This is a genomic window from Eisenbergiella porci (assembly GCF_009696275.1).
Taxonomy (GTDB): Bacteria; Bacillota; Clostridia; order Lachnospirales; family Lachnospiraceae; genus Eisenbergiella; species Eisenbergiella porci.
Window position 1 is genome coordinate 1 of sequence record NZ_VUMI01000006.1, and the last position, 57,671, is coordinate 57,671.

Below are 57,671 nucleotides of genomic sequence, written 5' to 3' on the forward strand. Positions count from 1 at the left end.
TCGCAGCAGTTCCATGTTTCATTTGAGCGAGACCAGTGTGCAAACTGTCCGAATAAGGACCGATGTAAAGCAAAAATCCATAAACGTGTCAGCAATGTTACTGTATCGATAAAATCCCATGAGAGAGCAAAACAACAGCGATTCATGGAAAGCGAAGAGTTTCGAAATCTATTCAAAATCCGTAATGGAGTTGAAACCCTGCCGTCCCTGTTGCGCAGACAATATCATGCAGACAGGATGCCTGTCAGAGGACTAATCCGGGGACGTTTTTTCTTTGGATGTAAAATCGGAGCATTGAACTTTAAAAAGCTCTTTACCTATCGAAAGGGCTTGGGGCATTATGCTCAAAATCCAGTATTGGAATAACGAAAGGACTGACAGTCATTTTGGTATTGACTACTAACATCTGGAAAATGATAAAAATCCAATTGTGTAAAATTTTCAAGGTACTATATGGTAGGTCAGAGAGTTTTTACAAACTCTTTTGACCCCAACATCTTTTTTTAATGCAAGTATAAAAAAGTTGTGATAATATAAGTTGAAAAAACCCGGGCTGCCGGTACTTTGTGATAAGGGCAGCAGAAAATCCGGGGAAGGCGGGGAGTTATGGCAACGGCGCAGCTTTGTTTTTTCCGAAGGTGGAAAGTCGGTTTCCGTCAGGAACCGCATACATAACGGATGCGGGATGCCTGCGGGACTGCGGGCGTGAAAATTTAGTGAGAAAGCCGTAATTCGCGGCGGCGGAATGGAGGATAAAATGAGCGAAGTTTTGAACGTTGAAGCAATTTTCGGCGAAAACGTATTCAACCTGGGCACTATGAGAGAGCGTCTTCCCAAGAATGTATATAAAGAGGTGAAGAAGGTCATGGACCAGGGCGGGGAGCTTTCCCCTGCAACCGCGGACATTGTGGCGAAGGCCATGAAGGACTGGGCTGTAGAACACGGCGCGACCCATTATACCCACTGGTTCCAGCCGCTGACAGGCATTACGGCTGAAAAGCATGACTCTTTTATCGGTCATCCGGATGAAAACGGCAGGATGCTGATGGAGTTTTCCGGAAAGGAACTGATCAAGGGAGAGCCGGATGCGTCTTCCTTCCCCTCAGGAGGCCTGCGGGCCACCTTTGAAGCAAGAGGCTATACGGCGTGGGATATTACCTCTCCCGCTTTCCTGAAGGAGGATGCCACGGGGGTGATTCTCTGTATTCCTACTGCCTTCTGTTCCTATACGGGCGAGGCGCTGGATAAGAAAACACCGTTGCTTCGTTCCATGGAAGCAATCGGGGAGCAGGCGCTGCGTATTGTTAAGCTGTTCGGGAATACGAGAGCTACCAAGGTAACGGCTTCCGTGGGACCGGAGCAGGAGTATTTCCTGGTGGATCGCCAGAAATATCTGAAAAGAGAGGATTTGATTTTCGCAGGCCGTACGCTGTTCGGAGCGCCGGCGCCTAAGGGACAGGAGCTGGAGGATCATTACTTCGGCGTTATCAGGGAGCGCGTGGGCGCTTTCATGAAGGATTTGAACATTGAATTGTGGAAGTTGGGCGTCACTGCCAAAACGCAGCATAATGAGGCGGCTCCGGCGCAGCATGAGCTTGCTCCCATTTATGAAACGGCCAATATTGCGGTAGACCACAATCAGATTATAATGGAAACGATGAAAAAGCTGGCGGAACGTCATGGACTCAGATGCCTGCTGAACGAGAAGCCCTTTGCGGGCGTGAACGGTTCCGGTAAGCACAACAACTGGTCTATCACTACGGATGATGGCATGAATATGCTGGATCCCGGCGAGACACCCAATGAAAACATCCAGTTCCTGCTTGTGCTGGCCTGTATCCTGAAGGCTGTGGATATCCATGCGGATCTGCTTCGTCAGAGCGCTGCTGATGTGGGAAATGATCACAGGCTTGGAGCCAATGAAGCGCCTCCGGCTATTATTTCCGTATTCCTGGGCGAGCAGCTGGAGGATGTGGTAAGACAGCTGATTGAGACCGGAGAAGCCAAGTCCTGCCTTCTGGGCGGCAAACTGATGACCGGTGTATCCACGCTGCCGGATCTCCCCAAGGATGCCACGGACAGGAACAGGACCTCACCCTTTGCTTTTACGGGGAACAAGTTTGAATTCCGTATGGTGGGTTCCGCGGATTCCGTGGCAAGCCCTAATATTACATTGAATGCCATTGTGGCAGAGGCTTTCTGCGAAGCGGCGGATATTCTGGAAAAAGCGGATGATTTCGACATGGCCGTGCATGATCTGATTAAACAGTATCTGACCGAGCATCACAGGATTATTTTCAATGGAAACGGGTATTCTGAGGAATGGGTGAAGGAAGCGGAGCGACGGGGACTTCCCAATATCAAGTCCATGATTGAAGCGGCAGGCGCCCTGACTACGGAAAGAACGGTGAAGCTGTTTGAACGGTTTCATATTTTTACCAAAGCAGAGCTGGAATCCCGTGAAGAGATTGAGTATGAGACCTATGCGAAGAGCATTAATATTGAAGCGCTGACCATGATTGACATGGCTTCCAAGCAGATAATCCCTGCGGTTATAAAGTACAGCCAGAAGCTGGCAAAAACAGTGCTTGATGTAAAGGCGGCAGGCGTGGAGCCTGTTGTGCAGGCGGATCTTCTGTCCAGGGTGAACAGCAAGCTTACTGAGATGAAGGAAGCGCTGGAGGTGCTGCAGAGAGAAGAGGCGGCGGCCTTCGCCATGGAAGATGTGAAAGCGCAGGCATTCCGCTATAAGGATGTGGTGGTGCCTGCCATGGAAGCGCTGAGAGCGCCTGCGGATGAGCTGGAAATGCTGGTGGATAAAGCGGACTGGCCGTTCCCTACCTATGGCGATTTGATGTTTGAAGTATAAAAGAACGGGTTTAAGCCCTGAAAAGGGCCCCGGCGGCTCTCATTTGGAACCGCCGGAGGCTGTTTGCCCGGAAAATCCGGCGGTGTTTTTTGGCGGAAAGAGTATTTTTAAAGCGCTTTTTGCTGAAATTAAAAAATTTGAAAAATTTTTAAAAAATTATGAAAAAAGTACTTGCATTATTTCAGGGAATCATATATAATCTATTCTTGCAAGCGGCAAAAAAAGCTTGTACAAAATACAGATAGGGCTATCGCCAAACGGTAAGGCAACGGACTCTGACTCCGTCATTTCAAGGTTCGAATCCTTGTAGCCCTGTTAGGAACCTCAGTGAAGATATTCACTGAGGTTTTTGTTCGTTAAACAGATATGAGGCATATGAGTTGCCTGTTGAGGGAGATAATGAGGTGCAGGGTATGATTGCGCTAAAACATATTCGGAATCAGTATTATACTCATTCAGGCAGGCGGAATAATATGATTATAGCTGAAAGAAAAATGTTGGTTCTGAATGGTTTGCCCCGTATTTTGATAGTCCTGTAAAGTCCCCAAATTAAGGGAAATTTTTTGCATTAATAATTGCAAGTATTCATAAGGTATGTTAAAGTAGCTGTGTAACAACGAACATGTTTAAAAGGAAGGAGTGATTGCCATGCTGCGGATAACAAAAGGGAAAACAGAATATATGAGACAAAAGGCAAAAGGCGCAGATGCTCTTACTCTTGGCAGGACTGTATAGACGGTTCGTATTTAGAAGAATAGACGGTTCATATATAGTAAGGCAATCCGGCACCTCTTGTTGAGGTGCTTTTTTTGCGCCCAAAATCAGAAAACGGAAGTATGGAGACAGAAAAATATATGGAAAAGATAACAGGAAAATATGCGCAGGCGGAGATTTTTGCAGACGATGCGGAGGACTACGCAAAGGCGCAGATTGAGATGATATGCAATAATGAGGTGAGCGACGGCTGCATAGTGAGAATTATGCCGGATAGGGATGAGGAAGGAAATCTCTATGTGGGGATCCATTCCGGCAGCCGGCACCTGGGAAAGGAAGTGACCGACTATTATGTGAAAGCCGGGGCGGCGCTTTTAAAGGAGCGTGGGATAGAAACACCCTATCCTCTTACCTGGCTGGAGGGTGAGCTTATGGAGGATTACCTGCATGACCTGCTTACGGTACAGCGTTACGCACAGCTGAACAGGGAGATTATGGCGGAGGAAATCATGAAGGGAATGAAGCTGAAGGCTCAGGAAGCCCGTTCCTCCGTCCACAATTATTTTGATGCTTCGGAGGGAATGCGTATTCTGAGAAAAGGGGCTATCTCCGCGCGAAGGGGCGAACAGATAGTCATACCTGTCAATATGAGGGACGGCATAATCCTGGGAACCGGGAAAGGAAATCCGGAGTGGAATTTTTCAGCGCCTCATGGCTCGGGAAGAAAAATCCGGCGGGATGAGGTAAAAGAGAGATATACGGTTGCGGCCTTCCGGAAAGAGATGAAAGGGATTTACAGCAGCTGCATCGCGGCGGACACCCTGGATGAAGCGCCCTTTGCATACCGCTCTATAGAGGATATCCGGGAAAAAATACGGGATACGGCGGAAATTGAGAAGATACTGAAGCCGGTATATAATTTTAAGGCAGGTGATAACAGGTGATATTTCAGATAAGCGCGGGGCAGGGGCCGGAGGAATGTGAACTGGCGGCGGGCAGGATTTTTGAAGCGCTGCAGAAGGAGTTTCCACAGATAGTAAAAATATCCGGGAAGACGGGGACTATCGTACTGAAAAATTCCACTGTGGCGGAAATGGCGGGCAAAATGTAAATAAGGTGGAAACCGGCATAAGAATAGTTCATATTCCTACTGGGATTACGGCAGTTTCCACGGAAGAAAGGAGCCAGTACCGGAATAAGCAGCGGGCAATGGAGAAAATAGACGCCAGGCTGGCGGATTTGAAGCGGCAAAGGGCGGCAGAGCAGAAAAACCAGGCCTGGAGGGAGCACAGCCGGATAGTCAGGGGAAATCCGGTGAGGGTGTATACGGGAATGGAATTTTCATTAATGGAAAAATAATTTCCGGCCTATGGGGTGAAGCAGTTAACCCGGTGGATTAAATCCACCGGGCTTTTTCGAAAAATTTTTATCTGTCACACAGATTACATGATTCCTGTGTGTTTCATTATTATCCTGTTTTTTATAAATTCTATTTCAGGTAAGGCAGGATTTCTTTAATGAATTTTTCCAGCACCAGCATCTGTTTTTCCGACAGGGTGTCCATCAGAGGCAGCAGACGTTCCAGCTTCCGGGCCGGGGATTCGTTTCCGGAATTTTCAACCGGTGTGATGTCCACAATGTCCTCCACGTTCACATGCAGGACAGAACAGATTTTCACAATCTTTTCCAGGGAGAAATTCCGTTCTCCCCGCTCCAGCTGGGCGTAGTACTGGGGATCCATTTCCAGGGCCGCAGCCAGCTTTTCCTGGGTCATATTGTTGAGCTTTCTGTATTTTTTTATGTTTTCATGAACCTGTATCATTACTTTTTCATTCATAAAATGCACCTCCTTATATAAAAAGCATAGAGTGTATTCCTGTAATTAGTAAGATACGATATGCTATATATACCCTTGCAAAAATATATGGTTATGATATGATGTGCAATGAAAAATGATTTAAGGTATTTTACGGCAAAACAGTAGTGAGATGGAGAGGAAAAGGGAGAAAATGATGTGGAAAAATTTGATGGTTCGGGCAATTATCCCGAAAAGCATCTGGCAGACTGGCCGGAAAATTATCCGGTAAATTATCTGGTAAATTACCATACACACACCGCATATTGCAGGCATGCGGGCGGCACGGCGGAGGATTATGCGCAGGAAGCCTTCAGAAAGGGGCTGGAAACGCTGGGTTTTTCCGACCATTTGCCGTTTCCGGGAGATCCCTTCGGCTACCGTATGCCCTATGAGGAGATAGGGGCTTATATTACAGATGTTTACAGAGAAAAAGAGCGGTATAAGGGACGAATGGAAATTCTCTGCGGCTTTGAAGAGAAATGGGTAAAAGGCAGGTATTCCGGTTGAAAAGATTGATCCTGTATACAAAAAACGGCGGTTTTTCCGCCGCTTTTTGCTGTGTAAATGATATTTGCCGGTCCGGAGGAGGATTTTATTGGATTATTATATTGCTAATAAATTATTTTTTGTTATGATGTATAATAACCAACTGACAAATACTCCGGCGTTCCGGCCTTTGGCTGGTATAAACAGATTGGTTCTTAACGATCCTGGCCGCCGTCTGGGCAAAGGACGGCTATTCCGGGCCTGTGGAATATGATATCCGTCGACTTGTTTAATCAAAGAGTTTCCTGTTATCACCCGGTTTACATGCCATTGTCATCCGGTTTACATAAGGAGGAGCAAATGAAGCTGATAGGAAGAGGCGCAACTGCGGAGGTCTTTGACTGCGGTGATGGTACGGTGTGCAAGCTGTTTATACCGGGCTGCCCTGTGGATGCGGTAAAAAGGGAATATGACAATGCCTGCCTGATGGAAGAAATGCGGCTCCCTGTGCCGAAGGCACATAAATTAGCCACGCTGGACAGCAGGGTAGGAATTATCTATGAAAAGATCTGCGGCGAATCCGTGTTGGATAAATTAGCAGCAGGGGAAAGCGTTGACGGCCTGAATATCTTTGTATAATCAGGGAATGCCGGAAATATGAGACTCCCCCTGCCCGTAAAGAGGTTTGACTTTATTTCCCCAAAACAACAGACATTGAATCTCGCGGCATCCTGAGTTATAATAAAATTTCAGACCGGAAAACCGGATAGCCGCATACAGCGGTTTCCGGAGGAGGAAGATATAAGTGTATACATTTCAAAGCAAAGTCAGATACAGCGAGCTGGACCCGGAGCGGAAGCTGAGCATAGCGTCTATTGTAGATTATTTTCAGGACTGTTCCACGTTCCATTCGGAGCAGCTTGGTGTGGGGATTGATTATCTTGAGGAACGCAGTCTTGTGTGGGTGATGTCCTACTGGCAGATTGTGATAGACAGATACCCGAAATTATGTGACAATATAACCATTGGCACATATCCCTATGAATTCAGAGGCTTCATGGGCTTTCGTAACTTTTTTATGGAGGATGATAAAGGGGAGCGCATTATCAGGGCAAACTCTATCTGGAGCCTGATGGATCTGAAGGCCGGGCGCCCTGCGCGTCCCACGGAGGAAATGGTGAAGGCCTATGTGCCGGAGCCAAAGCTTCCCATGGATTATGAGCCGCGCAAGATAAGCCTGGAGGGAGAGGGCAGGAAAATGCCCTCCTTTACGGTAGGAAAACAGCATCTGGACAGTAATCATCATGTAAATAACGGGCAGTATATTTATATGGCCCAGGACTATCTGCCGGAAGGGTTTTCCATCGGGCAGATGCGTGCGGAATATAGAAAGTCCGCGCTGCTCCATGACTGTATTGTGCCTGAGGTGTTTGAACAGGAGGATACGCTGAAGGTATCCCTGTGTGACGGGGCAGGACAGCCCTATGCGGTTGTGGAGTTCAGAAAACAGAAGCAGTGAGGAAAATTATGCAGATTGAATTAGGAAAAATGCAGGAGCTGACGGTTGTAAAAAAGGTGGATTTCGGTGTTTACCTGGCTCCGGAGGACAACAGGGAGGACAAGGTTCTGCTTCCCGGGAAACAGGTGCCGGAGGGCTGCGGGTTGGGGGACCGGATTACCGTATTTGTATACAGGGATTCCAGGGACCGCCTGATTTCCACAACCACAAAGCCCGGCCTGTGCCTTGGCGAGGTGGCAGTGCTGACTGTGGCTCAGACGGGAAAGCTGGGCGCTTTTCTGGACTGGGGCCTGGAAAAGGACCTTTTTCTGCCGTTCAAGGAACAGACGAGACGCGTCCAGGAAGGGGAAAGCTTTCCTGCGGCGCTGTATGTGGATAAGAGCGGCCGTCTGTGCGCAACCATGAAAATTTATCATTATCTGAAAACGGACAGCCCATATCATAAGGATGACCGTGTGAGCGGCCATCTCTATGAAATCAGCCGCCAGTTCGGTGCGTTTGTCGCGGTGGATAATCAGTATTCCGCCCTGATTCCCCCCAGGGAAATGTACGGGGAATTAAAGGTGGGAGATACGGTGGAGGCCAGGGTTATCGCTGTTCATGAGGACGGAAAGCTGGATCTGAGCGTGCGCGATAAAGCCTATCTCATCATAGAAACGGATGCGGATAAGGTCATGAGGCTGATTGAAAGCTTTGACGGCGTGCTTCCCTTCAACGACAAGGTTTCGCCGGAGGTCATTAAAAGAGAGACCAATATGAGCAAGAATGAATTCAAAAGAGCGGTGGGCCATCTGCTGAAAAACGGCCGCATTGAGATTACGGAAAAATCCATCAGAAAGATAAAATAGGAGCAGGGCATGAATTACAAGAAAGTAAACTGGTATTTCCTGGGTGTGATAATGCTGCATCTGGCGGTGGTCGGGGTTCTGATAGCGCTGCAGAATGTGTATCAGATGGGGATGGCCGTCAATCTCCTGGTAAGCGAGCTGATACTGGCGGTACCCGCGGTAATTGCCCTGCTTGCTTCCAAAGAAAAACCGAACCGGGTGCTGGGATTTCATAAGCTGAAAATATCTTCAGTGCTGATGATTATCCTCTATACCTTTCTGATGCAGCCGCTGACGACGCTTTTAAATGCGATCAGCATGCTTTTTGTGGACAATGCCGTCACTTCCATCAGCAATGAGGTGATGAACCTTCCCTTCTGGCTGACCTTTTTCATGATGGCGCTGTTCGGGCCGTTCTGTGAAGAGTTCTGTTTCCGAGGCGTAGTATACAGAGGTTATCTGAAAAGCGGGAACGTAACGGGAGCGGTTCTTCTGTCTTCCCTGCTTTTCGGGCTGATGCATATGAATTTTAACCAGGCGCCCTACGCGTTTGCCCTGGGCGTTGCCATGGCCGTGCTTGTTGAAGCTACGGGAAGCCTGTGGTCCTCCGTTCTGATGCATGTGATATTCAATGCCCAGTCGGTGCTGCTGATGTATTTTTACCAGCATTTTATGCCTGAGGTATGGCTGCAGCAGACGCAGGCGGCGGTTACCGCCGAGGATATGCTTCCGTTAATCGGCATATACCTGGTTATTGCCGTAGTATGTACGGCGCTGGCAGCCTGCGTGCTCGTATGGCTGTGCAGGAACCAGGGACGGGATGAATATGCGGCGTGGCTTTTGCAGGAGCGGAAAAGCGGGAAGAAAAAGGGCAGGCTGGTAAGCGTGCCGCTGGTAATAGGTATTGTGGTCTGCCTGGCCTACATGCTGCTGAACGTTTTTCTCAGCCGGGGGTAAGCTGTAACGAATCCTGTACCTGTTCAGTCCCTTCACGGGTACTGAGTTTTTCTATAAAACGCCCGCATAAGACAGGCGCGTTGCGCGCCTGGATATTATCTGTTATAATAGGGCGTAGGTTATGTGCGGACCGAAAGGCCGCCTGCCGGACAGCTGTTGTAGGACGGCCGTGCCGGCGGAACGATAATGGCTGGGGGGTCTGTGCGCAGAAGGTGCCGGTCTTATTCCTGTAGGCTTTTTTGGGGAAGCCTACGAAGGAAGCGGATATACTGCAGGTGTTGCAGAATATCATGTCGGGGACAGGCATTTTTTGTCAGGGTGAAGGTATGCAGAAATATACGATATTAGGAATTAAATTATATGATTACGGGGCGCGCGAAGCGCTGCGCAATACAGACAGCTTCCTGCACAACGGGGCGCTTAATACGATTGCGTATATTTCCAGTTCCAACCTGGCGCAGGCATCCAAGGATGAACAGCTGAGGGAGTGCCTGGAGGCTGTTGACATGACGATTTGTACGGAACCGGATGTGCTTGAGGCAGCAGGGATAGCCGGAAGGAACAGAATCCGCGAGATTGACGAAAAGGTTTATCTGCGGGAGCTTCTGAAGAAATTTGGCAGAAACCGCAACAGTGTGTATCTTCTGGCGGATACCCATGACAATCTGGAGGTGCTTGGGGAAATCATTTCCGAATATCAGGATAATCTCCTGATCCGGGGCTGCGGCGCCTATGAAGATTTTGGGAACCAGCCGGAAAGACTTGTTAATGCACTTAACGACCTGGCGCCGGATGTGGTGATATCCAGAATGCCGTGGCCGGAGGATCTTTATCTGATGCATGACTATGGACATTTTGTTAATGCGGAGCTGTGGGTTTCCCTCCCCTTTGGAGCGGTGACCTGGGTGCAGAATCCCTCCCTGTTCGCGCGGCTGAAGCGCAAGCTGGTATACCGGGCTTTTGCACATAATGTGAATGAATACAATAAGAAAATGGACGGGTGAATGAGCCTGTCTTTTTTTGTTTAGGTTGCCCAGAAGGTAAAAAATAGGATAAATGAAAAAAAAGCTCAAAAGTGCATAAATTTTTTGAGTTTCCTATGGATCTTTTTGTGGTTTTCAATTAAAATGGAAAAAGGGTGTTACAATAGGCAATTTTCCGGCGGCCATAACGTTTGTGGAAATTGCATAGAGAAGGAGTGGGGTAAGAATATGATATCAAATCAGGTATTACAGACGACAATTGACGGGCTGCGCAGCATCGCACGGGTTGACCTGTGTGTCGTTGACGTGGACGGCAAAATGATCGCAACGACATCCGAGGAAATGAGCAATTGTCTGGGTGCTGCACAGGATTTTTCCAGATCCCCCGCAGACAGCCAGGAAGTGCAGGGTTACCAATTTTTCAAAATTTTTGATGAAGCGCAGCTGGAATATATCCTTGTGATCGGAGGCTCCGGCGAGGACGTTTACATGATCGGGAAGATGGTTGCTTTCCAGATCCAGAGCCTTCTGGTAGCTTACAAGGAACGGTTTGACAAGGATAATTTCATTAAGAACCTGCTCCTGGACAATCTGCTTCTGGTGGACATTTACAGCAGGGCGAAGAAGCTTCATATTCCCACGGACGTGTCCAGAGTCGCGCTGATCATCGAATCGGAGAACAGCAGGGACAGCAATGTCCTGGAACTGATGCGCGGCAGCTTTGACAGCAATAACAAGGATTTCATCACGGCAGTGGATGAAAATAATGTAATCGTTGTAAAGGAACTGGTGGAGGCTGACGCCGGCAAGGAAATCGAACGCGCGGCCAGGACCATTGACGATTTTCTGGAAAAAGAAGGAATTGCGGGCGTGCGTATCGCCTACGGAACCATAGTAAAGGAAATCAAAGAGGTGAGCCGCTCCTACAAGGAAGCCAAAATGGCACTGGATGTGGGAAAAATTTTCTTTGACGAACGAAACATTATCGCATACAATGAATTGGGTATCGGAAGGCTGATTTACCAGCTTCCCATTCCTCTTTGCAAGATGTTTATCAAGGAAATTTTCGGCGGGAAAAGCCCGGATGATTTCGATGAAGAGACGCTTACCACAATCAATAAATTTTTTGAAAACAGCCTGAATGTATCAGAGACAAGCCGTCAGCTGTTTATCCACAGGAATACGCTTGTATACCGCCTGGATAAGCTGCAGAAGAGCACCGGTCTTGATTTGCGTGTGTTTGAGGATGCCATTACCTTTAAGATCGCGTTGATGGTTGTAAAATATATGAAGTACATGGAAACGTTTGAATATTAGGCTGCCGTTTTTTAGGCCGCCGGGATAGCGAGGTGTAGGTTTTGGGACTTTTTGGTACGAGGAAGACAAAAAGGAGAATTAAGGATGACGGCTCCGTCATAGTTCTTGACAGGGTAAGCAAGAGCTATTCGACGGGCGCTCCTGCTTTGAACGGAGTGAACCTGCGGGTAAAAAAGGGAGAGTTTGTTTTTATCGTGGGTGACAGCGGTTCCGGAAAGTCCACCCTCATCAAGCTTCTGCTGCGGGAACTGACGCCCACCTCCGGCACCATTCTGGTGAACGGACAGAGCGTGGCGGATTTGAAGCCGCGCCAGATACCAAGGTACAGAAGGAACCTGGGGATCGTATTCCAGGATTTCCGTCTGCTGAAGGACAGGAATGTCTATGAGAACGTGGCGTTCGCACAGCGGATCATCCAGGTACCCACAAAGGAAATCAAACGGAATGTCCCGGCGATTCTGGCGACCGTGGGGCTTGCGGGGAAATATAAGGCAAAGCCGAAGCAGCTTTCCGGCGGGGAGCAGCAGAGAGTGGCCTTGGCCAGGGCGCTGATCAACAGGCCGCCCATCCTGCTTGCCGACGAACCTACCGGAAACCTGGATCCCAAGAACTCCTGGGAAATCATGAAGCTTCTGGAGAAAATCAACGAAGGGGGAACCACAATACTGGTAGTAACCCACAACCGTGAAATCGTAAATGAAATGCGTAAGCGGGTTGTTACGATGAAGAAAGGCGTCATCGTGAGCGACGAAGAAAAAGGTGGTTATATCGATGAGAATTAGTACATTTTTTTATACGCTGAAACAGGGTATTATCAATATTTTCCGTAATAAATGGTTTTCTCTCGCTTCAGTGGCGACTATCAGCGCCTGCCTGTTTCTTTTCGGATTGTTTTATGCGGTGATTGCCAACTTCCAGAGTATTGTGAAAACGGCGGAGGAAGGCGTGTCGGTTACGATTTTCTTCCAGCCGGGTACCACGGAAGAGCAGATGAAGGAAATCGGGGATAAGATAGAGGCGCGGGAAGAGGTGTCCAAGGTGGAATTTACCTCTGCGGATGAAGCCTGGGATTATTACAGGGCAAACTGGATTCCTGAGGAATTTTCTGACGGCTTCCCGGATAACCCCCTTGAGAATTCGGCCAGCTACGCGATCTATATGAAGGATATCGCGGAGCAGGCGGCGCTGGTGGATTATCTGAACACCATACCGGAGATCAAGACGGTCAACCAGTCGGAGCTTGCGGCAACCACCCTGACGGGTGTGAATGCACTTGTGGCATATGTGTCGGCGGGCATTATCCTGATCCTGCTGCTGGTTTCTGTTTTCCTGATCAGCAATACTGTTACCATTGGTATTTCTGTCAGAAAGGAAGAAATCAGTATTATGAAATATATCGGAGCGACGGATTTCTTTGTAAGGGCGCCCTTCGTAATTGAGGGTATCCTGATAGGTATCCTCGGATCCGCATTCCCTCTGGGAACGATTTATGTGTTATACAATAAGGTTGTGGATTATATAGGGACCAAATTTTCCGTACTGTCTAATCTGCTGCATTTCCTGCCTGTAAATACAATTTTTACAACATTGGCCCCGGTCATAGTAATCGTTGGCGTGGGCATCGGTTTCATGGGTAGTTTCATTACGGTCCGCAAGCATCTGCGTGTCTGATAAGACGAAGCGGTTTGTCTGTGCGGTGCGGTGGAGAATATGATAAAGAACAGAAGAGATATCAGTCTTTTGCTCTGCCTTGTGCTTCTTTTTTCCTGGTTTTTTCCGGAAATAGGAAGCGAAGCGGCAACCTCCAGCGAACTGGAGCAGAGCATTAAGGAAAAGGAATCTGCGATAACGGAGGCACAGGAGCAGAAAAAACAGCTTCAGTCCACAATGTCGGATATACAGGCCATGGTAGACAGCCTGGAGAACTCCAAAAATGACCTGGAGGCATATGTAAAGCAGCTGGATGGCAATCTTGCACAGATTCAGTCTAAAATAAATGAGCTGAAGTCCATGATTACTGAAAAGGAAGAGGAAATCAGGGAGACCCAGAAGCAGCTGGAGGAAGCCATTGAGCGGGAGGAGCAGCAGTATGCGGCCATGAAGGTGCGCATCCAGTATTCCTATGAACGGGGAAGCAGTAACTATATTGAGATGCTGCTGGCTTCAAAGAGCTTTGGGGAATTTCTCAACAATGCCAATTACATGGAGCAGATGAATGAATATGACCAGCGGCAGCTGGAAGAGTACCAGAAGAACCGTGAACTGGTGGAAACGTGTAAAAAGGCGCTGGAGGAAGAGCAGGAGGTGCTGGAGCAGGCCAAGGCTGAGGTGGAAAAGGAAGAAGCCGGCCTGGAAACGCTGATCAGCCAGAAGGAACAGCAGATTACTGCTTTTCAGGGCGATATCAGCAATAAAGAGGCTGCCATCAAGGAATATGAAGCGGATATTGCGGCGCAGAATTCCACAATCGCCGCTTTGGAAGCGGCGGCAGCGGCGGAAAGAAAGCAGCTGGAGGAATTAAATAAGCCGAAGGTGACCTATGACGGAGGCATGTTCCAGTTCCCGCTTACTTCTTATAAAAGGATTTCAGATGAATACGGCTACAGAATCCATCCGACGCTTGGTGTGAAGAAGTTCCATAACGGTGTGGATTTTGCAGCGGCCAGCGGCACGCCGATACTGGCGGCCTATGACGGAACCGTGGTGGGCGCCGCATATAACAGCTCCATGGGAAATTACGTCATGCTCAACCATGGGGACGGGCTTTATACAATTTACATGCATGCTTCCTCACTGAATGTCTCCCAGGGGCAGACGGTGACCAAAGGACAGCAGATCGCAGCGGTAGGCTCCACGGGACGTTCCACCGGACCTCATCTGCATTTCAGTGTGAGATTGAACGGGGAATATGTAAACCCCTGGAATTATTTAAAATAGTTTACTATATACTAGAACAGGACGTAAACTTTGGAACCGGGCGGGGGCAGCGGATAAAGCTTGCAGCCCGGTTTTTATTTTCCGGAGCCACTGACGGATAAACATTTAGTAAAACGGCCTGACAGCCGCAGGAATCGAGGTTAACGATGAGTAATAAGAAAAGCTTCTTGGGAGGGATAGTTACAGGAGTACTGGCGGCAGCGCTGATTTTAAGCGGTGTTTTCATGGGGCGTTCCGCCTGGAATCTGTTTCAGGCGTCAAGAGCGCAGGAGGCAGCGTCACAGAGCGCGGCGGAAAACACAGGCAGCGATACTGTTGCCAATCAGCGGACTATGGATAAGCTGAAGCTGCTGGAGGATACCATAGGGAAGTATTATCTGGAAGGCGTGGACGAACAGACACTGGAAAAAGGCGTGTACGATGGGCTGGTTAAAGCTCTGGGAGATCCTTACTCCGTTTATTATTCAGCTGAGGAACTGAAAGAGCTGCAGGACAAAACTGAGGGTATCTATTATGGCATCGGCGCTTATATCGGCATTGATGCGGACACCAGCCTGCCCCGCCTGACGGGGATTATCGAAGGTACGCCCGCCCAGGAAAGCGGGCTGCGGGCAGGAGATCTTCTTTATAAGGTGGATGGGGAAGAGGTCCAGGGACTGGAGCTGACGCAGGTAGTCAGCAAAGTAAAGGGCGAGGAAGGCACTACGGTGCATCTGACCATTATCAGAGAGGGTGAGTCGGACTATCTGGAAATTGACGTTGTGCGCAGAAAGGTGGAAAGCCCTACTGTTAACCAGAAGATGCTGGACAACAACATCGGATATATCCAGATTACCGAGTTTGACACGGTAACCCTGGATCAGTTTACGGAAGCCCTGGCAGTATGCCGCGGTTCGGGAATGAAGGGGCTGATTCTTGATCTGAGAGGAAACCCGGGTGGAAATCTGAACACGGTCTGCGATATCGCCCGCGAGATCCTTCCCAAAGGCCTGATTGTATATACGGAAGACAAGAACGGGAAAAGGACGGAATATACCTGCGATGGAACAAACCAGATGAAGGAGCCGCTGGTAGTCCTTGTTGACAGCGGCAGCGCCAGTGCTTCGGAGATCCTGGCCGGGGCGATTAAGGATTATGGAATCGGAACGCTGGTGGGCACAACGACCTTTGGAAAGGGTATTGTGCAGCGGATTATTTCCCTTTCCGATGGATCGGCTGTAAAGCTTACCGTGAGTAACTATTATACCCCGAATGGGAACAATATCCATAAAATCGGTATTGCACCGGATATTGAGGAGAAGTTTGACGGGGAAGCTTATTATAATGACGGTGTGGATAACCAGCTGAATAAGGCGATTGAAGTAATGAACGGGAAGCTGGGGGATGGGCAGTAAACTGTTGGCCGCACGTGTTTGCCGTGCAGGGCTGTGATACAATGGGTACGGTATCATAGCTCTGTTTTTATATAAATATTGAAGAAAAGAATTGAAGTTGAGGACGAAGCGGTTATTCGAAGGCTTCGAAAGAACAGGATTGATAAAATCAAGCGATTCAGCGAGGTGGATTATGGATATAAAAGAAATAATTGACAGTAATTTCAGAGGGAATATATACGTTGTCCAAGACGGTAAGGTGATAATAGAAAATGTATCAGGCTTTGCTGATTTGGCCAATGAAATTCCAAATACGATGGAAACAAAATTTGCAAGCGCATCAGCAGGAAAAGTCTTTGTTGCGGTAGCCATTTTGCAGTTAATTGAACAAGGGAAACTGAATTTTGATGATACATTAGGAAAACTGCTGGATATTGATTTGCACGATATAGATGCAGATGTGACAGTAGAACAATTATTAAATCATACTTCGGGAGTCCCGGATTATTTTGATGAAAGCATTATGGACGAATACGAGGATTTATGGGTTGATTTTCCTAATTACAAAATCAGACATAACAATGACCTGCTCCCGTTGTTTATAGAGAAGCCTATGATGTATCCGAAGGGTGAAAAATTCCAATATAATAATTCAGGGTATGTGCTGCTTGCGTCAATAATTGAAAAAGTAACGGGAATGTATTTTGACAAATATCTGCAGACAAATATCTTTGATGTATGCGGTATGAGCGGAACGGGTTACTATGCACTGGACAGATTACCGGCAAAATGTGCAAATAATTATATTTATTGTGCTGACACAGATGATTACCGTACCAATATTTTTTCTGTTGATGTAAATGGAACAGGCGCAGGGGGAGCGTTTATCACGGTAAAAGATATCCTTAGCTTTTGGACGAATTTATTGAGCGGAAAACTTATTTCAAAGGAGCTTCTCTCAAAAATGTTTACTAAGCAAAGCGGGGACGGTATTGATGCCGAAGAAGGCTATTATGGCTATGGGATATGGATTATTGACAATCCATGTGGCAAAGACTTTGTTTACTTTCAGGGCTGTGACCCCGGTGTGAGTTTTATTTCTGAATATAATCCTAATAATGGCATGATTACTGTTTTGGTAAGTAATTATGGGGATAATGTTTGGAAAGAAATGAGAAAGATCAGAAAGAAATTTTATAAGTAGTATTGTAAAGGTTCAGGATGGTGCGCTGAACTGTTGCCAGAGAAGAAAAAAGCCTCGATATGTATTGCTCTTGTGCCATTGCTTTCTGGGCTGTCTGGTTAATGAAAGCTATATGAGGGGGCTCTTGCATAACTGAGTCTGTCCATTTATTTTTTCATCTACCTATTGAATATTTCGTCCATATTAAACTATAATATGGACGAAAGGGTAAAAGGCTGGACGAAAAGATTCTGTCAAAGCCGGGTACGGATATGAGAACATTTGATTATATGAAACTGGCAGACCGGATGTGGGATAGCGAAATTCTTACTTATGTTGCAAAAATACATGAATATAAAGGAAAGCAGGAACTATATGTGCGGCAGAAGCCTGTGGAGCTGGGACGCCCATCGTGATTTATTAAAACATGCCGGCTTGTCATATGGCGGTCAATTTAAGAACACACAGAACTATATCAATGAGACAAAACCAGACGGAACTGTAGTGACACGCTTTATTCCGCTGGCCCCTTATGAAACAGAACCAGCGATTGAGGCCATCTGTGAAAGCTATCGTCAGACATTGGCCATGGAGGTCATAGACCCTCTGATTCTGATTCCGACTTTTATCTGCGACTTTCTGTGCATCCATCCATTTAATGATGGAAATGGAAGAATGAGCCGACTGCTCACCTTGTTACTTCTCTATCAAAATGGCTATGAAGTGGGTAAGTATATCAGTGTTGAAAAGAAGATAGAGGAAACCAAAGATGTCTATTACGGTGTACTGGAATGCATTGATGCAGGATGGCATGAGGAACAGAATGATCCCACGCCATTCATTAAGTATATGCTTCAAATGATTCTTGCCTGCTATACTGAGTTTGAAGCCAGAGTAGGTTTGGTATCCGACAGTAATCGAAGCACGGTCTATGATGTGGTAAAAGCCTATGTGACCGGAAAAATTGGTAAGTTTACCGGCGCAGAAGTGATTGCTGATTGTCCCAGCGGAAGCCGTTCTGCTGTGCTGGGAGCATTGAAACGACTTACTGATGAGGAGGTCATTGTGAAATGCGGAACTGGTCGCAGAACCTTTTATGTGCGGAAGGACGCTATGGAATGATAGGGTTTCGTCCAGCTATGGAAGCTTTCGTCCAAATGGAACAAAGAAATAGATGATAATTGAATTAGTATTATCTTGGATATGATAAAATTACACCTATTACTATCAGTAGACCTTCTGTATATGAAGAGTATGAACTATATCACTTTACTGATACAGAGGCAGAATTAAAAAAGCTGTTGTAAATATGTTGATGAAATAAAAACAAAGTATAGAACAAACATTCGATGTTTCTCTGTACTTTGTTTTTATATTCTGATATAATGAGGTTTACGTAAGAAGAATATTACTGATTATGAAGAAGAGAATAACTAATGTATTCATAAAAGAGGACTTTTATGGATCATTTTGAAATAGTTTCAGAATATAAACTAACCTTGATCATAGCCAATAACAAAACATTGGCAGGCCAGCTATATGGAGAATTCAAAGAGTTTTTCCAAATAACGCGGTGGAGTATTTTGTCTCCTGCTAAGAAGTTATATTATTTATCTTTATTATCTCGTATGGATTTAGATTTGGAAAAATTGAAGAACCAGAAAAATTGGGATAAAACATCCGGAGATAGTAAAATGTATGCCTTGTAAATTAGTAATAGCAAACTGTAAAGTTTAGGAGAAGAACCCTTATTTATCAGCATAATGATAGGAGAACGGATTGGAAAATTAAGTATGAGAAAATTTTGATAAAAGGGCATAAATGGAATATATATGGGTAATTTGGGATTGGCGTTATCTTTAATACACTTATTCTGAAAGGAGAGTTACCGCAGATTAAATGCGAGTGTCGGGGAGATGCAACTGAGTGTGCCATGATAATCTCGGGAGAGGAAAGTAACTATCGCTTGTTGTTAGAGTGCATGGAGATATATGGATGTTTATTTGAGTGTAAAATTGAGGAAATATTTAAACATTATATAGATGAAATAGAAGCCGTACAGCATGCAAAAGATATAGAAGAAGCATATGTAAAGATTATTGAAACAGGAATAACAAAAGCGCAGCCGCATGTTATTACAATAGAAAAGTTAAAAACTAAGATAGAGCAGTTGTTACAAAATTACAATATATGATTATTCTTTTGACTATAAAACGGATATGGAACGTATATGGAGCGCAATATGAATTCGCTACACGCATGTAGCGAATTTAATCAGAGGTTAGATGTGCGAAAAAACTGTTGAAAAATCTATCGAAGGAATTGTTAGATGAATTTGGGAACAGTGAAAATGAGAGAATTATTTGTTGAAAAAATAGAAGAGAGGCAGGTGAAGATAGATGGATTTTGATATAAAACTCTTTGATGATTATCGGGAAAATAATCGCCTGGAGGCAAAAAAAGCAAGAGGCGGTTTGCCAAATAGCTTATGGGATACGTACTCTACCATGGCAAACTGTTATAGCGGGGTAATTCTGCTTGGTGTAATTGAGCGTGAGGATGGTAGTTTTGCAACAACCGGTTTAAAAGATATTGAAAAATTGAAAAAGGATTTCTGGAATGTAATCAATGATAGAAAGAAGGTCAGTATTAACCTGCTTACCGATGAGGATGTAGAAGCATATGAGATTCATGACGATGTTGTTATGGCTATTCATGTGCCACAGGCAACACGTGAGGAAAAACCGGTTTACCTGAATGACAATTTATTTGGCGGAACATTCCGACGAAATGGAGAGGGTGATTATCATTGCACTCCAGGTGAAGTGCGTGCCATGCTTCGAGATCAGACAGAAGAAACATCGGATATGAAGGTGTTGGATGAGTTGGAAATCAGTGATTTAAACTTGGATACCATACATGCCTATCGCAGCAGACATGCAGCGCTGCGCCCAAATCATGTGTGGGAAAAACTTTCGGATGCAGAGTATTTAGAGCAGATTGGGGCTGCCAGACAATCACGTACCGATAAACGGATTCGTCCAACCGGGGCAGGCCTTTTGATGTTTGGCGAGGAGTGCGCTGATGAAGATGTTTAATATCATTGGAATCGGTGAGCGTGCTGGTAGTGGGGTGCCAGATATTTTTGATGTTTGGAAATCACAGGGCTGGGAAACGCCAGTGATTGAAGAGCAGTATAATCCGGATAGAACGATTTTAATATTGCTATTCGTTCAGAAGCAATTGTCACAGGGAAATAACGGTTCAAAAATTAAAAATGAACCGATAAATGAACCGATAAATTCAACTGGGTATGAGAAAACTTTGCTTGAAAAAAGAATAATTGATATTTTAGTAATGAATTCAAATATCAGTCAACCTCAAATGGCAGAAATAATAGGAGTTTCATTATCCAGTGTGAAAAGAACTATAAAAAAGATGGTTGAATCTGGACAGATTAAACATGAGGGTAGCAAAAAGTCTGGTCGCTGGATTGTATTATAAAATAAATGCGTTTTAAAATGCTTTTTTAGCAATAAAATGCGTTAATATCCTTTAAACTTAGTGTAATAGATTTGCACAATATGGAGAAAAATATGGATCATTTTGAATTAGTATCAGAATATAAACCAACCGGTGATCAGCCCCACGCCATCGCCGAACTGGTGAAAGGTTTTCAGGAAGGCAATCAGTTTCAGACATTACTTGGTGTTACCGGCTCCGGTAAGACCTTTACCATGGCTAATGTTATCCAGGCCCTGAATAAGCCAACTTTGATTATTGCCCATAACAAGACATTAGCAGGCCAGTTATATGGAGAATTCAAAGAATTTTTCCCAAACAACGCAGTGGAGTATTTTGTTTCCTACTACGACTATTACCAGCCGGAAGCCTACGTCCCTTCCTCAGACACCTACATTGCCAAGGATTCCTCCATCAACGATGAAATAGACAAGCTGCGCCTGTCAGCTACCGCATCGCTGGCGGAGCGCAAGGATGTCATTGTGGTGGCCAGCGTGTCCTGCATTTACGGTCTGGGAAGCCCGGATGAATACAAGGACATGATTGTTTCATTGCGCCCCGGCATGGTGAAGGACAGGGATGCGGTTCTGCGGGAACTGATAGACATACAATATGACAGAAATGATATGGATTTAAGCCGCGGCTGCTTCCGTGTCCGCGGGGACAGTGTGGAGATTTATCCGGCGCAGGGCGGCGATTACCTGATAAGGGTGGAATTTTTCGGGGACGAGATTGATCGGATTGCCCAGGTGGATCCGCTGAGCGGGAAGCTGCATGCTACATTGGAGCATATCGCTATTTTCCCCGCCTCCCATTATGTGGTTTCCCAGGGAAAGATAAATATAGCCTGTGATAATATTGAACAGGAGCTGGAAGAGCGTATCCGGTATTTTAAGGGAGAAGACAAGCTTCTGGAGGCACAGCGTATTTCTGAAAGGACTAACTTTGATATTGAGATGCTGCGTGAGACCGGGTTCTGCTCCGGTATTGAAAACTATTCCAGACATCTGAACGGCACGCAGCCCGGTGAACCGCCTATGACACTCCTTGACTTTTTCGGGGATGATTTCCTGATTATGATAGATGAGTCCCATATTACTATTCCCCAGATCAGAGGAATGTTCGCGGGCGACCGTTCCAGGAAGATGACGCTTGTTGATTATGGCTTCCGACTGCCCTCCGCGTTGGATAACCGGCCGCTGAATTTTGAAGAGTTTGAATCACATATTGATCAGCTGCTTTTTGTGTCCGCAACGCCTTCCGCTTATGAAGAGGCGCATGAGCTGCTGCGTACGGAGCAGATTATCCGTCCTACCGGACTGCTTGATCCGGAGGTTATCGTGCGCCCTGTGGAAGGACAGATCGATGACCTGATCGGTGAAATCAGAAAGGAAACGGATAAACACAACAAGGTGCTGGTGACTACGCTGACAAAGCGTATGGCAGAGGATTTAACCGATTATATGCGTGAGGTGGGAATCCGGGTGAAGTACCTGCATTCCGATATTGATACGCTGGAACGGGCGGAAATCATCCGGGATATGCGGCTGGATGTATTCGATGTCCTTGTGGGTATCAACCTGCTCAGAGAAGGCCTGGATATCCCAGAGATTTCCCTTGTGGCCATCCTGGACGCCGATAAAGAGGGCTTTCTGCGTTCCGAGACTTCATTGATACAGACGATTGGCCGTGCGGCCAGAAATGCGGAAGGGCATGTTATCATGTATGCGGATAACATGACGGATTCCATGAATGCCGCCATCAGCGAAACTAACAGGCGTAGGGAAATCCAGCAGAAATATAACGAAGAACACGGAATTACGCCGCAGACCATTAAAAAGAGCGTGCGTGATTTGATTAGTATATCGAAGGTAATCGCCAAGGAAGAGGTACGCTTTGAAAAGGATCCTGAATCCATGGACGAGAAGGAGCTGGAGAAGCTGATTGGAGATATCCAGAAGAAGATGAAGCAGGCCGCTGCGGATTTGAATTTCGAAGCTGCCGCAGAACTGCGTGACAAGATGGTAGAGCTTAAGAAAACATTGGCAAAAATGAAGGAATAAGGATAACTGTCCGGAAACAGGATGGTTAGGAAAGAATACGGCGCGGGCCGGCGGGTCCGGCCTGCTTTGAAAGGAGCACAGACCAGAGCATGGAACAGGAAAGCATAAAGATGAGACCCCGTGAATTTATAAAAATCCGTGGGGCGAATGAGCATAATCTGAAGAATATAGACGTGGATATACCCAGAAATGAACTGGTAGTCCTGACCGGATTGTCCGGTTCGGGAAAATCTTCACTTGCATTTGACACAATTTATGCGGAGGGACAGAGAAGGTATATGGAGTCCCTGTCGTCCTATGCAAGACAGTTCCTGGGACAGATGGAAAAGCCTAACGTGGAAAAAATCGAAGGGCTTTCTCCGGCGATATCCATCGACCAGAAATCCACCAATAGAAACCCCAGATCTACAGTGGGAACCGTAACCGAGATTTATGACTATTTCCGTCTTTTATATGCCCGGATCGGTATCCCCCACTGCCCCAAGTGCGGAAAGGAAATTAAAAAGCAGACGGTAGATCAGATGGTAGATCAAATTATGGGCCTGCCCGACGGTTCCAGGATACAGCTGCTGGCGCCCGTAGTAAGGGGCAGGAAGGGCGAGCATGCCAAGGTGCTGGAACGCGCCAAAAGAAGCGGCTACGTCCGTGTAAGAGTGGACGGAAACCTGTATGAGCTGTCGGAAGAAATCAAGCTGGATAAAAATATCAAGCATAATATAGAAATCGTTGTGGATCGTCTGGTGGTTAAGGAGGGTATCGAACGCCGCCTTACGGACTCCATTGAAAGCGTGCTTGCGCTTACGGACGGACTGCTTATTGTGGATGTCATAGACGGGGAAACCATGACCTTCAGCCAGAGCTTCGCCTGCCCTGACTGCGGAATCAGCGTTGATGAAATCGAGCCAAGAAGCTTTTCCTTCAACAACCCCTTCGGCGCCTGCCCGGAGTGCTTCGGCCTGGGCTATAAGATGGAATTTGATGTGGATCTGATGATTCCCGATAAACGGCTGAGCATCAATGAAGGCGCGATTGCGGTAATGGGATGGCAGTCCTGCAACGATACTTCCAGCTTTACCAATGCAATCCTGCAGGCGTTGGCCAAGGAATATCATTTCAGCCTGGATACCCCTTTTGAAAAGTATCCGGATAAGATAAAGGATGTACTGATTCATGGAACCGGCGGCCGTGAGGTGGAGGTCTTCTATCAGGGACAGCGGGGAAAAGGCGTGTATCCGGTGGCCTTTGAGGGGCTGATTAAGAATGTGGAGCGCCGCTACAGGGAGACTGCGTCAGATGTTATGAAGCAGGAGTATGAAACCTTCATGAGCATTACTCCCTGTAATGTCTGCCAGGGGATGCGACTGAAAAAAGCAGCGCTGGCCGTAACGGTATGCGACAGGAATATTTACGAGGTTACTTCCATGTCCATCCGCAATCTGAAGGAATATCTGGATAATATGCAGCTGACAAAACAGCAGGAGCTTATCGGCAAACAGATCCTGAAGGAAATCAGGGCGAGGGTCGGTTTCCTGGTGGATGTGGGACTGGAATACCTGTCCCTGTCAAGAGCTACGGGAACACTGTCAGGCGGTGAGGCGCAGCGTATCCGTCTTGCAACCCAGATTGGATCCGGCCTGGTAGGCGTATGCTATATCCTGGATGAGCCAAGTATCGGACTGCATCAGCGTGACAACGATAAGCTTCTGAACACGCTGAAAAATCTCCGTGATTTAGGAAATACGCTTCTCGTTGTGGAGCATGACGAGGATACCATGCTGGCGGCGGACTATATCGTGGATATCGGTCCCGGCGCAGGCTCTCATGGCGGTGAGGTGGTTGCCTGCGGTACGGCGCAGGAGCTGATGAATATACCGGAATCCATCACGGGACAGTATCTGAGCGGGGCGCTATCCATTCCGGTTCCCGAAAAACGCAGGAAGCCTGCGGGATGGATTAAGGTAAAGGGCGCCGCGGAGAATAACCTGAGGAATATTGATGTGAAGTTCCCCCTGGGAGTCATGACCTGTGTAACCGGCGTTTCCGGTTCGGGAAAAAGCTCCCTGGTGAATGAAATACTTTATAAGACACTGGCACGCGACCTGAACAGAGCCAGAACAATACCCGGGAAAAATAAGGGAATCGAAGGAATCGACCAGCTGGATAAGGTCATTGATATTGATCAGTCCCCCATCGGCCGTACGCCCCGTTCCAATCCGGCCACCTATACCGGCGTATTTGATATGATCCGTGATCTGTTTGCGTCTACCCAGGATGCCAAGGCAAAGGGATACAAGAAAGGAAGATTCAGCTTCAATGTGAAAGGCGGAAGATGCGAGGCCTGCGGCGGCGACGGAATCATCAAGATTGAAATGCATTTCCTGCCCGATGTATATGTACCCTGCGAGGTCTGCGGCGGCAAACGTTATAACAGGGAGACTCTGGAGGTTAAGTATAAAGGAAAAAGTATTTTTGACGTGCTGGATATGACCGTGGAGGAAGCGGTTGGCTTCTTCGAAAACGTTCCCAGTATCCGCAGAAAGATAGAAACGCTCTACGATGTGGGCCTTTCCTACATCAAGCTGGGACAACCCTCCACAACCCTTTCAGGCGGCGAGGCACAGCGGATCAAGCTGGCTACGGAGCTGAGCCGCAGGAGTACGGGAAAGACAATCTATATTCTGGATGAACCTACAACAGGCCTTCATTTTGCGGATGTGCACAAGCTGGTGGAAATACTGCACCGGCTGGCCGACGGAGGCAATACGGTTATCGTTATTGAGCACAACCTGGATGTGATCAAAACTGCGGATTACATCATAGATATGGGGCCGGAAGGCGGAGATGGCGGCGGAACCGTGATCGCGGAAGGCACGCCGGAAAATGTGGCGGCCTGTGAAGGCTCCTATACCGGCTATTATGTAGGGAAGATGCTGGAAAAGGCGAAACACTCGCCGATGGATTAATTATGTAAGAACAGAAAACTGCATAAAATTTCCGCTTAGAAATTCTGCTGTAAACTGGATGCAGAGAAAAAAGAACCAGGCAGATTGAAAAAACCAATAGATTCTAAGGAATACATCGCTTTACCGTTAATATTTTGCGCTGTAAGGCCCTGATTCTGTATTGCCGCCTGCAACTATGCGGTAAAGCGGTGTATTCTTTAAATTTTTATGAAAAGACTTTCCATAAGAACGTTTTTAGGTTATAATAACAGACGGTATATTTTACGCTTGCGTCCGACAGGTTTTTTTCATTGATATTTCGCAATTTTACGTAATTTGTAAAATATATGCTTGATTCATAAAGAATGGTCCATAATATAATAGAGGCAGAAGGAAGCGCAGGGGATTTATTGGACAGTCTTCCGCGCCATCTTCATTTGGAATGGAGGAAATTATGCAGTATACAGATATTGGAATTGACCTGGGTACCGCCAGTATTTTAGTGTATATCAGAGGAAAGGGCGTTGTTCTGAAAGAGCCCAGCGTAGTAGCGTTTGACAGAGACACGAATAAAATCAAGGCCATCGGCGAGGATGCCAGACTGATGCTTGGACGTACGCCCGGCAATATTGTTGCGGTAAGGCCGCTTCGCCAGGGTGTTATTTCCGATTATACAGTTACTGAAAAGATGCTGAAGCATTTTATCCAGAAGGCGCTTGGCAGGAAGACCTTCAGAAAGCCCAGGATCGCAGTCTGTGTTCCCAGCGGTGTAACAGAGGTTGAGAAGAAGGCTGTTGAGGATGCAACCTATCAGGCAGGCGCACGCGAGGTTTCCATTATAGAGGAGCCGATTGCGGCAGCCATTGGTGCAGGCATCGATATTTCCCGTCCCTGCGGTAATATGATTGTGGATATCGGCGGCGGTACTTCGGATATCGCTGTAATTTCTCTGGGCGGTACGGTAGTCAGCGCCTCTATTAAGATTGCCGGTGATGATTTTGACGAGTCATTGGTACGCTATATGCGTAAAAAACATAACCTTCTGATTGGCGAAAGAACCGCAGAGGATATCAAGATAAAGATTGGTTCCGCCTATAAGCGTCCCGAACCTGATTTTATGGATGTCAGGGGACGTAACCTGGTAACCGGCCTTCCCAAAACAGTGAAGGTTTCCTCTGAGGAAACGGAGGAAGCCCTCAGAGAGCCTACCCTGCAGATCGTGGAAGCCATCCACAGCGTGCTGGAGAGAACTCCTCCGGAGCTGGCTGCGGATATCGCGGATCGCGGAATCGTGCTTACCGGCGGCGGCAGCCTTCTGCGCGGGCTGGAGGAGCTGATTTCCGACAGGACGGGAATCAACACCATGACCGCAGAGGATCCCATGACGGCAGTGGCAATCGGCACAGGTAAATATGTGGAATTCCTGGTAGGATATAAGGACGAAATTTAAGCAGTATTTGACAAGGTATAGATTCAGGGCTACTCCGTCGGGGTAGCCCTTTTGACACCCGGTCTGATTAGAACAGAGATGTTAGGAGTTTACCGGTGGAAAAAATATCAGGTTACGTGGAACATATTATATACAGAAATACCGGAAACGGTTATTCGGTTTTTGAGCTGGTGGCCGAAGGCGAAGAGGTTACCTGCGTGGGCACCTTCCGCGCCCTGGATGAGGGCGAAAATCTGGAGCTGACAGGCGGCTATGTGGAGCATGCGGTATACGGAAGCCAGTTCAAGGTGGAAAGCTATGAAGCTGTGGCCCCTGAGGATGAAAGCAGCATCGAACGCTATCTGGGATCCGGCGCTATCAAGGGGATCGGCCCGTCTCTGGCGGCCCGTATTGTAAAAAAATTCGGTAAGGATACCTTCCGTATCATAGAACAGGAACCGGAGCGGCTGGCTGAAATCAAAGGGATCAGTGAACGGAAGGCCATGGAAATCAGCACTCTGATGGAAGAAAAGAAGGGTATGCGGGAGGCCATGATTTATCTGCAGAAATTCGGCATTTCCAATACGCTTGCCATTAAAATATATAATACCTATGGCATGGAGGTTTATGGAGTACTGGAGGAAAATCCTTATCGCCTGGCGGAGGACATAGAAGGCATCGGCTTTAAAAGAGCGGATGAGCTGGCGGCAAGAATTGGTATCCACACGGATTCGGATTTCCGTATCAGGAGCGGCATTCTGTATACCCTGCAGCTGGCGGCCATGGACGGGCATACCTTCCTTCCTTATCAGGAGCTGACTGCAAAAGCGGCGGCGCTTCTGGGGCTGCAGAAGGATTATGTAAGCATCCAGATTCCCAACCTGGCCATGGATAAAAAAATCATGGTGAAGCAGGACGGAGAAAATAAATCGGTGTATGCCTCCTCCTTCTATTATGCGGAGCTTGCCTGTGCGCGTATGCTGCAGGAGCTGAATGTAAGCATGGTTTTCGGCGGGGAGCTGCTTCCCTCTGAAGAAGAGAAGATGCTTGCGGAGATAGAAAAGCTGGCCCGCAGACTGGGTATTGAACTGGAGGAGCTGCAGCAGCAGGCGGTTCTGGAAAGCATTAAGCATGGTATTTTTATCCTTTCAGGAGGGCCGGGAACGGGAAAAACAACCACGATCAATACTATGATCCGTTATTTTGAGGCGGAGGGGCTGGATATCCTTCTGGCAGCGCCTACCGGCAGGGCGGCAAAGCGGATGACGGAAGCCACCGGCTATGAAGCGCGCACCATTCACCGTCTGCTTGAGCTCAACGGCGCCATGCTGGAGGAGGAGAATCGATACGGTAAGAATGCCCGTTTTGAGAAAAATGAGGAAAATCCACTGGAAGCGGATGTTGTCATTGTGGATGAGATGTCCATGGTGGATATTCATTTGTTCCAGTCGCTTCTGCGTGCAGTTACGCCGGGAACCAGGCTGATTCTGGTGGGGGATGTGAACCAGCTGCCGTCTGTGGGACCGGGACAGGTGCTCCGTGATTTGATAGACAGCGGAAGCTTTTCCGTAGTTGAGCTGAAAAAGATTTTCCGCCAGGCCGGGGAAAGCGATATCGTGGTCAACGCCCATAAAATCAATAATGGCCAGGAGATTCCGCTGGATAATAAAAGCAGGGATTTCTTTTTCCTAGAACGCAGCGATGTCCAGGTTATTTATAAGCATATGATTCTGCTGATTCAGGAAAAGCTTCCCAGATATGTGAAGTCCGGGCCTTTTGATATCCAGGTGCTGACACCCATGCGTAAGGGAAATCTGGGAGTGGAGGCACTGAATCAGATTCTGCAGGCCTATCTGAACCCGAAGGACGCCTCCAAGAAGGAGTATCAGTCCGGCGCCACGCTGTTCCGGGAAGGGGACAAGGTAATGCAGACGAAAAACAACTATCAGCTGGAGTGGGAAATCGTGAGTAAATACGGGATACCTGTGGATCATGGCGTGGGGATTTTTAATGGGGATATGGGAATCCTGAAGGAGATCGATGAATATGGGCAGACTGTGACGATTGAGTTTGATGAGCAAAGACGTGTTTCTTATGCCTTCGCCCAGCTGGAAGAGGTGGAGCTGGCGTATGCCATCACCATCCACAAGTCCCAGGGAAGCGAGTATCCGGCGGTTATCATGCCGCTGCTGGGCGGCCCGAGAATGCTTTTTAACCGGAATCTTCTTTACACGGGCGTGACCAGGGCGAGAAGCTGTGTGACGATCCTGGGAAGCAGGCAGGTGGTGCAGGATATGATCGCCAATGAAAGTGAGGCCAGGCGCTATACAAGCCTGGATGTGAGGATTAAGGAAGTCATGGCTTAAAGGAGCCTGATGAAGAAAAATGTATGGAGTACACTACCGCAAATGCTTTTGGATCTGGCATTTCCCAGACGCTGCCCCGTGTGTGACAGGCCTGTAAAGCCTTCCAACGCATATATCTGCAGCGAGTGCAGGGATAAACTGATTTACATAAAAGAACCAAGATGCCGGAAATGCGGAAAACAACTTGAGAAGGCAGAAAACGAATATTGTTATGACTGCGGGTCTAAAAGGCATATATATGACAGAGGGGCCGCACTGTATTCCTATGGCAGTATAAGGCTGTCCCTGTACCGCCTAAAATACGGCGGAAGACAGGAATATGCAGTGTTTCTGGGGAAGGACATGGCCAGCCGGCTGGGGAGGGAAATACTGTCATGGAAGCCGGATGCGCTGGTACCTGTACCGCTGCACCCCGCGAGGGAGAAAAAAAGAGGGTATAACCAGGCGGCTCTGCTGGCGGCCGAACTGGGGAAACAGCTGGATATCCGGGTTCTTACGGGCTTCGTGGAAAGAACCCGGAATACAAGGCCGCAGAAGGAGCTGGAGGGTGCAAAGCGTCAAAATAATTTGAAAAAAGCTTTTAAAATAGTACAGAATGATGTAAAATTAAATACGATTGTAATTATAGACGACATATACACTACCGGCAGCACCATTGACGCGGTGGCACAGGCCTGCAGGGAAGCAGGTGTGAAGCATGTGTATTTTGCAGCACTGGCAATTGGCAGAGGAATGTAGGTATGATTAATAAGGATAAAGTGGCGGTTATGACGAAAATGGCCGCATATGAGGCGGGTGACGGCAGGAAGAATCTGGCCGTCTGCAGTTATTTCAGAGGTGACTATGTCGGCTTCCAGATGCTGAAGACCTGGATTGCAGTGACTATTGCATTCTGTATCCTCTTCGCTGTTTATCTTGTTTATGAGATGGATAGCCTGATGACGGATTTTTACAGCATTAATCTGCTGGGGCTTGGGAAAAAGTTCGGCTTTGCCTATCTGGCGCTCTGCGGAGTGTATCTGCTGGCGGCCTTTGTGATCAGCCAGAGAAGATACGGCCTTGCCCTGAGAGCAACGGTTAAATTTGACAAAGAGCTGGATCTGCTTTCGGGCGGTGAGGATGACGGCTTTGAGGAAGAGGAATAAGGGAGTGGGCCCCTGTTGCCCGGGGCGGCTGCCATGAATTCTTGAGAGGGACATTTATGACAACATCATTACTTGTAGTAAGAGAATATATCAGGAACTTTTATGTAAAATATGAGGAATATATAGTGCCGGTGCTGAAATTTCTCCTGGCGCTCGTTTCCATGCTGATGATTAACAGCCAGCTGGGATTCATGAGCCAGCTGGATAATGCGGCGGCGGTGCTGGTGGTGGCTCTGATTTGTTCCTTTATGCCCAAGAACTTTATTCTGTTCGTTGCGGCGGGATTTGTAACGCTTCATCTTTATGAAGTATCCCTGGAATGCGCGGCTGCCGCGCTGGTCGTATTTTTATTGATGTTCCTTTTGTACTTCCGTTTTTCCCCGGGAAGCGCGGTTCTTGTTATCGTGACTCCCATGCTGTTTGCGTTTAAGATCCCTTATGCGGCTCCTCTTGTGGCCGGTCTGCTGGGCAATCCCTTTGCCGCAGTTACCGTAGCCTGCGGGGTGATCGTATATTATCTGATTACCTATATGAATGTCAATGCCTCCATACTGGGTTCTTCGGAGGCAGAATCCGTAATCCAGAGGTTCCGTGATATTTTTGACGGTATTTTCGGAAACAGGGCCATGCTGATTATTATTGCCGCTTTTGCGGTGACGGTGATTATGGTTTATCTGATTAGGAAGCTTTCCGTGGATTATGCGTGGACAATTGCCATTGTCGCAGGGGCTTTACTGGATATCGTAATCCTGATGGTGGGGGATTTGATTTATGACGCCAATTTTTCCATCGGGGGTGTAATTCTGGGAAGCATCGCAGCGATGGCTGCGGCGTTTGTCGTACAGTTTTTCAGGTTCAATCTGGACTATTCCCGGACGGAAAAGGTGCAGTTTGAGGATGACGAGTATTATTATTATGTAAAGGCGGTGCCCAAAATGACGGTGGCCACGCCTGAGAAAAAAGTGAAAAAGATTACCACGCAGCGTAACAGCAGAAATGCCAGACATACGCATTCGAGAGACACTGCGCGGAAATAGCGGGTTTGGGTGGATATGGAACTGATTAAGACCTTTGCAGACAAATATTTTGCACATGTACCATCTCTGAGGATAACGGATATTGTGGAGATACTCATCATCTCCTTTCTCGTTTACCACATCATGGTATGGATAAAGAATACAAAAGCCTGGGCGCTTTTCAAGGGCGTTGTGCTGATTATGGTATTTATCATACTTGCGGCCGTTTTTGAGATGAATACCATTCTGTGGATAGCCAGGAATGTGGTTATGTATGGTGCGGTTGCATTGGTCGTGGTGCTGCAGCCGGAGCTGCGTAAGGCCCTGGAGCAGCTGGGGAAAAAGGAATTTCTGGCATCCCTGCTGCCTTTTGAAATCGGAAAGACAGAACAGGGCCTTTTTTCCGATAAGACGGTCCATGAAATCGCAAAGGCCTGTGTGGAGATGGGCAAGGTCAAAACCGGCGCCCTCATTGTTGTCCAGCAGAACGATCCCCTGACGGAGTATGAAAGAACAGGAATCGAAGTGGACGGCATCATTACCAGCCAGCTGTTGATTAATATTTTTGAACACAACACACCGCTTCACGACGGTGCTATTATTGTACGCGGAGATCGGATTACCTCCGCAACCTGTTATCTTCCGCTGTCAGATAATATGTCATTGAGCAAGGATTTGGGAACGCGTCACAGAGCTGGCGTGGGTATCTCGGAGGTAACGGATTCCATGACCGTAATTGTTTCCGAAGAAACGGGCAAAATAAGCGTGGCATACAGCGGTGTGCTTTACCGCGGCCTGTCTTCTGCAGAATTGGAGGAGCAGCTGAAGAAAATACAGAATAAACCGGTGGAGGAGAAGGAACACAGGCTCTGGAAAGGATGGCCGAAGAATGAAAAAAACAAATAAGCTTTGGAATAATCTTGGCCTGAAAATTATGGCGGTGATATTTTCCATTCTGCTGTGGCTTGTGGCTGTCAATATCAATGACCCGGTGGAACGGAAGGTTTTCCGGGATGTGAGGGTCGAGACAAGGAATACAAATCTTCTGACAGATGAAAATAAACTTTACAAGGTGCTTGATGATACGGATACGGTTACAGTGACGGTCCGTGCCAGCCGTTCTGTCCTGGAGAATATCAATGTGAGTGACATTACGGCGACTGCTGATTTTTCAGAGCTGTCCTTTACCAATACAGTGCCGATCAGGCTGTCTGTAAATAAGTATATTGACAAACAGATAGAGGATATCAGCGGAAGCGTAGACAGCATGAAGCTGGAGGTTGAAGATAAGAAGGAAAAACAGTTTGTAATAGAAATAGTACAGATAGGAGAGCCTGCGGATGGTTTTATCGTGGGCAAGGTTACCACAACCGACGGAAATGCCATGAAGATTTCAGGGCCTGAATCAGTGGTGGAAAAAGTTAAAAATGCGGTGGTAGAGGCTGATGTCAGCGATTTGACGGACAGCATAAATATTACGGAAAAAATCAGGCTGCTGGATGCACAGGGCAAGGAAGTAACGGACAGCAGCATTACCAGAAGCGTGAATACCTCCAAGGTTTCCATAACAATACTGGAGACGAAAACCGTACCTGTCAGCCTGTCTGCAACAGGAGAACCGGCGGTCGGTTATGTGGCTACGGGTGAAGTGAGCTGTGCCCCTGAAACTGTGACGATTGCAGGTAAGAGCAGTGTGGTGAAGGATATTTCCGAAATCGTTATTCCTGCGGATGAGTTGGATCTGACAGGCGCTACGGCGGATGTTACAAGGCTGATTGATGTAAGGAATTATCTTCCTGAGGGAACAAGCCTGACTAATACGAATGGGGAAGAATTCAATGGTAAGGTAGCTGTTACTGTGAAGATAGAGCCTCTTGTGGATATCACCAGAGAGGTAGCAGCTTCCAGAATCCAGATTCAGAATGTGCCGGAGGGCTATACCGTTACTTTGGACGAGGGCAGCCGTGTATCCCTGAGGCTCAGGGGACTGCAGGCGAATCTGGATCAGGTAAATGTGGATAATCTGGCGGGTTCTATTGATATTGCCGCATGGATGCAGAAATCGGATCAGACAGAACTGGCCGAAGGAAGCGCAGAGGCGGAGGTTACGTTTACCCTGCCTCCGGGAGTGACGCAGACAGCGCCGGCGAAGGCCCGCCTGAATATACAGAAGGCAGCTGAAGCAGAGGGAGAGGGCGGCGAATAAGCCGGAAGCCTGCTGTTTCCGAGAATGCGGCTGTAGATTAATAAATGAAGCTGCAGCCGGGGACAGATAGATTAGATTACAGCCGTTGTTAAGGCAGAATGAGAGGAAAATATGGCTAGATTATTTGGTACTGACGGCGTGCGCGGCGTTGCAAATGAAGAACTGACACCGCTTCTTGCCATGCAGCTTGGCCAGGCAGGCGCGACCGTACTGACAAAGGAAAATGAACACAGGCCCACCATTATGGTAGGCTGCGATACCCGTATTTCAGGAGATATGCTTGCCAATGCGCTGATGGCGGGAATCTGCAGCGTAGGCGCGAATGCCGTTTATGTAGGCGTCATTCCCACGCCGGCGGTAGCGTATCTTACCAAGAAGTACAAGGTGGAAGCGGGCGTGGTGATATCCGCATCCCATAATCCCGTGGAATTTAACGGGATCAAGTTTTTTGACGGAAACGGCTATAAGCTGCCTGACAGTCTGGAGGATGAAATCGAGGACCTTATCCGCAATGGGATGCAGGGAGTGGAGCTGCCTACCGGTTCCAGAGTAGGGAAAATCAAATACCGGACGGATGCCAGGGAAGAATATATCAATCACGCGATTCAGTCGGTGCCGGTGAATTTATCGGAGCTGAAAATTGTTGTTGACTGTGCGGAGGGCGCTTCCTACTACACTTCCGTAGAAGCGCTCAGGGAGCTGGGGGCCAATGTGGTTCCCATACACAATATGCCTGATGGAACGAACATCAATGCCAACTGCGGATCCACTCATATGGAAGAGCTACAGGCCAGAGTTGTTTACGAAAAGGCTCATGTAGGCCTGGCTTTTGACGGGGATGCCGACAGGCTTCTTGCGGTGGACGAAAACGGCACAATTATCGACGGTGACCAGATTATGGCTATTGTGGGCACCCATATGAGAGATCAGGGCAAGCTGAAAAAGGACACCATTGTTGCTACCGTAATGAGTAATCTTGGCTTCTTTAAAATGGGAGAAAGAGAACATCTGCAGATGGAACAGACTAAGGTGGGCGACCGTTATGTGCTGGAGCGCATGCGTGAAATCGGAGCCAGCCTGGGCGGAGAGCAGTCGGGCCATGTGATTTTCCTGGATGAGAATACCACCGGGGACGGCCTGTTAAGCGCGCTGCACCTTCTGGAGGTAATGGTGGATACCGGGAAGCCTCTTTCCGAACTGGCAAAGGTGATGACCGTTATGCCGCAGGCGCTTGTGAATGCGAAGGTGCCCAACCACAAGAAAGAGAAATATATGGAATACCCTGAAATTGCCGGGGCAATTGATGAGCTTAACCGTAAGTTCGCAGGAGAGGGAAGGGTGCTTATCAGGCCCTCCGGAACGGAACCTAAGGTCCGCGTAATGATTGAAGGCAAGGATCAGAGGATGATTGAGGAAGAGGCTCATAAGCTGGCAGATTTGATTCAGAATATTATGCTTTGACGCTGAAGGGTAAAAACTGCCATAAAACGCGGGGCAAAGCCCTTGAGAAGTAAGCAGAATGATGATATACTTAATGCAGGCAGGGAGTGCTTTCCCTGCAGGGCAGAAGAAACAGGAGGTATTTTCATGGTAAGCCAGAAGGTTGTTATAAAGAATCCTACAGGGCTGCATCTAAGACCGGCAGGCATCCTGTGTAAAGAAGCGATGCAGTTTAAATCGCTGATTACGTTTACGTTCCGAGACAGTACGGCGAATGCCAAAAGTGTTCTCAGCGTACTTGGTGCATGTGTGAAGTGTGGTGATGAGATAGAGCTTACCTGTGAGGGTGAAGATGAAGAAGAGGCTTTGAAGGCTTTGGTCAATGCGATCGAAAGCGGTCTCGGTGAATGATAGATAGGTTAATCAGCCCAACTCAAATGCTCCGGTAGCCAGAGAGGGCTGATTTTTTGTGCTATTATTAGTTGAGTGTTTCGCTGCATAATTTCTGCGTAATTATACAGTAAGAAACCGGGAGCCGGACGGGAAAGCCTCTGACGGTTCTGTTTTTGTACAGGAGGTAGCGTATGCTGAATTATAAGAGATACAGGAAGAATCCGGTAATTGATTACCCGGAAAGAGAATGGCCGGGGAAGGAGATTGAGAAGGCGCCGGTGTGGTGCAGCGTTGACCTGCGGGATGGAAACCAGGCGCTGATCGATCCCATGATTGTGGAAGAAAAAATTGAGATGTTCCAGTACCTGGTAAAGCTGGGCTTTAAGGAGATCGAAATCGGCTTTCCGGCTGCGAGCCAGATAGAGTTCGATTTCCTGCGTCAGCTGGTAGACCGTAAGCTGATACCGGATGACGTGCGGGTACAGGTGCTGACCCAGTGCAGGGAAGAGCTGATTGACCGCACCTTTGAATCCATTGAAGGCTGTAAACAGGCGGTTGTACATATTTACAATTCCACCTCCACCCTGCAGAGGGACGTGGTATTCCATGCTTCCCGGGAAGAAATAATTGCTATCGCGGTGAAGGGCACCAAAATGGTGAAGGAACGCGCCGAAAAGTTCCCGGGTAAAATTATTCTTGAATATTCCCCGGAGAGCTTCACGGGAACGGAGCTGGATTTTGCGCTGGAAATCTGTACGGCAGTCCAGGATACCTGGGGGCCTACGAAGGAAGAGCCTATGATCATAAATCTTCCTTCCACCGTGGAGATGAATACGCCCAATGTTTATGCGGATCAGATTGAATGGATGAACCGGCATTTCAAAAACAGGGAAACTATCGTGCTCAGCGTACATCCCCACAATGACCGGGGAACCGGCGTGGCAAGCTCGGAGCTGGCGCTTCTGGCCGGGGCGGAAAGAGTGGAGGGAACTCTTTTTGGAAACGGAGAGCGTACCGGAAATGTGGATCTGCTGACCATCGCTTATAATATGTTCTCTCAGGGAATCGATCCCCAGCTGAATATTGAGCACATTAATGAAATTATCGAGATATATGAAAGATGCTGCAAGATGCCCATCGATGCCAGACACCCCTATGCGGGCAAGCTGGTATTCACCGCATTTTCAGGTTCCCACCAGGATGCCATCAACAAGGGCGTGCAGGCGATGAAGGAAAGAAACAGCCAGATTTGGCAGGTACCTTATCTGCCGATCGATCCATCCGATATCGGACGGGAATATGAGCCGATTGTCCGTATCAATTCCCAGTCCGGGAAGGGCGGCGTTGCCTTCATTATGGATACTTATTTCGGCTTTAAGCTGCCGAAGGCCATGCATAAGGAATTTGCGAATGTGATTCAGAAGATTTCCGAGAAGCAGGGCGAGGTATCACCGGATGAAATCATGGAATCCTTCCGTGCAGAGTATCTGGATAAGAAGGAACCCATTCATTTCCGCAGGCTGAAGATTGATGATCTGACCGGGGAAACGAATTCGGAGTTTGATACCAGGGTGACCGTGGAGTATACGGATCACGGGGAGACGAAGCAGTATACCGCTGTGGGCAACGGTCCTATTGATGCCGTACAGAGGGGACTGCAGATGGAGCTGGGCGTGCGGATTAAGGTGCTTGATTACGAAGAGCATGCGCTGCAGAGCGGATCCAATTCCCAGGCAGCGGCTTATATCCATCTTCTGGATGCGGACAGCGGCCGGGTTACCTACGGCGTGGGTGTAAGCTCCAATATTACAAGAGCCTCCGTGAGGGCTATTTTCTCCGCAGTCAACAGACTGGGATTAGGAGAATAATTAACAAAATAATAAACAGAATAAGAAGCAGGATAAAAAGAAGGATAATTGCAGCGGTCCAGGCTGGGCTGCCGCAATGAATGTCCGCCGCGCTGTGAATGCGTCAGCTTTTCTGTTGGGAAGAGACTGCCGATTTACAGTGCGGCGGTATTTTTTATCCCAAGGAATGAGGCTGGCGGCAGTTTGGCAGCGTTTTCTTACGCTGTCAGGACTGTCAATGTTGGCGGTTGTTCGAAGACTGTGCATATGTTAAAATGGTAACAGCAGTTTTTGTTTTAACAAAAAGGCCGGTAATGAATAGGCATCGTACTGCAGGGGGGAAGGTATGAAACGTTTTTCTTTGTTCTGGCAGATTTTCATAATGATTTTTTGTGTCCTGATCATTCCCACTTCTTTGTTTTCCTATTATGCCATGGATCGTGTATCCAAATACTCGGAGGAAAGTATTGCGGTATCCAAGGTGGATAACCTGGAATCGCTCAGCAAGGCGACAGAAATGGTTCTGAACAGCTTTTCCAGGAATGTAATACAGTTTGCCAACAGCGCCTCGTACAGGAATTTGGGGGGAATCAATTCCTATCAGATCCTGAATTCTGATTTCGGAATGGTGAAAACAGCCTGGGAAGCGCAGTCCTATCTGAACAGGCTGTTCGGTACGGAAAAAATGGTGCAGTCCTGCTTTTATATCAGCGAGGACAGCGATTATGTAATCTCCACAGATAAAGGGATCTGCCGGGCGGATAACTATTCCCCTCAGGACTGGCTTGAGGAGGAGACCAGTGAGAAGCCAGGACTTTCTGGAAAATGGGTGGCGAGGAATCTGTACACCACTCAGGAGACTGAGGAAGGAAAAAGCAACCGGAACCAGGTTGCTGTGCTCTCTTATGTATATTCCATTAACCCGCTGATTTCAGCCAAAGGAGGCACGATTGTCTGTAATATTTATTTGTCGAAGCTCAGCGATTTCCTGAATCCATCCAGGCAGGCCCAGGGGATCTGCTATATCCTGGATGAAAATAATAATGTGATCTGCCATCCTGATAAGGCGTTGTTTTCATCCGGAGATGAGGAACGTAAAATCATGGAACGAATTTCAGCTATGAAGCTGGAAAAGGGGTATTTCGGCTATGAAGAGGCGGACGGACGCTATTTATGCGCTTTTAAAAGGTCAAGCTTCAACAACTGGACCTATGTGGCAACCTACAATCAGGAGGAGGTAATGAGGCAGGCCAAGGAAATTTCCTACAGCGCCGTGCTGATGATTATCCTTGCCGTGGCAGTGGAAACGATTCTGGTGCTGCTTATATCCTACCGGATATTTAAGCCCTTCCGTATGCTTTTCAACAGTGTAAAGGAAAACATGACGAAGAAAATGGCCGGTAAAATGATGGATAAAGAAGCGCCGAGAAATGAAATATATTATCTGAACGATGTATTTGAAAAGATGAAGTTCGAAGAAAGCCAGATCCACGATATTCTGGAAAAAAGGAACTCGGACGCCCAAAGGCTTCACTTGCGTGAAATGCTTACCGGGACGCTGGAATCCAGCGAGAAAAAGGAAAACCTGGAGAAGCTGTTCCCTTATGAGCATTTCATGGTGCTTCTGGCAAGCGTGGACGGGGGAAGCGATCTGCTGCGCAAATATAATTCTGACGAGCGTATGTATTATTTCCTGCAAATAGAGGATCTTTTCAGTAAGAAACTGAACCAGGAGGGATATGCGGCCAGGGCCATGCGCTTCCGTTCCACCACCTGTGCGGTGGTCCTGAACATCAAAACCTATGATCAGCGTAAAGTGGCGTCCTTTATAACCGGACGCATGGGAATTTTTAAGGAGGAACTGAAAAAGATTCTGGATTATACGATGACTATCGGCGTCAGCTCTGTGCATGCGGATATTGATGATCTGAATGAATGCCTGGCGGAGGCCACGGCGGCGATGAAGCACAGGATTATAGCGGGTAAGGATCAGATCATCTTCTGGAATGACCGGATAAATGAGAGCCAGAGATACTATTATCCCTATGACAGTGAGAATAAAATCATCAATTACCTGCGACTGAAGAAAATGGATGCCATTGATCAGGAGCTGGAGCACATCAGGGAGCAGATAGTGGCCATAGAGGATATTTCCTATGATAATGTGGTGCTTATTTACCAGCAGCTGATTGGGGCGATTATCAAGGCGCTTGTGGAAGAAAAGGTGAAGATATCCCGTTTTCTGGGTAATGGGAGAAAGGCTTATACGGCAATTGCGGAAAAGGATACCATAGAGGAGATAGAAGCCTTTCTGAAGGAATTTATTCAGACCATACTGACCTATCTGGAGCAAAGCGATGAACAGAAGGAGAATATGAAGCTGTATGACCGGATCACCTCCTATCTGGACGGGCATTATAAGGAAGATATTGATTTTGAGGAGGCCGCCGCCAATATGGGCATCAGCTATTCCTATATGCGCCGCGTGATGAAGGAGGATGGGGATATCAGTATTGTGGATTATGTGAACCGCCTGAGAATCAAGGAAGCAAAAAGGCTGCTCCAGACAACGGAGCTGAAAACCCACGAGGTAGCGGAGCAGGTGGGCTACCACAATGTACAGAGCCTGAACCGGTTTTTCAAAAAATACGAGGGCACAACCCCGAATGCGGTAAGAAGCTTGGACAAAAAGTAGATGGAATTTTATTGATAAAGGCCATATTTCATCAAAATGATGGTGGAATATGGCTTTTTTAATTGCTTAATATACAAAATGCTGTATGGTTTTTGATTTTGACTTTTAAAAATGACACAAAATTGGGCATAAATCAGGCTGAAAATGAAAGCAGGGTAATTATAAAAAGAAAATTAAAAAAGTATAAACTCTGGAAAAGCCCATATTTTCAGGCTTTTTTTTAACACTCAAAATTGATTCCGGCTATCAAAAATGATAATTTACAAAATTTTGTATGACGGATATACTGAGGGCAAGAAAACGGCAGACGAAATGTCGTTGCGGAAGGGAAGGAAGGGAAATTATTATGAGTGCTGTAAAGAAAGCAGTGGCAACTGATAATAAGATGACAGTGAAAAATGCCAGGAAGAAACAGCGAAGCTTTGCATCCTGTTTTAAACGGGACTGGCAGCTATATTCATTACTGTTAATACCGCTTGCGTTTTGTATCATTTTCAAATATGTTCCTATGGGATGGCTGCAAATCGCTTTTAAGGACTGGAAAATAAAGGATGGCTTTTTCGGAGGTGAATGGGCCGGGCTGGAGATATTCTCCAAGGTGTTCCATCACAGAAACTTCTTAAAGTCACTGAGGAACACGCTTCTGTTAAATGTACTGGATTTGGTGGTAAGCTTCCCGATGCCGATTATCCTGGCCTTGCTGCTGAATGAAATCAGGAGCCTGAAATTTAAAAAGGTTACGCAGACATTATTATATTTGCCTCACTTCCTTTCATGGGTTATCATCGGCGGCCTTGCTTACCAGCTCCTTTCCGTAAATACAGGTGTGGTAAACGCGCTGATTCAGAGCCTGGGAGGCACGCCGGTCAACTTCCTCCAGGAAAACGCAAGCTGGCTTGTCACTTACATTATAGTAGGGGCGTGGCAGTCCATGGGATGGGGGACCATCATTTATCTGGCCTCCATCACCTCAGTAAATCCGGAGCTGTACGAAGCGGCCAGGGTGGACGGGGCAAACAGATGGCAGCAGATGCTGCATGTAACGCTTCCCTGTATTCGGAGTACCATTGTTGTCCTTCTGATTATGCAGCTGGGCAAGATTATGGGAGGTTCCTTTGAACGTATCATGGCGCTGATGAATTACGCGGCTACGGAATATACCACAACCATTCCGGTACTGGTATATCAATGGGGTATCCAGGATATGAAGTTCAGTCAGTCTACAGCTTTAGGGCTGTTCCAGTCGGTAATCGGACTGCTGCTGGTTCTTGCCTCGGATTTCATTGCGAAACGAATGGGCGAGAACGGCCTGGTATAAGGAGGAGTTGAAAAAATGGCGGAACAGTTAAAAGTAAAAAGAAAAAAAGTATGGAATAAATCAAGGGTCTGCACCCTGATTGCCAATATTCTTATCTATACATTTGTGGCGGTTGTCAGCCTCAGCTGCGTGCTTCCGTATATCCATGTCATTGCCAAATCTCTCAGCTCGGAGAGCTATGTAATTGCCAAAAAGGTTTTCCTGCTTCCAAGAGGTTTTACCACGGAAGCATACATTAAGGTTTTTCATGATAATTCCTTTATCGTATCCTTTTTTGTAACGGTTATCATGACGGTCCTTTTCACCCTGTTAGGTATGGTAATCACCCTGTGCGCCGCGTATCCTCTTTCCAGAAAGGAGCTGCGGGGCAGAAGAGTCATCAACTTTTTCTTCATCTTTACCATGTATTTTGCAGGTGGGATGATTCCTGACTACATACTGATTAACAAGCTGGGAATGCTGGAGAAAATGTCTGCGCTGGTTCTGCCGCTGGCCTTCAGCGCCTATAACCTGGTCATTATGAAGAACTCGCTGGAATCCAGCATCCCGGACAGCCTGGTGGAATCGGCGGTTATCGACGGCGCGAATCATTATACGATTCTCGGGAAGATTATTATCCCGCTGTCCAAACCGATTCTGGCAACCCTGACCCTGTTCTATGCGGTAGGGCGCTGGAATACATACAGTGACGCGATGTTTTATATCAAACAGAATGTGTCCTTAAGGCCCCTGCAGCTGAAGCTGTACTATCTGATTGTGGCCGCTACGGAAAGTATCCAGGGCTCCGTCAATGATGTGAATATGTCCACCATAACGGATCCGGAAATCCTGAAGGCGGCCTGTATCGTATTTGCAACAATTCCTATTATCTGTGTCTATCCTTTTGTACAGAAGTATTTCGTACAGGGCACCATGATCGGCGCGGTAAAGGGATAATGCACCCATTAACTATGGCAGTTCCCGCGAAAGCGGATGAATGTAAAACAATTTAGGAGGTAGTAAAATGAAAAAAGCTTTACAGAAAATCGTTACTGCTGGTCTGATTTCCGCAATGGCAATCGGCACCCTTGCAGGATGCGGCAGCTCTAATGAGACCGCTTCAACACCGTCACAGCCCTCTGAAACCAAGGCTGAAGCATCCACGGAAGCGGCAGCGGAGTCCACAGAGGCAGGCGATACGGCAGCCGCCGGAGAATTTACGGATTATTCCGCCGGATTCCCGGAGACAGTAACACTCCAGGTTCCCGTATATGAAAGAGGCTGGGAAGGCTGGAATCCCACGGACAACTACTGGACCAAATGGATTCAGGAAAATTTCGGCGACAAATATAATGTAAACGTAGAATTTGTTTCCATCGGCCGCTCCACCGAGGTACAGGACTTTACACAGCTTCTGTCCGCAGGAAGCGCTCCCACTTTTATTTTCCACTATGATTATCCCAATATCCTGGCGTACTATTCCCAGGGCGCATACCAGGAACTGAACGCGGATGAAATCGCTTATTACGCTCCCACCTTCTGGGGAACCATGGGAGAAACCATCCAGGATTACGGCGTAATCGACGGCAAGCTGATGGTAGTTATGGGCAACAGGACAGAGCTGGTATCCTCCAACTGGGGTACTCTGGTACGTAAGGACTGGATGGACGCGCTGGGAATCGATATGCCCACCAACCTTGACGAATACAACGACATGCTGATGAAATTCAAGGAAGCCGGCTATGGCTATGCATCCGCCCCGCTGCTTGCAAAATCCTTCAACTTTGACTACAACTTCAGAGGCTGGCCGTATGACGAAGAAGGCAGAGCTCTTAACTCCGACCTGGCAGTTGCTTCCTTTACCTGGGAGCCTACCAAGGCTTATCTGAAAAACCTGAATTATCAGTACCAGAACGGTCTGGTTGACCCGGACTTCTATCTGGATACCGACGGAAACCAGTCCAAATCCAACTTTGTTGCAGGCAAGGCAGCAACCTATCCATGCTACATCAATGCAGGAACCCAGGAAAACGTAATCGATCCGCTGCTTGAGCAGAACCCGGATGCTGAAATCGTGATTCTTGACCCTGCTGCAGAAGTACCCGCAGGCGACAAGCCCCAGGGACGTAAATACTGGCCTTTCGGCATGATTTATGGTATTAATGCGGACGCTACCGACGAAGAAAGAATTGCAGCCTGGATGTATATCGAATGGATGAGCCAGGAAGACGTAATCGATACCTTGCAGAACGGCTTTGAAGGCAAGAACTACGAAGTAAATGAAGAAGGCGTTAAGGTTCCTACCGGCTACACAGGAGAAGAGAAGCTGTCCAATAACGACAACGGCGACTACTGGTGCATGGTAAATGCCAACAAGCAGTATGCAACCGAAGAAGAATGGAGAAAATCCATCATCTACGTAAATGCTCCCGTAGGCTATGAATACCTCATCGAAAATATCCTTTCCTACAATGACAAATATGATGAATACCGTACGCCGGATACCTGCTTCACAGTACCGATTGAAACACTGGCTGAGTACTCCTCCGACCTTGCTGAGCTGTGGAAGGAATCCTATGTACAGATTGTTACCAAGGCGGCCACAGAGGAAGATTTCGAATCTATGTATGAGCAGATGAGCCAGAAGTATCTGGATGCAGGCTATCAGGAAATCCTGGATGAGAAGAAAGCGGCATATGATGCCGGAGAATTCCACTAATCCGCTGCTAGGTATAAGCTGAGAAATACTTGCAATATAAGTACAGAGTCCGGCTTTTGATACAGAACGCGCCTGCAGGCGCGGTAAGATAAAAAAGAATGCCGCTTCAGAAATTTCTGAAGCGGCACTTTTTATTGGAGTAAGGCGGAACCGCAGAGCGGGTCAGCCGCTGCCTTTGCTGCATGGCAGGACGGTTTTATTCGTCGTAGCCGAAGGTATCTCCGTCTTTTACAATACAAATCATGGTCTTTCCGGTGTTCAGCTCAATTTCGTTGCCGTTGTCATCATAGAACTTTGTAGGTTCGTAATCTGCCGTCTTTTTCCAGTTGACATGGATGCCTCTGCCATTTGTGAAATAATAGCCGTCCCGTTTGGTATCATGTACCTGAAAGGAAAGATAACCGTTGTCATCCCTTACTTCCTGATAAGCGAACTGGATCAAGACGTTTTTGAAAGCCAGCTGCTTGTTATCGAATCTGGCATCCACATGGGGCTTGCCGTATTCGAAGCGGTAGTAAAGCCCGTCATCCGCATTGTATTCGAAAGAAGTTTTGGAAACGGTGTAGGTCTTTGCCATATCAATCTTGCTTGCAGAAAATGAATTCTGGTATTGCTCCAGGGTGTTGGGTCTGGATTCGGGAGCAAACTTAAAGTGATCCGGCTTGTAATAATCTCCCCGGTAGGTTTTGGAGATTCCCAGCTTGTCCATGGCCTCATTTGCCCCTTTGGCGCTCAGATAAGCATTCTGGGGAGCCTTCCTGTCGGAGGTACGATAATAGGCATTGCCGTATACGCCCTTTTTCCCTGTGCCGCCGTAATTGGCGCCGGTAACATTGTTGGTGCTCTTCTGCTCAATGACAGGCGCGATATAAAAAGGACCGCCAAAATGAAAATAAACGGCATCCCATTCAAAAGACCAATATACAAAATAATCACGGCAGCTTCTTACATTGCCGATCCGATCCATGTCGTCCCGGTCCCAGTCCTTGAAAACAGCCATAAGACGGGTGATCCTGGCTTCTACGGGGCATTCGTACAGGATGTCCGCTCTGGAAAGGCTGTAATGGGGCAGCGCTGAAGAATCATTGGGAACCATCACTGCAATGGGCCGCTGGTCTGCGATGTCTCCTGAAATCCATTCATTTGTCAGCGTGCTTCTCACCATTCCTTCTTCGGGAGGAACTTCCTCATTGGCTTCTTGCGTTGCCGTTTCGCTTTCTGTTTCCACAGGAACGCTTTCCGGTGTTTCCTGTACCGCGGCTGAAGTCGTTTCTTCCGCAGGCGATTCTTCCTTCTTCCCGCAGCCAAAAAGGAGCGCGGCGCAGGAAAGGCCTGCCAGGAGTAATACGCTCAGTTTTTTCATTGTAAATCCTCACTTTCCTCACGATTTTTCTCAGGTAAAGAACGGCGCCCTGTGTGAAGGCGCCGTTTTCTGCCCGGCCCTCTGTAGAAGAGGACCGGTGTAAACTTATAAGCCTTAATTGCCATTATAGTCAAAAAGGGAGGGCTTGTCACTATGCTTTAATGAAAATTAAGGAATTGACTGGCCTGTATTTTTCGTACGGAAATGTGCCTTTTCAAGGATTTCCATTTTTGATATACTTTACAAGGATGGGTAAAATAATAAAGGGATGATAGCAATTTTGTACAAAGAAAAGAGGAAAAATGTATAGGGTATTATTTGCGGAGGATGAACTGCTTGTAAGGCTGGGCCTGAAAAATTCTATCAGGTGGGCCGATTATGAAATGGAAGTGGTGGGGGAGGCGGACAATGGGATTACGGCGCTGGAGCTTTTCCGCAGGCTGAAGCCGGATGTTCTTATCACCGACATTAAAATGGGAGGCATGGACGGCTATGAGCTGATCCGCAGGGTCAGGGATATTGACGGCAGCTGCGCTATTGTGATCATTTCCTGCCTGGATGATTTTGAGACGCTTCGGAAAATGATGGGCTACTGCATTATCGGGTATATCCTCAAGGCCAGCATGACCTTTGAGGAAATCGGCGACGTGCTGAAGAGGACAAAACAGTATCTGGAAAATATCCGGAGGCAGCAGGCGGAACCGGAGCCGGAGGAAGAAGGGAAAAAGGAGGCGCGTCTTTGCAGCTATCTGTGCAGCGCCGAAAAGCCGGAGGAAACGGTGCGCTGGATGGCGGATTGGGCGGTTCCGCTGGAAAGCCTGCGTTTTATGGTGCTCCTTTCGCTTCGCAGGGAAGACAGTGGGAAGATTAACGCGCTGGGAATGAAGCTGGTGCGTCAGCTTCTGGAGCAGTGGCTGCCGGGTGCCGTCTGTGCGCAGACGAGCCGGACAGAGGTGGCCGTGCTGTGGCCGGGGGAGGAGGAGAAGCTGGAGGAGGGACTTGCCCGGCTGGATGATGCCGTGGATAATTTTCTCGGCGTTAAATTCCTGAGGAAAAAAGCGGCGCTTAAGAAGGACCGGAGCGTCTGGGAGGCTTACCGGGAGCTGCTGTATCAGGAAACGCAAGCCAGGGAGGAGGATCCCCTGATGGAAAAAGCTGTCCGTTTTATGCAGGAAAGGTATCGGGAACAGATAACGCTTCACGAGATATCCGATTATCTGTGTATCAGCCCCAGCTACTTTTCCGCCCTGTTTAAGAAAAATACCGGAAAAAGCTTTGTGGAATACCTGAATGATATCCGTCTGGAAAAGGTGCTGGCGGAGCTTCGCATCTCAAAGGATAAGATCGCCTGCATCGCACAGCGCCACGGTTTCCGCAATCAGGAGTATTTTACCCGGTTTTTCAAGAAAAAGATGGGGATATCCCCGGTGAAATGGAGACAGCAGAATTTCCGGACGAAAAAGGGGGCTGCCCATGAAAAGACTGAACTGGAAAGTTAAGCTTGTGATCACGATCATCGGAGCCATCAGCCTTGTTGTGGCGGTGCTGTATCTGGTGACCTATTTATTTTTTTCCGCGCAGCTGAAACGGAATGATGAAAAAATAGCGCAGATGAATTTCCGGCAGGCGGAGGAAAACCTGGAGCAGATCATAAAGCTGGGAATCAGGGACGCCAACCGTTATGACATGGATATGATGGCCTGGACTTTTGGGAACCGTGAGTTTGAGGGAGATTCCCAGCGGACCGCGCTGACAAGAAAAATGATTCTTCGTTTCGAGGAGATCCTTGCCATCAACCCGAATCTGAGCGCAGCGGCCCAGATGAATGGGGACGGTGAAACGGTAATTGCCAGCGTGTCCAAAAACCGCACCGGAATCACGCAGGTTTCAGAGGAACTGAGGGCAGTGCTGGAGGAAAGTACAAAGATCTATCCGGCTTTTCAATGGGTGCCGGGTGATGTGCTGGGAGAGGATGAGGTTCTAAGTAAGGCAGTGGAGGAGCCTGCCGTGCTGGGAATCCGGTCTATCGGCCGTTCCGGCCGGGCGGAGGAGGACAGCTTCATCATCCTGAGCATTTCGGAGGAGCGTATCCGCAGATGCTACGAATCTGTAGTATACAACGGCAGCCAGGCAGTGCTTCTGGATGAAAACAACCGGGTGATTTCCAGTACGAAGGAAGGCCTTCTATATCAGGAATTTGAACCGGAAAAGGACTGCCGGATCGTGGTGTATCCGTTATCCTACAATAACTGGACCATGGTGAATATGATCCCGGTGAAAAATTATCAGAAGGAGATCCGCACCTTCCGGAATTTTTCCCTGGTCATCATACTGACCGCCGCGGTGTGCGTGATATTTATTGCGGTGATATGGAGCAGAAGATATACATCGCCTATCCAGAACCTGATGGATAATATGGAAAAGGTGGGAAAGGAACAGCTGGATATTACGCTTCCTGAGCGCACAGGCCTTTGTGAGCTGGACAATCTCAACCGGGAATTTTGTGAAACGGTGCGGAAGCTGAAAATGTATATTGCAGACCTGCAGCAGGCGGAGAAGGATAAGGCGGCGGAGGAGCTGAAGGCGCTGCAGTACCAGATCAATCCGCATTTTCTGTATAATTCACTCAATTCCATCCGCTGGATGGCCATGATGACGAATAATATAAAGGTGGCGGATTCCATTGTCATGCTTACAAGAATTATCACTCCCGTGTTCCGTAATCCCAGCCTGACGTGGAAAATCAGGGACGAGCTGGAATTTATTGACAACTATATCGGGATGATGATGCTGCGCTATTCCGGCAGCCTGGAGTACAAAATGGAATGCAGGGAGGATCTGAAGGAGGAAAGCTTTCCCCGGTTTGTGCTGCAGCCTGTCATAGAGAACTGTTTTGTGCACTGCAGAAACAAAGCGGAGGACATGAAAATCCGTGTCGCCATTGACAAAACGGAAGCGGGCTTTGTCATCGAGGTGCGCAATACGGCGGAATATGCGGAGGAAGAGCGTCTGGCTCAGGTAACTGAACAGCTGCGGAATACGAAGGAGGCTTCCGGGGAGGATGTGGGGCTGTACAACGTGGTGAAAAGGCTCCGTTATCTGTATGGGGAAGAATGCAGCATTATCCTTTTCCGGGAAAAAAATGAGGTGGTCAGCCGCATCAGCTTTCCGGAGAAGCCCAGTTAAACAATTGTAAGATTTATACATAAATTATAAAATAAGTCAATTAAAAAAAGGCATAATTATAAACTGGATGAAATACGACAATTGAAAAATAAAATAGAACATATAAAAATCCCCTTTATTTGTTATTGTTTATATGCGGGTAGCACAAGACGTCTTATGCATGACAGTAGTAAACTATTATGATGGAAGGGGATGTACTATGAAAAAGAAAAAAATGATGGCACTGCTTTGTGCCATGACATTAACGACCGGTTGTCTTTATGGCTGCGGCCAGTCGGACGGCGGCAGCGTGCAGACGGATTCCGGGGCGGGTACGGCGGCAGCTTCGGATACCGGCAGCGTTGGGGGAGAGACCGCCGACATATCCGAGCATGTGGATATTTCCATCGGCGGGATCAATGTGGGAAATTCCAGCTCTTCCGAAGGCTGGCCCTCGGAAATTGTTACTTATATAGAAGAAAAATTCAATGTGACGCTGGAAACAAAATCCTATGATAATGAAAGTCTGAACCTGGATCTGTCAGGCGGCACCACCTGCGATATTCTGCAGATCAATGATGAACATATCGAATCCATTCTGAAGGGAAAGCATGCGGTGGATCTATCCCAGTATCAGGATACGCTGGCAAAAAATATTTTTTCCGATACCTATTCCTTCCGCAATGAAGTTTTAAAAAGCTTCAAAAGCAACGGAGAGGATAAGCTGTACTTTGTAACGCCCCGCGTGACCTCTGACAACGCCCAGTCCACTTTTGGGGCCACATTAAATTATGGTTATGCGGTGCGCTGGGATTTGTACAAGGAAATCGGCAGCCCGGAAATCAAAAATGATGATGATTATGTGGAAGCGCTGAAGAAAATGAAGCAAATCTATCCGGAGACAGAGGACGGACTTCCGGTCTATGCCCTCAGCGCCTATAACGACAGCAATCTGCACCCCTATTTTTTCATCGGATGTCTGACACAGGGCTATTCCAATATGGAGAGCGGGCTGTATGTGAAGAACATGAAAACAAACGAGCTGGTTCCGGATATCTATGATGTGAATCTGGATGGTGTGACAACGCCCTTCTGGGCAGGAATCTCCTTCTATAACAAGCTGTATAAGGCCGATCTGCTGGATCCTGACTGCTTTATTACCAAGGGAGAGGACCTGACGGAAAAATACACCAAGGGACAGTATCTGGGAGGATATGTAAACTGGCATTACGGCAACTGGAATAAAAATGCAAAAGCCGAGGATCCGGAGACAATGAAGCAGTTTGTGATACTTCCCGCCTACATGGGATGGGCTAATGAAAGGAATTTCGCCGGCTGGCAGGGAAAATACTTCCTGGTATCCTCCCACAGCAAGAACATTGAACGGGCTGTCATGATTCTGGATTATCTGCAGAGCGAGGAATGCGCAAGGATTGTGGACAGCGGTGTGGAAGGCAGATGGGAAATCGGCGCGGACGGAAAACCGGCCCTGACGGAGGATACAATTGACATGAAGTCCAATACGGCCCGGGCCGAGGAATGGACCAAGAGCGGCATCGGCGCCACCTTCTCCGATATGGTGGGCTTTGATCCCAACAATATTGCTTCGGACGGAAGCGCAATCAGCCTGTGGGAGAAGCCGGATATCATGGTGAGAAACCTGACGGCGGCGGAAAAGGATATGTGCAAGGAGTTTGGTATTGAGCTGCCCTCCGATCTGCTGAAGAAAAAGATGGAGGCCGGTGAAAGCATGGATATGAGCGCAGGCAATTCCGCCATCCAGTTCGGCATGGAAATCGTTCCCAGCGATATCGGGCGGATCGACAGCAATTGTGAACAGATCACAATCAATGCAATTCCCGGACTTGTCCAGGCAAAAACGGACGAAGAGTTCCAGGCGGCCAAGGAGGCTTTGATGGCGGAGCTGAAGGCAGCAGGAGCAGAGGATTCCATCGCCTGGTGGACGCAGGCCTGGAATACCTCCAAGGAAGCAGTTGAAAACATGCAGTAACAGTTTGGCCGAAGGATGAACTGCTACGTAGTAATACTTTCTGCGGCGGACAGGAGCTCCTGTCTGCCGCAGTCTGGTAAAGGAGAAGAATTGCCATGGGAAAAAAAGTGATACCGGGGCGGCGGAAAAAGTATAATCTGCTTTTTATGACACTGCCTTTTATGATAATTGTGCTTCTTTTTAACTATGTGCCGATATTCGGCTGGATTTATTCCGTATTTGACTACATACCGGGGGTATCCGTTTTTGACTGTGATTTTGTGGGGCTGGATTTTTTCCGGCTGATTTTCAAGGATGCCAATGTGGTGAGAACGCTGAAAAACACCTTTATTTTTGCCGTGATAGGAATTGTGCTTACGCCGCTTCCCATGTTTTTTGCCATACTGCTCAATGAGATTAAATGCGGCCCCGTACGGAGAGTGGTGCAGACCTTTACAACGCTTCCCAATTTCATCAGCTGGGTGATCATTTTTTCCCTGGCGTTTTCCCTGTTCGCCACCGACGGCGTGGTGACAACGCTGATAGCGCGGATTACGGGCAGTGAAGTGAATTCCATTTTAAGCTCGGGGGAATCGGTGTACTGGTTCCAGACAGCGCTGGGAATCTGGAAATCGCTGGGCTGGAGCTCCATCATTTATCTGGCGGCCATTGCGGGGATTGATCAGGAGCAGTATGAGGCCGCAAGAGTGGACGGCGCCGGGTATGTACAGTGTGCGCTGCATGTGACGCTGCCAGCGTTGATGGAAACCTATGTGGTGCTTTTTATCCTGCAGATAGGGAATTTCCTGAATACGGGTTACGAACAGTATATGCTGTTCAAAAATGCGCTGACGGCCAATAACATTGAGGTGCTGGATCTCTACACCTACCGCATCGGTCTGGAAAATATGGATTATTCCTACGGCGTGGCCATCAGTATCCTGAAATCCATTGTCAGCATTACCCTGGTGGTGCTGGCCAACATGGTCGCAAAGAAAATCCGCGGGAATACGGTGATCTGACAAAAGGAGGCAAGTTTGAAAGTTCCTTTCAAACTACTTATTAATGCAGTATCGCAGGCAAGCCTGTGATATGCGGGAGGTATAAAAATGAAAATAAAACCGTCAAAATCAAGAGTTATTTTCCAGATATTTAACTATTTTTTAATGCTGCTGACCACCTTTATCTGCGTATATCCCTTCTGGTATATCGTGATTTATACCTTCAGTGATTCCAGAAAGGCAGGGATCAACAGCCCTGTTTTCCTTCCCAGGGGATTTTCCGTTTCCAATTACATAGATATATTCAAGCTGAACGGTTTTTTCCCCGCGCTGGGAATATCTGTCCTGCGTACGGTGCTGGGAACGGTTTCGGCCGTGCTGGTCTGCTCTTTTCTGGGATATATGTTCACAAAGGAGGAAATGCCGGGCAGGAAGGTGATGTACCGTTTCCTTGTCATGACGATGTATATCAACGGCGGCCTGATTTCCACCTTTATCGTCATGAAATCCTATGGGCTTCTGAATACATTCTGGATTTACATTCTGCCGATGCTGATTTCTGCATATAATATCGTGCTAATTAAGACCTATATGGAATCCTTGCCGGCATCCCTGGAGGAATCCGCCATGCTGGACGGGGCGGGCTACATCAGGGTGTTTACGAGCATCATCCTGCCGCTTTCCAAGCCCATTATTGCGACCGTGGCGGTATTTGTGGCGGTAGGACACTGGAATTCCTGGTTTGACAATCATATTTATACGAGAGGCGAAAGTTCGCTGACAACCCTGCAGTATCTGTTGTATAATTACCTCAACGAATCACAGCGTCTGGCGGACCAGATTAAAAATACCAGCAATTTAAGCAGCATTGAGAACGCCATGGAAACCATTTCACCCAAAGGGGTGAGAATGACGATTACCGTGCTGGCCTCGCTGCCGATCTTTGCGGTTTATCCTTTTATGCAGAAGTATTTTGTCAAAGGAATTATGGTGGGGGCGGTGAAGGGATGACGTGCGGGAGAACGGTTCAGGTATCGGAACGTTTTCTGAATTGTTATCCGTATTGTTATCCGCCGGAATGGATTTGAAAAAGGAGGAGGAAAAAAGATGGACACGAAAGAGCTGTACCCCGGTTATGGGGAGGATGTGAGGCTTACCCGCGTGGCGCCCGCGCCGAGGCAGATTGTACATCAGGAGCTGGAATATTTCGGCTTCATTCATTTTACGGTCAATACCTTTACGGGAAGGGAATGGGGGAACGGGGAGGAATCCCCCTCCATTTTCAATCCGGAGAAGCTGGATGCAGGGCAGTGGGTGGAAACGGCGGTCAGGGGAGGAATGACGGGCCTGATTCTCACCTGCAAGCATCATGACGGCTTCTGCCTGTGGCCCAGTGCATATACGGAGCACAGCATTAAAAATTCTCCCTATAAAGGGGGAAAAGGTGACATCGTAAGGGAGCTTTCCGACGCCTGCCGGGAAGCGGGACTGAAATTTGGCGTTTATTTGTCTCCCTGGGACAGAAACCAGGAAACCTATGGTACGGGTAAGCCCTATGATGACTATTATGTAAACCAGCTTACGGAGCTTCTTACCAATTACGGGGAAGTATTTACCGTTTGGCTGGACGGCGCCTGCGGAGAGGGGCAGAACGGCAAAAAACAGGTGTATGACTGGGAACGCTATTATGAGGTGGTGCGCCGGCTGCAGCCGGAAGCCAATATTTTCGGCTGCGGGCCGGACGTAAGATGGTGCGGCAATGAGGCCGGGGACACAAGGCCCAGCGAATGGAGCGTGGTGGCCGCAGAGCTGGCGGATGCGGAGAAGGTAGCCTCCGAAAGCCAGCAGGAGGACAGCGAGGAATTCCGGCAGAAAAAGCTGGTCAGCACAGATATGGATCTGGGCAGCAGAGCTGTCCTGAAGAATAAAAAGAATCTGATCTGGTATCCTGCAGAGGTGGATGTATCCATCCGCCCCGGTTGGTTTTATCATGAGGAAGAAAACGATAAGGTGAGATCCTTTGAAAACCTGAAGGAAATCTATTTAAAATCCGTGGGCGGTAACTGTACGCTGCTGCTGAACATCCCTCCGGATACGGACGGACTGATCCGGGAGGAGGACAGAAGGAGCCTGTTTATGCTGGGGGATTTCATCCGGGAGTCCTTTGGCAGGAATCTGGCGGAGGAAGCGGTACTTACCGTAAAGCCGGAGAAAGACCGGGATGGGAAGGACGGAAGCGTTCTTCTTAAGAAGGGTGAGGAAACCTGGTTCGGCAATCCGGACGGCCTGTGTGAGCTGGAGGTGGAGTTTACCTGGGCAGAGGAGCGCTGCCTTAATTATCTGGTGGTACAGGAGGCGATCCGGTTCAGCCAGCGCGTGGAGCAGTTTGAAGTATACTGCCTGGATGGACAGGGCTGCTGGAAGCAGATCGAAAAAGGGACGACCGTGGGATATAAGCGGATTGTGCCGCTGCATGGGGCGCCAACGAAGGGGCTTAAGCTTGTGATCACGGACGCGCGGGTGGCGCCTGTCCTGGCATTTACGGGCGTTTATTAAAGAGCGGATTCTGATGGGGGCATTCCGGCGTTATATATTCTGGCCTGGCCGTGATAATTCAATCGTCCGGATTGGGGAACCGCCGCGTCTGACTGCCTGTTCCATGCTTTCCTGAAAACATACCGGAAAATTTTACTGAAAACATTCCTGAAAACAACCCTGTGGTAAAATCGCGGCCTTGGTGATATAATAAGAAAAAATGTAACCACGCAGGCAGATTTTCCCGTACTTTCAGGAAAACGGCTTCTGTCCGCGGAGAATTTGGAGGTTTTCGATGAAGAAAATAATTGTAACCGGATGCAACGGACAGCTGGGACGGGCTGTTAACCTTTTTTTTAAAGATGCGGCAGATATCGGCTTTGTGAACACGGATGTGGGAGAACTGGACATTACTAATATTGATAAGGTAATGGAGCTGGCAAGGGAAGTAAAGCCCTATGCAATCATCAACTGCGCGGCCCATACGGGCGTGGATGCCTGTGAAACGGAATATGACAAGGCTTTTAAAATCAATGCCATCGGCCCCAGGAACCTGGCCATTGCGGCAAGGGAGACCGGCGCAAAGCTGATGCATATTTCCACGGACTATGTATTTGACGGAAAAGCGACAAAGCCCTATGTGGAGACGGATGCCACCAATCCCCATGGCGCTTACGGATCCACTAAGCTGGCAGGCGAGAATTTTGTGAAGGATTTTGCGGACAGGTATTTTATTTTGAGGACGGCCTGGCTGTACGGCGATGGCAAGAACTTTGCCAAGACCATGCTCCGGCTTTCCGAAGATCATGATATGGTAACGGTGGTAGAGGATCAGTTCGGTTCCCCCACCAGCGCGGCTGAGCTGACCAAGGCCATTAATGCGCTGCTTTTTACGGAAAATTACGGAACCTTCCACGCAACCTGTGAAGGCTCCTGCAGCTGGGCTGAGTTTGCAAAGGAGGTATTCCGGCTGGCAGGTAAGGCAACGCAGGTAAAGGCGATTACCACCGAGGAATACGGCGCGGCCGCGCCCAGGCCGGCTTATTCCGTACTGGAAAACAGGATGTTCAAGCTGACCACGGACTTTATGTTTGCGGACTGGCATGATGCGATTGCGGAATATATTAAGACGCTGTAAAAGATATAAAGGATATGAGGGAAGCTGCAGTACTCGCAAACAGTACTGCAGCTTCTTTCATTTCGTGATTTTCAGATATCTGTAATTACTTATTTCTTTGGAACGGAGATTTTTGCCTGCTGTTTTCTTTCCGGTCCGCTTTTTTGGCATTGGCTTCCGGTCCGGGGCCGGCGATCTCAAGCCCTGCATGTATCAGCAGCGGCATGGACAGAATGAGCGAGTAGGCATATCTTACGTCGGACGCCACCGGTGTTGCGGCGCACAGCGTAAGAAGGACGGCAAAGAACGGCAGGTACAGAATCCAATTCTCTTTTTTCCCATTTAACAGACAGTTGGCAAACAGGAACACAGCCGCCCAGGTAAATGTGCCGATGCTGTAAAGCAGTCCGTAGAGCGGGAAAATAGTATACAGCTTGGAAAGGATCTCCACAATTTTCGTCACAGCCTGACCGCGCAGCACAGGCTGCCAGGACAGGCCCAGTTCATTGGGGGAAATCCCTTCATTTGTAAGAAGGCCCGGCGCATCCGGGAACCAGTAGCCCTTCGTCTGATCCACAAAAGCATTCCAGTAATCCAGCGGATATTTAAGCCCCAGCTGCACCCAGAGCCTGAGATACTCGCCCTTATGCGCCTCCAGATATTCCGGATGCCCATACTGGATCAGCGCCTTCACCGGATCGGAAAGCTCCGGCTGATAATAATCCGCAATTACCGAATATTCCACGGTTTTTCCCAGCAGCTCCTTCTGTTCCCCGGACAGCTCTCTTCCTTCATAAACCACCCGCGCTATCTGCTGGGCCGGAATAGAGAGCGATTCGGAAAACGCAGGCTGCGCCACATCAAAGGCCTCCATGACAGGCCCTTTTACCAGGAACACAACAGCCAGTACCAAAACCTGCAAAGGTAAGATTATCTTCCAATGCCTTCGGAAGGCATATACCAGAAAAGGCATGGAAAACACAAAGGCATATAGCCCGTTAGAGCGCATCAGGCACACCAGGACGCCGCTTATGCCAAACAAAACAAGCAGCCCGGGCCTCTCTCCAAACCTGCGCCCTTCGCAGCAGAGCGGCAGCAGCTGGTAAACGCTCAGCACGAACAGAAGAAACAGCCCGGAAAAAAGAATATCTTTCCACATGGTCACCGCAAAAATCCCGTTATAAGGCACCAGGGCATAAAAAAGCAGGAAACAGAAGCACAGCTTTTTCCCCGCGCCGCGCCGGAACAGAACCTGCAGCCCGTAAGTAACGATCAGAGCCATGGCAATCATCTGAAAAACTGTATAACATGCAATCCCCGCATACACATCATGAAATACCGCATTCCCCAGGGAGGTAAACAGCTGAATCAGCAGCGTATGCACAAAAGGATGATGATTGCTGTACCCGATAAGCCCGCCCGCCTGGCTGAACTGGCTTAAGCTGTCGGGCGTCATGACCCCGGGAAAATCATAAAGGAACCAGGGAAACCAGCATGCCAGCAGAAGCAGGAAAATCAGCCAGAACGGCTGCCCTGAATTTTTCACTCCGTCCGCCTGCCCCGTCCCGGCTTTCTTCGCATTTCCCTCCACAATTCTCCGGATCCGCTCCGAACGCTTCTCCAGCAGCAAAAACAAAACCCCGCAGCCCCTGAAAAACAGCAAAAACAGCCCCGCCGCCGTCAGACCCAGATAAATCAGCCGGAACAGCCCGTTTTCCAACGTCCCGGTCAGTTCCCCATGCGCCGCCGCAACATAACAGAACGTATAAAAAATACCCAGGACCAACGCCGCTGTCCGCCGCTTCCCCGCGCTGCGCCCATGAACCAGCTTCTTCCCCTCCTCAGAAAGCGCGCACTCCCTTTCCCTGCCGGCAGCATACTTGAAAAACTGGAAACACAACAGAAAAAGAACCAGAGTTATTATATTCGTAGTCGCAATTCCCCCAATATTCGCCAAAGCAAAAGCAGCCAGATAACCCTCCAGCAAAAAAGGAAGCCTTTCTTTCACACTATTCATACACAATCCTTTCCCGAATCCAAACAATACCTTTGAAATCCCGCCGCCCTGTGCCCTCAAGGCTGCAACTATTTTACCACGAATTCCTTTCCCCTGCCTACCATTTCCGGCGATATTCCAACGGCGTCATATTTTCCGCCTTTTTAAACACCTTAATAAAATATCCCGCGTCCGCAAATCCGCACAACAACGCGATTTCTTCAATAGAGCTGTCCGAAAAACGAAGCAGTGACTTGGCATGGGAAATCCGCCGCCCCGTCAAATCACTCCCAATCGTAATCCCATACTTCTTCTTATATTCCCTGGAAAGATGATATTTACTAATAAAAAAAAGCCCCGACAGCTCCTCCAGAGATATTTTTTCCTGATAATGCTCCTCC

At 48.0% G+C, this 57,671-nt stretch carries 50 protein-coding genes, 1 tRNA gene and 2 pseudogenes (1 of these 53 running past the window's edge); 49 read left to right on the forward strand and 4 right to left on the reverse strand.

The window, feature by feature from the left end:
• The 7 genes from FYJ45_RS05015 to FYJ45_RS05040 all read left to right on the forward strand — a co-directional run.
• Positions 1 to 366, forward strand: a 366-nt coding sequence (locus FYJ45_RS05015; protein WP_195841668.1) for a transposase, incomplete at its 5' end; no start/stop codon positions are given.
• Between the two features lie 391 nt (positions 367 to 757).
• Positions 758 to 2,869 (forward strand): glutamine synthetase III family protein, encoded by a 2,112-nt coding sequence (locus tag FYJ45_RS05020; RefSeq protein WP_154463725.1) that lies wholly within the window; start codon positions 758 to 760, stop codon positions 2,867 to 2,869.
• Between the two features lie 43 nt (positions 2,870 to 2,912).
• Positions 2,913 to 3,068: a hypothetical protein gene (locus FYJ45_RS05025; RefSeq protein ID WP_154463726.1), complete on the forward strand. Its 156-nt coding sequence runs from the start codon at positions 2,913 to 2,915 to the stop codon at positions 3,066 to 3,068.
• Between the two features lie 44 nt (positions 3,069 to 3,112).
• Positions 3,113 to 3,184: transfer RNA gene (locus tag FYJ45_RS05030), tRNA-Gln, on the forward strand.
• Between the two features lie 539 nt (positions 3,185 to 3,723).
• On the forward strand, positions 3,724 to 4,527 hold the full coding sequence (locus tag FYJ45_RS05035) for an RtcB family protein (RefSeq protein WP_235930585.1): 804 nt from the start codon (positions 3,724 to 3,726) through the stop codon (positions 4,525 to 4,527).
• Positions 4,524 to 4,694 (forward strand): hypothetical protein, encoded by a 171-nt coding sequence (locus tag FYJ45_RS31670; RefSeq protein WP_320620549.1) that lies wholly within the window; start codon positions 4,524 to 4,526, stop codon positions 4,692 to 4,694. The genes FYJ45_RS05035 and FYJ45_RS31670 overlap by 4 nt, the downstream gene beginning before the upstream one ends.
• Complete coding sequence (locus FYJ45_RS05040; RefSeq protein WP_320620550.1) at positions 4,628 to 4,942, forward strand: peptide chain release factor-like protein; 315 nt, start codon at positions 4,628 to 4,630, stop codon at positions 4,940 to 4,942. The genes FYJ45_RS31670 and FYJ45_RS05040 overlap by 67 nt, the downstream gene beginning before the upstream one ends.
• A gap of 130 nt (positions 4,943 to 5,072) precedes the next feature.
• Here the strand turns inward: FYJ45_RS05040 and FYJ45_RS05045 are convergent, their stop codons facing one another.
• Positions 5,073 to 5,420 (reverse strand): helix-turn-helix domain-containing protein, encoded by a 348-nt coding sequence (locus FYJ45_RS05045; RefSeq protein WP_154463728.1) that lies wholly within the window; start codon positions 5,418 to 5,420, stop codon positions 5,073 to 5,075.
• Between the two features lie 177 nt (positions 5,421 to 5,597).
• Here FYJ45_RS05045 and FYJ45_RS05050 point away from each other — a divergent pair, with 177 nt between their 5' ends.
• From FYJ45_RS05050 to FYJ45_RS05200, 35 genes and pseudogenes are all read left to right on the forward strand, one after another.
• Positions 5,598 to 5,948 (forward strand): PHP domain-containing protein, encoded by a 351-nt coding sequence (locus tag FYJ45_RS05050; RefSeq protein WP_154463729.1) that lies wholly within the window; start codon positions 5,598 to 5,600, stop codon positions 5,946 to 5,948.
• Between the two features lie 339 nt (positions 5,949 to 6,287).
• Positions 6,288 to 6,566: a hypothetical protein gene (locus FYJ45_RS05055; RefSeq protein ID WP_154463730.1), complete on the forward strand. Its 279-nt coding sequence runs from the start codon at positions 6,288 to 6,290 to the stop codon at positions 6,564 to 6,566.
• Between the two features lie 166 nt (positions 6,567 to 6,732).
• Complete coding sequence (locus tag FYJ45_RS05060) at positions 6,733 to 7,446, forward strand: acyl-[acyl-carrier-protein] thioesterase (RefSeq protein ID WP_021638751.1); 714 nt, start codon at positions 6,733 to 6,735, stop codon at positions 7,444 to 7,446.
• A gap of 8 nt (positions 7,447 to 7,454) precedes the next feature.
• Entirely contained in the window at positions 7,455 to 8,294 is an 840-nt protein-coding gene (locus FYJ45_RS05065; protein ID WP_154463731.1) for a CvfB family protein, read from the forward strand.
• 9 nt (positions 8,295 to 8,303) lie between these two features.
• The gene (locus FYJ45_RS05070; protein WP_154463732.1) at positions 8,304 to 9,230 is read left to right on the forward strand and encodes a type II CAAX endopeptidase family protein; all 927 of its coding nucleotides are present in this window, start codon (positions 8,304 to 8,306) and stop codon (positions 9,228 to 9,230) included.
• A gap of 326 nt (positions 9,231 to 9,556) precedes the next feature.
• Complete coding sequence (locus tag FYJ45_RS05075; protein WP_154463733.1) at positions 9,557 to 10,234, forward strand: hypothetical protein; 678 nt, start codon at positions 9,557 to 9,559, stop codon at positions 10,232 to 10,234.
• 207 nt (positions 10,235 to 10,441) lie between these two features.
• Positions 10,442 to 11,530 (forward strand): PucR family transcriptional regulator, encoded by a 1,089-nt coding sequence (locus FYJ45_RS05080; protein WP_154463734.1) that lies wholly within the window; start codon positions 10,442 to 10,444, stop codon positions 11,528 to 11,530.
• 41 nt (positions 11,531 to 11,571) lie between these two features.
• Complete coding sequence (gene ftsE / locus FYJ45_RS05085; protein WP_021638745.1) at positions 11,572 to 12,312, forward strand: cell division ATP-binding protein FtsE; 741 nt, start codon at positions 11,572 to 11,574, stop codon at positions 12,310 to 12,312.
• Positions 12,302 to 13,201: a permease-like cell division protein FtsX gene (gene ftsX, locus FYJ45_RS05090; RefSeq protein WP_021638744.1), complete on the forward strand. Its 900-nt coding sequence runs from the start codon at positions 12,302 to 12,304 to the stop codon at positions 13,199 to 13,201. Before ftsE ends, ftsX begins: the two co-directional genes overlap by 11 nt.
• Before the next feature lie 39 nt (positions 13,202 to 13,240).
• Complete coding sequence (locus FYJ45_RS05095; RefSeq protein WP_154463735.1) at positions 13,241 to 14,467, forward strand: murein hydrolase activator EnvC family protein; 1,227 nt, start codon at positions 13,241 to 13,243, stop codon at positions 14,465 to 14,467.
• A 146-nt stretch (positions 14,468 to 14,613) separates the two neighbouring features.
• Complete coding sequence (locus FYJ45_RS05100) at positions 14,614 to 15,861, forward strand: S41 family peptidase (protein WP_154463736.1); 1,248 nt, start codon at positions 14,614 to 14,616, stop codon at positions 15,859 to 15,861.
• A gap of 172 nt (positions 15,862 to 16,033) precedes the next feature.
• Positions 16,034 to 17,044: a serine hydrolase domain-containing protein gene (locus tag FYJ45_RS05105; RefSeq protein WP_154463737.1), complete on the forward strand. Its 1,011-nt coding sequence runs from the start codon at positions 16,034 to 16,036 to the stop codon at positions 17,042 to 17,044.
• A 251-nt stretch (positions 17,045 to 17,295) separates the two neighbouring features.
• Entirely contained in the window at positions 17,296 to 17,439 is a 144-nt protein-coding gene (locus tag FYJ45_RS31675) for a hypothetical protein (protein WP_321170205.1), read from the forward strand.
• Positions 17,399 to 18,145, forward strand: a complete 747-nt coding sequence (locus FYJ45_RS05110; RefSeq protein WP_321170206.1) for a Fic family protein — start codon at positions 17,399 to 17,401, stop codon at positions 18,143 to 18,145. The genes FYJ45_RS31675 and FYJ45_RS05110 overlap by 41 nt, the downstream gene beginning before the upstream one ends.
• Before the next feature lie 86 nt (positions 18,146 to 18,231).
• A pseudogene (locus FYJ45_RS32565) lies at positions 18,232 to 18,330 on the forward strand (DUF6718 family protein); the annotation flags it as partial.
• A gap of 183 nt (positions 18,331 to 18,513) precedes the next feature.
• Positions 18,514 to 18,614 (forward strand): annotated as a pseudogene (locus FYJ45_RS33065) (DEAD/DEAH box helicase family protein); the annotation flags it as partial.
• Positions 18,615 to 19,004: 390 nt separating this feature from the next.
• Positions 19,005 to 19,217, forward strand: a complete 213-nt coding sequence (locus tag FYJ45_RS05115; protein WP_154463738.1) for a hypothetical protein — start codon at positions 19,005 to 19,007, stop codon at positions 19,215 to 19,217.
• Between the two features lie 205 nt (positions 19,218 to 19,422).
• Positions 19,423 to 20,121, forward strand: a complete 699-nt coding sequence (locus tag FYJ45_RS30360; RefSeq protein WP_235930586.1) for an AlbA family DNA-binding domain-containing protein — start codon at positions 19,423 to 19,425, stop codon at positions 20,119 to 20,121.
• Positions 20,108 to 20,527 carry a winged helix-turn-helix transcriptional regulator gene (locus tag FYJ45_RS30365; protein WP_235930587.1) on the forward strand — a complete coding sequence of 140 codons (420 nt, stop codon included), beginning with the start codon at positions 20,108 to 20,110 and terminating at the stop codon, positions 20,525 to 20,527. The genes FYJ45_RS30360 and FYJ45_RS30365 overlap by 14 nt, the downstream gene beginning before the upstream one ends.
• A gap of 92 nt (positions 20,528 to 20,619) precedes the next feature.
• The gene (gene uvrB / locus FYJ45_RS05125) at positions 20,620 to 22,608 is read left to right on the forward strand and encodes an excinuclease ABC subunit UvrB (RefSeq protein ID WP_025488414.1); all 1,989 of its coding nucleotides are present in this window, start codon (positions 20,620 to 20,622) and stop codon (positions 22,606 to 22,608) included.
• A 110-nt stretch (positions 22,609 to 22,718) separates the two neighbouring features.
• Positions 22,719 to 25,571, forward strand: a complete 2,853-nt coding sequence (uvrA, locus tag FYJ45_RS05130) for an excinuclease ABC subunit UvrA (protein ID WP_235930588.1) — start codon at positions 22,719 to 22,721, stop codon at positions 25,569 to 25,571.
• A 433-nt stretch (positions 25,572 to 26,004) separates the two neighbouring features.
• A complete protein-coding gene (mreB, locus tag FYJ45_RS05135; protein ID WP_025488416.1) occupies positions 26,005 to 27,000 on the forward strand; it encodes a rod shape-determining protein in 996 nt (331 codons plus the stop codon).
• 95 nt (positions 27,001 to 27,095) lie between these two features.
• Positions 27,096 to 29,345: an SF1B family DNA helicase RecD2 gene (gene recD2, locus FYJ45_RS05140; RefSeq protein WP_276891201.1), complete on the forward strand. Its 2,250-nt coding sequence runs from the start codon at positions 27,096 to 27,098 to the stop codon at positions 29,343 to 29,345.
• A gap of 9 nt (positions 29,346 to 29,354) precedes the next feature.
• A complete protein-coding gene (locus FYJ45_RS05145) occupies positions 29,355 to 30,083 on the forward strand; it encodes a ComF family protein (RefSeq protein ID WP_154463740.1) in 729 nt (242 codons plus the stop codon).
• Positions 30,084 to 30,085: 2 nt separating this feature from the next.
• Complete coding sequence (locus FYJ45_RS05150; RefSeq protein ID WP_154463741.1) at positions 30,086 to 30,490, forward strand: hypothetical protein; 405 nt, start codon at positions 30,086 to 30,088, stop codon at positions 30,488 to 30,490.
• Positions 30,491 to 30,546: 56 nt separating this feature from the next.
• Positions 30,547 to 31,527, forward strand: coding sequence for a hypothetical protein (locus tag FYJ45_RS05155; RefSeq protein WP_021638729.1), 981 nt, complete (start codon positions 30,547 to 30,549; stop codon positions 31,525 to 31,527).
• Positions 31,528 to 31,542: 15 nt separating this feature from the next.
• A complete protein-coding gene (cdaA, locus tag FYJ45_RS05160) occupies positions 31,543 to 32,412 on the forward strand; it encodes a diadenylate cyclase CdaA (RefSeq protein WP_154463742.1) in 870 nt (289 codons plus the stop codon).
• Complete coding sequence (locus FYJ45_RS05165; protein WP_154463743.1) at positions 32,396 to 33,712, forward strand: CdaR family protein; 1,317 nt, start codon at positions 32,396 to 32,398, stop codon at positions 33,710 to 33,712. Before cdaA ends, FYJ45_RS05165 begins: the two co-directional genes overlap by 17 nt.
• Before the next feature lie 111 nt (positions 33,713 to 33,823).
• Positions 33,824 to 35,173 (forward strand): phosphoglucosamine mutase, encoded by a 1,350-nt coding sequence (gene glmM / locus FYJ45_RS05170; RefSeq protein WP_021638726.1) that lies wholly within the window; start codon positions 33,824 to 33,826, stop codon positions 35,171 to 35,173.
• Positions 35,174 to 35,299: 126 nt separating this feature from the next.
• On the forward strand, positions 35,300 to 35,563 hold the full coding sequence (locus tag FYJ45_RS05175) for an HPr family phosphocarrier protein (RefSeq protein WP_009251435.1): 264 nt from the start codon (positions 35,300 to 35,302) through the stop codon (positions 35,561 to 35,563).
• A gap of 173 nt (positions 35,564 to 35,736) precedes the next feature.
• On the forward strand, positions 35,737 to 37,413 hold the full coding sequence (gene leuA, locus FYJ45_RS05180; protein ID WP_021638724.1) for a 2-isopropylmalate synthase: 1,677 nt from the start codon (positions 35,737 to 35,739) through the stop codon (positions 37,411 to 37,413).
• Between the two features lie 325 nt (positions 37,414 to 37,738).
• A complete protein-coding gene (locus FYJ45_RS05185) occupies positions 37,739 to 40,087 on the forward strand; it encodes an AraC family transcriptional regulator (RefSeq protein WP_154463744.1) in 2,349 nt (782 codons plus the stop codon).
• Between the two features lie 346 nt (positions 40,088 to 40,433).
• Positions 40,434 to 41,405: an ABC transporter permease gene (locus tag FYJ45_RS05190; protein WP_154463745.1), complete on the forward strand. Its 972-nt coding sequence runs from the start codon at positions 40,434 to 40,436 to the stop codon at positions 41,403 to 41,405.
• A gap of 15 nt (positions 41,406 to 41,420) precedes the next feature.
• The gene (locus tag FYJ45_RS05195; RefSeq protein ID WP_154463746.1) at positions 41,421 to 42,341 is read left to right on the forward strand and encodes a carbohydrate ABC transporter permease; all 921 of its coding nucleotides are present in this window, start codon (positions 41,421 to 41,423) and stop codon (positions 42,339 to 42,341) included.
• 67 nt (positions 42,342 to 42,408) lie between these two features.
• Positions 42,409 to 44,103: an extracellular solute-binding protein gene (locus tag FYJ45_RS05200; protein ID WP_154463747.1), complete on the forward strand. Its 1,695-nt coding sequence runs from the start codon at positions 42,409 to 42,411 to the stop codon at positions 44,101 to 44,103.
• Positions 44,104 to 44,299: 196 nt separating this feature from the next.
• On the opposite strand, the gene FYJ45_RS05205 is transcribed toward FYJ45_RS05200, so the two are convergent.
• Positions 44,300 to 45,466 (reverse strand): DUF3048 domain-containing protein, encoded by a 1,167-nt coding sequence (locus FYJ45_RS05205; protein ID WP_154463748.1) that lies wholly within the window; start codon positions 45,464 to 45,466, stop codon positions 44,300 to 44,302.
• A 302-nt stretch (positions 45,467 to 45,768) separates the two neighbouring features.
• Here FYJ45_RS05205 and FYJ45_RS05210 point away from each other — a divergent pair, with 302 nt between their 5' ends.
• The 7 genes from FYJ45_RS05210 (at position 45,769) to rfbD (ending at position 55,295) form a co-directional block, all read left to right on the forward strand.
• Positions 45,769 to 46,965 carry a helix-turn-helix domain-containing protein gene (locus tag FYJ45_RS05210; RefSeq protein ID WP_154463749.1) on the forward strand — a complete coding sequence of 399 codons (1,197 nt, stop codon included), beginning with the start codon at positions 45,769 to 45,771 and terminating at the stop codon, positions 46,963 to 46,965.
• Positions 46,940 to 48,652 carry a cache domain-containing sensor histidine kinase gene (locus tag FYJ45_RS05215; RefSeq protein WP_154463750.1) on the forward strand — a complete coding sequence of 571 codons (1,713 nt, stop codon included), beginning with the start codon at positions 46,940 to 46,942 and terminating at the stop codon, positions 48,650 to 48,652. Before FYJ45_RS05210 ends, FYJ45_RS05215 begins: the two co-directional genes overlap by 26 nt.
• Positions 48,653 to 48,851: 199 nt before the next feature.
• Positions 48,852 to 50,642, forward strand: coding sequence for a type 2 periplasmic-binding domain-containing protein (locus FYJ45_RS05220; RefSeq protein ID WP_154463751.1), 1,791 nt, complete (start codon positions 48,852 to 48,854; stop codon positions 50,640 to 50,642).
• 95 nt (positions 50,643 to 50,737) lie between these two features.
• The gene (locus FYJ45_RS05225) at positions 50,738 to 51,643 is read left to right on the forward strand and encodes an ABC transporter permease subunit (RefSeq protein ID WP_154463752.1); all 906 of its coding nucleotides are present in this window, start codon (positions 50,738 to 50,740) and stop codon (positions 51,641 to 51,643) included.
• 87 nt (positions 51,644 to 51,730) lie between these two features.
• Complete coding sequence (locus FYJ45_RS05230) at positions 51,731 to 52,633, forward strand: carbohydrate ABC transporter permease (RefSeq protein ID WP_154463753.1); 903 nt, start codon at positions 51,731 to 51,733, stop codon at positions 52,631 to 52,633.
• A gap of 96 nt (positions 52,634 to 52,729) precedes the next feature.
• On the forward strand, positions 52,730 to 54,178 hold the full coding sequence (locus tag FYJ45_RS05235; protein ID WP_154463754.1) for an alpha-L-fucosidase: 1,449 nt from the start codon (positions 52,730 to 52,732) through the stop codon (positions 54,176 to 54,178).
• 274 nt (positions 54,179 to 54,452) lie between these two features.
• Positions 54,453 to 55,295, forward strand: a complete 843-nt coding sequence (gene rfbD / locus FYJ45_RS05240) for a dTDP-4-dehydrorhamnose reductase (RefSeq protein ID WP_154463755.1) — start codon at positions 54,453 to 54,455, stop codon at positions 55,293 to 55,295.
• Positions 55,296 to 55,380: 85 nt separating this feature from the next.
• Here the strand turns inward: rfbD and FYJ45_RS05245 are convergent, their stop codons facing one another.
• Together FYJ45_RS05245 and FYJ45_RS05250 are read right to left on the reverse strand one after the other, a co-directional pair.
• Complete coding sequence (locus tag FYJ45_RS05245; protein ID WP_154463756.1) at positions 55,381 to 57,291, reverse strand: DUF6020 family protein; 1,911 nt, start codon at positions 57,289 to 57,291, stop codon at positions 55,381 to 55,383.
• 97 nt (positions 57,292 to 57,388) lie between these two features.
• A protein-coding gene (locus FYJ45_RS05250; protein ID WP_162162442.1) for a helix-turn-helix transcriptional regulator crosses the window boundary here: on the reverse strand, positions 57,389 to 57,671 show its 3' end. It continues 554 nt past the right edge of the window; 283 of the gene's 837 nt are visible here — the last part of the coding sequence; its start codon lies beyond the right edge, outside the window; its stop codon occupies positions 57,389 to 57,391.

Excerpts from the sequence above, each read along its gene's own strand:
- FYJ45_RS05020 (WP_154463725.1), top strand. The coding sequence starts at position 758 with ATGAGCGAAGTTTTGAACGTTGAAGCAATTTTCGGCGAAAACGTATTC.
- FYJ45_RS05035 (WP_235930585.1), top strand. The coding sequence starts at position 3,724 with ATGGAAAAGATAACAGGAAAATATGCGCAGGCGGAGATTTTTGCAGAC.
- FYJ45_RS05045 (WP_154463728.1), bottom strand. The coding sequence starts at position 5,420 with ATGAATGAAAAAGTAATGATACAGGTTCATGAAAACATAAAAAAATAC.
- FYJ45_RS05055 (WP_154463730.1), top strand. The coding sequence starts at position 6,288 with ATGAAGCTGATAGGAAGAGGCGCAACTGCGGAGGTCTTTGACTGCGGT.
- FYJ45_RS05065 (WP_154463731.1), top strand. The coding sequence starts at position 7,455 with ATGCAGATTGAATTAGGAAAAATGCAGGAGCTGACGGTTGTAAAAAAG.
- FYJ45_RS05070 (WP_154463732.1), top strand. The coding sequence starts at position 8,304 with ATGAATTACAAGAAAGTAAACTGGTATTTCCTGGGTGTGATAATGCTG.
- FYJ45_RS05075 (WP_154463733.1), top strand. The coding sequence starts at position 9,557 with ATGCAGAAATATACGATATTAGGAATTAAATTATATGATTACGGGGCG.
- FYJ45_RS05080 (WP_154463734.1), top strand. The coding sequence starts at position 10,442 with ATGATATCAAATCAGGTATTACAGACGACAATTGACGGGCTGCGCAGC.
- ftsX (WP_021638744.1), top strand. The coding sequence starts at position 12,302 with ATGAGAATTAGTACATTTTTTTATACGCTGAAACAGGGTATTATCAAT.
- FYJ45_RS05095 (WP_154463735.1), top strand. The coding sequence starts at position 13,241 with ATGATAAAGAACAGAAGAGATATCAGTCTTTTGCTCTGCCTTGTGCTT.
- FYJ45_RS05100 (WP_154463736.1), top strand. The coding sequence starts at position 14,614 with ATGAGTAATAAGAAAAGCTTCTTGGGAGGGATAGTTACAGGAGTACTG.
- FYJ45_RS05105 (WP_154463737.1), top strand. The coding sequence starts at position 16,034 with ATGGATATAAAAGAAATAATTGACAGTAATTTCAGAGGGAATATATAC.
- FYJ45_RS31675 (WP_321170205.1), top strand. The coding sequence starts at position 17,296 with ATGAGAACATTTGATTATATGAAACTGGCAGACCGGATGTGGGATAGC.
- FYJ45_RS05110 (WP_321170206.1), top strand. The coding sequence starts at position 17,399 with ATGTGCGGCAGAAGCCTGTGGAGCTGGGACGCCCATCGTGATTTATTA.
- FYJ45_RS05115 (WP_154463738.1), top strand. The coding sequence starts at position 19,005 with ATGGAGATATATGGATGTTTATTTGAGTGTAAAATTGAGGAAATATTT.
- FYJ45_RS30360 (WP_235930586.1), top strand. The coding sequence starts at position 19,423 with ATGGATTTTGATATAAAACTCTTTGATGATTATCGGGAAAATAATCGC.
- FYJ45_RS30365 (WP_235930587.1), top strand. The coding sequence starts at position 20,108 with ATGAAGATGTTTAATATCATTGGAATCGGTGAGCGTGCTGGTAGTGGG.
- uvrB (WP_025488414.1), top strand. The coding sequence starts at position 20,620 with ATGGATCATTTTGAATTAGTATCAGAATATAAACCAACCGGTGATCAG.
- uvrA (WP_235930588.1), top strand. The coding sequence starts at position 22,719 with ATGAGACCCCGTGAATTTATAAAAATCCGTGGGGCGAATGAGCATAAT.
- mreB (WP_025488416.1), top strand. The coding sequence starts at position 26,005 with ATGCAGTATACAGATATTGGAATTGACCTGGGTACCGCCAGTATTTTA.
- FYJ45_RS05145 (WP_154463740.1), top strand. The coding sequence starts at position 29,355 with ATGAAGAAAAATGTATGGAGTACACTACCGCAAATGCTTTTGGATCTG.
- FYJ45_RS05150 (WP_154463741.1), top strand. The coding sequence starts at position 30,086 with ATGATTAATAAGGATAAAGTGGCGGTTATGACGAAAATGGCCGCATAT.
- FYJ45_RS05155 (WP_021638729.1), top strand. The coding sequence starts at position 30,547 with ATGACAACATCATTACTTGTAGTAAGAGAATATATCAGGAACTTTTAT.
- cdaA (WP_154463742.1), top strand. The coding sequence starts at position 31,543 with ATGGAACTGATTAAGACCTTTGCAGACAAATATTTTGCACATGTACCA.
- FYJ45_RS05165 (WP_154463743.1), top strand. The coding sequence starts at position 32,396 with ATGAAAAAAACAAATAAGCTTTGGAATAATCTTGGCCTGAAAATTATG.
- glmM (WP_021638726.1), top strand. The coding sequence starts at position 33,824 with ATGGCTAGATTATTTGGTACTGACGGCGTGCGCGGCGTTGCAAATGAA.
- FYJ45_RS05175 (WP_009251435.1), top strand. The coding sequence starts at position 35,300 with ATGGTAAGCCAGAAGGTTGTTATAAAGAATCCTACAGGGCTGCATCTA.
- leuA (WP_021638724.1), top strand. The coding sequence starts at position 35,737 with ATGCTGAATTATAAGAGATACAGGAAGAATCCGGTAATTGATTACCCG.
- FYJ45_RS05185 (WP_154463744.1), top strand. The coding sequence starts at position 37,739 with ATGAAACGTTTTTCTTTGTTCTGGCAGATTTTCATAATGATTTTTTGT.
- FYJ45_RS05190 (WP_154463745.1), top strand. The coding sequence starts at position 40,434 with ATGAGTGCTGTAAAGAAAGCAGTGGCAACTGATAATAAGATGACAGTG.
- FYJ45_RS05195 (WP_154463746.1), top strand. The coding sequence starts at position 41,421 with ATGGCGGAACAGTTAAAAGTAAAAAGAAAAAAAGTATGGAATAAATCA.
- FYJ45_RS05200 (WP_154463747.1), top strand. The coding sequence starts at position 42,409 with ATGAAAAAAGCTTTACAGAAAATCGTTACTGCTGGTCTGATTTCCGCA.
- FYJ45_RS05205 (WP_154463748.1), bottom strand. The coding sequence starts at position 45,466 with ATGAAAAAACTGAGCGTATTACTCCTGGCAGGCCTTTCCTGCGCCGCG.
- FYJ45_RS05210 (WP_154463749.1), top strand. The coding sequence starts at position 45,769 with ATGTATAGGGTATTATTTGCGGAGGATGAACTGCTTGTAAGGCTGGGC.
- FYJ45_RS05215 (WP_154463750.1), top strand. The coding sequence starts at position 46,940 with ATGAAAAGACTGAACTGGAAAGTTAAGCTTGTGATCACGATCATCGGA.
- FYJ45_RS05220 (WP_154463751.1), top strand. The coding sequence starts at position 48,852 with ATGAAAAAGAAAAAAATGATGGCACTGCTTTGTGCCATGACATTAACG.
- FYJ45_RS05225 (WP_154463752.1), top strand. The coding sequence starts at position 50,738 with ATGGGAAAAAAAGTGATACCGGGGCGGCGGAAAAAGTATAATCTGCTT.
- FYJ45_RS05230 (WP_154463753.1), top strand. The coding sequence starts at position 51,731 with ATGAAAATAAAACCGTCAAAATCAAGAGTTATTTTCCAGATATTTAAC.
- FYJ45_RS05235 (WP_154463754.1), top strand. The coding sequence starts at position 52,730 with ATGGACACGAAAGAGCTGTACCCCGGTTATGGGGAGGATGTGAGGCTT.
- rfbD (WP_154463755.1), top strand. The coding sequence starts at position 54,453 with ATGAAGAAAATAATTGTAACCGGATGCAACGGACAGCTGGGACGGGCT.
- FYJ45_RS05245 (WP_154463756.1), bottom strand. The coding sequence starts at position 57,291 with ATGAATAGTGTGAAAGAAAGGCTTCCTTTTTTGCTGGAGGGTTATCTG.